The organism is Cobetia sp. 4B, from assembly GCF_018831605.1.
Classification (GTDB): Bacteria; Pseudomonadota; Gammaproteobacteria; order Pseudomonadales; family Halomonadaceae; genus Cobetia; species Cobetia amphilecti.
Genome location: NZ_CP059843.1, coordinates 3104599 through 3161429, shown reverse-complemented (window position 1 = coordinate 3161429; position 56831 = coordinate 3104599). Strand labels below are relative to the sequence as shown.

Sequence of the window (56831 nt, the reverse complement as noted above, 5' to 3'; positions counted from 1 at the left end):
CCAGATGCAGCGCCTCGTCGGTGTGGATCAGGCGCAGCGCGATGGCATCGCTGACCGCGCGATAGTTGTCGAGCGTGCAGTCATCTTCCTCAAGGCGCAGATGCGGCGTGCGCAATGGCAGTGCCTGAGCATGCCGACTCAGGCGCCGCCCCCGATAGGCCCAGCCGGCCTGACCGCTGAGTGCCCCGAGACTCGCAGCCGAAAGCTCCTCGAGATACTGCTGACGACGGCGTACCTGCTGGGCCGCACTCATGCCCGGGCTCCCTTGTCGCTGTCCTGTTCATCCATCAGGTCGCTCTCCATCAGCGCCGCGGATTCCTCCAGTTCCTTGGCGAAACAACGCTGATAGAACTCGGCGACCAGCGGGCGCTCATGCTCATCGCACTTGTTGAGATAGGAGAGACGGAAGGCCAGCGCCGGGTTGCGGAAGATCTCGCAGTTCTCCGCCCAGGTGATCACGGTACGCGGCGACATCAGGCTCGACAGGTCGCCATTGGCGAAGCCCTTGCGGGTGAGGTCGGCCACCGCGACCATCGCGCGAATCAGGGCGCGGCCACGCTCGTTGTCCTTGGCGGGCACACGCGCCAGCACGATCTTCACCTCTTCTTCACGCGGCAGGTAATCCAGCTTGGCGACGATGTTCCAGCGGTCGATCTGCGCATGGTTGAGCAGCTGGGTGCCGTGATAGAGCCCATCCTGATTGCCAAGCCCGACGGTATTGGCGGTGGCGAACAGCCGGAACTGCGGATGTGGGCGAATCACGCGGTTCTGATCGAGCAGCGTGAAGTGGCCGTCGCGCTCCAGAATGCGCTGGATGACGAACATCACGTCCGGACGGCCGGCATCGTACTCATCGAAGATCAGCGCGATGGGGCGGGTCAGCGACCAGGGCACGATGCCTTCCTGGAACTCGGTGACCTGCACGCCGTCGCGAATCACGATGGCGTCCTTGCCGACCAGATCCAGCCGGCTGACATGGCCGTCGAGATTGACGCGCAGGCACGGCCAGTTGAGACGCGCGGCGATCTGCTCGATATGGGTCGATTTGCCGGTGCCGTGCAGGCCCTGAACCATCACGCGGCGGTTGTTGGTGAAGCCGGCGAGGATGGCGAGGGTGACATCGGGATTGAAGCGATAGGCGTGATCGATTTCCGGCACGTGGGCGTCGCGCTCCACAAATACCGGCACCTTGAGGTCACTGTCGATGCCGAACAACTCGCGCACGCCGCGCAGCTCAGTGGGCTGCAACTGGCCGGCGGGCAGCGGCTGCTCGGCAGAGGCGGCGGGGCCTGCATCGCTGACAGGGCTTGTATCACTGCTGGAAGGCGTCAAGGTGGCGTCGCTCACGGGGTGTCTCCCTCGTCATTCTTGTTGGTGGCTGCCCGGTGGACCTGTCGCGGGGAGACAGGCAAACCGGGCGGCGGCAATGCTGTGAATATAGCTTTGTTTCTAAAAATAATGCAAATCGTATCGAAATATGAGATTTGTGATTATTCATTCCCCGCAGGAGCAAGGCAGATGAGCGATACCCTGATCATTGGTGGCGGCGTGATGGGCATGATGATGGCGTGGCAGCTGGCCGAGGCGGGCCAGACGGTCACGCTGCTGGAGCGCGGCCAGTGCGGACGCGAGGCATCGTGGGCCGGTGGCGGTATCGTCTCGCCGCTGTATCCGTGGCGCTATTCGAGCGCCATCTCATCACTGTCACGGTGGTCAGAAGGCGAATACCCCAGGCTCGCCGAGGCGCTCAAGGACGCCACCGGCATCGACCCGGAATACCGCCAGAAGGGCCTGATCTATCTGCGGGTCGAGGATGAGGCACTGGCGCTGGACTGGGCGCGCACCCAGCACAAGCCGCTGGAGGTGATCGAGCGTGAGGCGCTCTACGCGCGCGAGCCGCATCTGGCCAGTGGCCATCAGCAGGCGCTGTGGATGCCGACACTCGGCAGCATCCGCAATCCGCGTCTTGGTCAGGCGCTGCGTGCGCGTCTGCTGGCCCACCCGCGTATCCGGGTGCGTGAAGAGTGCGAGGTCACCCAGCTGGTGCTTGCCACGCCATCACGTGTCACAGGCGTCCGGCTTGTTGATGAGACCGTCAGCGCAGATAACGTCGTGGTGTGTGGCGGCGCCTGGAGTGGCAGGCTGCTGGCCGCCGCCGGCGTACTGCTGCCGGTGCGCCCGGTGAAGGGCCAGATGATGGTGTTCAATCCGGTGGCGGCGGGGCTTTGCAGTGTGGATGAGCCGCTATTGTCGCGGGTGGTGTTGTGCGATGGCCGCTACGTGATTCCGCGCGCCGATGGGCGGATTCTGATCGGCTCGACCCTGGAGCATCAGGATTTCGACAAGTCCACCACCGCGCAGGCGCGCGAGTCTTTGCATTCCAGCGCCGCGAGCATTCTGCCGGCGCTGGGTGAGCTGGCGCCGGAGCATCACTGGGCCGGCCTGCGTCCGGGTACGCCGGATGGCACGCCCTTCATCGGCGCGGTGCCGGGGCTTGATGGCCTCTACGTGAATGCCGGTCACTACCGCAATGGCCTGGTGCTGGCGCCCGCCGCCACGCGCCTGCTAAGTGACATCCTGCTCGGGCGCGAGAGCTTCATGTCAGCGGAGGCCTTCACGCCACCTGGCGTGGCAGCGCCCACGGCCCTCGCAGGCTGACTCTCCCCAGGGCGGCGCTAGGGTGGCGATTGGACGGCCTTGGTACCGCATCAGCGCGGCGCAATGGGACCAGTTGGCACCAGGGCAGCCCCGCTGGTGCCAACTGGCCCAATCGGTGGCAGCCAACTGGTGCTAAAGGGCGGTGCGAGTGTCGGCGTAGTCTCGGGTCATGGCGCAGCGCTTGCTGCCGCTTATCAGCTCAACAACAAGCTCAGCCAAAAGCTCAACAACAAGCCCAACAACAAGACTGCGGAGCCCGACCCATGACTCACCAAGCCACCATCGAACTGCTGACCGCCTTCTGCGATGCCCTCAACCGTCACGACATCGACGACTGCCTGTCGATGATGACCGATGACTGTGAATTCCTCGCCATCGCCGGGCCGGAACTCGAAGGCAAGACCTTCGCCGGTCAGGACGCCGTGCGTGCAGGCCTCTCCGCCGCCTGGCAGAACGCGCCGGATGCCCAGTGGATCGACGCGGAAATCTTCGCCGATGGCGAGCGTGGCTTCGTCATCAGCACCTACACCGGTACCACCGCCGATGGCGCGCGCAGCGAAGCGCGCATGATCGACGCCTTCACGCTGCGTGACGGCAAGATCGCGATCAAGAACGCCTTCCGCAAGAACCGTCCGCCCGTCAACGTCTGAGCGCCAGCGGCGCACCGATCAGGGAAGAGGTTTCTGAAGCTGTCTTTGCCCCGGGGCAGCACGTCATGGCGTCAGGTCATGGCGTGCGCCCCGTGGGTGAGAGGAGGTGTTCGAGATGGAAACTATCGTGCAGCACGGCGCCCGGCCGTCGGACATGGGCAACGAGTCAGAGCAGCGCCCGGCCACTCAGGCCTCGCGGCCGTATGACCCGGCCTACGACCCACTGGTGAGTGCCACCCCCGGCGAAGGGCGTGACTACGCGCCGACCTACTGGGTCGCCACCGCCGGTGAGCCGCCGGCAGACGATGGCCCGGTGATGGGCGATATCGACGCCGACGTGGTGATCGTCGGCTCCGGCTTCACGGGGCTGACCGCCGCCATCGTGCTGGCCGAGAAGTACGGCATCAAGGCCACCGTGCTGGAGGCCAATCGGGTCAGCTGGGGCTGTTCGACCCGCAATGGCGGTCAGGCGCAGTGCGCCACCGGCCGCCTCAAGCGTTCGCAGTGGATCGAGCGTTACGGCCTCGAGGCCGCCCACGGCCTGCACCGCGAGTGCGTCGAGGGCATGGAGAATTTCAAGGAGCTGATCAAGGACATCGACTGCGATCCGCAGCCGGGCGGCCATCTGTATATCGCCCACCGCGAGCGCATGATGCCGGGGCTGGAGAAGGAAGCACGCCTGTTGCGCGAGACCTTCAATTACGATGCCCGCATCATCGATGGCGCCACGGTGCGCAATGAGTGGGTCGGTGATGAAGAGGCCTGCGGCGCGATGCACGAGCCGGAAGGCATCGGCGTGCACCCGGGCAAGTTGGCCTTCGGCTATCTGCGCAAGGCGCGCCGCCTGGGCGTCAAGGTGCACCCGGCAAGCCCGGTGGAGAGCTGGGAGACCCGCGATGGCGTGCACTATCTGACGACGCCGGGTGGCGTGGTCAAGGCGCGCTCGGTGGGCATGGCCACCGGCGGCTACACCTCCGGCAAGCTGCATCCGGAGCTCGACAAGCGCCTGATGCCGGTGCTCTCCAACTCGCTGGTGACGCGCCCGCTGACGGCGCAGGAAATCGAGGCGACCCGCTTCCATACCCATCAGGTGCTCACCGACACCCGCGTGCTGCGCCACTACTATCGCCTGCTGCCGGACAACCGCCTGCAGATCGGTAGTCGCAGTGCTGTCTCGGGGCGTGATGCGCCCAAGGCGCAATACGAGCAGCTGCTGATCGCCGACATGCACCGCAAGTTCCCCGCGCTGAGCGGCATCGAGGTCGATTACTCCTGGTGGGGCTGGGTGGATGTCAGCCACGACATGATGCCGCGCATCCATCAGCCGGACCCCAAGCAGAGCATCTATTACGCCATGGGCTATGGCGGCAACGGCGTGATGTATTCCGCCCAGGCGGGCAAGCGCCTCGCTCAGTGGATCGCCAGGGACGCGGCGGATCTGGTGCTGCCGATCTTCCAGTCACGCCTGCCGTATCCCAATGTGCTCAACAAGGTCGAATCCCCGCTGTTCGCACCGTTCCGTCGCACCGGCCAGCGTTGCCTGTATCGCTGGTACGCGATGAAGGATGAAGCGCAGTAGGTGTGACTCGGCACTGATGCCACGATGACCCGGATGCTCCCGCATTGATCGCGCTTCATGATCGGTGCGGGAGCATCTTTGTTATCCAGAAGATAATCATTGCGAGTTATCGTTGATTTGGAGAGGGCAGGGTTTGCCTCAGCCATGGCCGATATGGCGGCTCGCCTCGCCTTTCATATCCTCGTCTTTCATCTCCTCGCAAGGGGCAGGCTAGCTGGCGCGCTGCCGGCGTGATGGGCTGTGGGGAGTGGGCAGGGCGGGCTGAGGGGGTAACGGCTGTGCTTGTGTTTCCGGTGCGTCCGTCTTCGTTGCGTCTGTCTTCGTTGCGTCCGGCTCCGGTGCTTCTGTCTCTGCGCCCGCAACTGACGGCGCCTCGTCCATCGCCAGCGGCACCAGCGCGGCCAGCTTGAGGATGCCGGCTTCGATGCGTGATTCCGGAATCGCCGAGAAGCCGAGGCGGAAGTAGTGGCGGTGGCTGTCGCGATCGCAGAAGAAGTGCAGGTCACCGACCTCGATCAGGATGCTCTGCTCGCGGGCGAGGGCGGCCAGGCGGTGGGCATTCAGATTCTTCGGGCCGTGCATCCAGAAGCAGGAGCCGCCGTAGGTAGCTGGCGTGCTCATCATCGGCAGATGGCGCTGGATGGCGTCACGCATCAGCAGGAAGCGCCGCTGCATCACCTGGTGCATCTGATTGATCAGGCTGTCGTGATAGCCACGCGCGATGAACAGCCCCACCGCACGCTGATTGTTGGTCGGCGGATGGCGCAGCATCAGGCGGCGCAGGGCGCGGGCCTCTCGAATCAGGGTCGGGTGCGCCACCATGTAGCCCAGGCGCAGACCGGGAGCGAGGGTCTTGGAGAGGCTGCCGACATAGATGACGCGCTTATGGCGGTCGAGGCTCTTGAGCGCGGGTGTCGGGTTGTCGGCGTAGTTGCTCTCGCTCTCGTAGTCGTCCTCGATGACCAGGAAGTTGCCGGTCTCGGCCATGTCCAGCAGCTGGCGGCGGCGCTCCAGCGGCAGGGTGATGGTCGTCGGCGACTGATGGCTGGGCGTGACATACACCAGGCGGCAGTCCTTGAGCGATTCCAGCGGCTGCATGCCCTTGTCGTCGATGGGCAGCAGCTGGATGTCATCGGTGAAGGTGCTGGCGATGTTGTACATGTCGACGTAGCCGGGGTTCTCCATCGCGAAGCGCTGACCCTGCTTGAGCAGCAGCATGCAGCTGATCCACAGCGCCTGCTGGGTGCCCACGGTGATCAGGATTTCCTCCGGGCTTGCCCAGACGCCGCGACGGGGCAGCAACCGCTGGTGGATCTGCTCGATCAGCAGCGGGTCGTCATTGTTGAGGTGGTCCACCGACCAGCTGCGAATCGACGGCACGCTCATCGAGTCGCGGCTGCATTCGCGCCAGTGCTGGGTGGGGAAGAATTCCGGGTCCAGCTGGCCATAGAGGAAGGGGTAGTCGTACTGGTGCCAGTCGCCGGGCTTCTCGATGGCGCGCTGCACAGAGGGCTTGAAGGCCAGCCGCTCATCCCAGTCGAGGCTGTCGGCCTCGATATCATTGAGGCGCACCGGCGTGTCGGCGCGACCCTTGAGAATCTCGGGATTGATGAAGTAACCGCTGCGCTCGCGGGCGATCAGAAAGCCGTCTTCCAGCAACTGCTCATAGGCCAGCATCACGGTATTGCGCGCGACATTCAGCTCGCGGGCCAGCTTGCGACTGGAGGGCAGCGCGACATCACGTGGCAGATGGCCTTCGAGAATCGCCTGGGAAATCTGCTCGCGAATCTGGAATTGCAGGCTTTCCTTGCGCGAGGAATCGAGGTGAAACAGCGGATGGCTCATGCGTGTTCTCTATTGTTTTCGCGAGCGTGTCGCCACGAGGACTTTCCAGCGGAAGTGCCCGTTTTATATGCATTTTCTGTACCTGATTGCCCCGCGGCGCGCCATCAGTGAGTGGCGCGCGGGACCCTGCCTGCCCTGAGGTGGCAGCCACCGGTATGGCTTCATTGAGGCAGACCCCCGTCGGGAGAGCAATAGCCAGCCGGGACTGGCCCCATCGATGCCGACGGACTGGTTCTATCGAGGAATGGCGCACGGGGAGAAAGTGATCTGGCAGGTACACGAAAGCACAGTTCAAGCACGACGCGACTTCACACTCCCTTTCCTGGGGCTGTAGATGAGCAGGTGATGGCAATCGTGAATGATATGAGGCGCTGCAGGATAGTGGTGCAGACGCCAGGTCATTGACGATATGAGGTGCAGTACCCCGCTCGCTATCACGCGCAGCCGTCAGGAGCCCGCAACAACAATAACGACGGGACAGACAAGATGATCGACTCGACACAGACCCTTTCAGACCTCCGCTTGCTGACTCGCACTGGCGTATCTCGCACCAGTGTATCTCGCGCCAGCGCCTTCAAGTCCACGCTGGCCATCGCGGTGACTGCCGCGAGTCTGGGCATGGCCGCTGGCGCCAATGCCGCGACCTGGAAGATGGCCCTCGGCGATGCCGCCGGCGGCACCCAGTATGAACTGGGCAAGACCTTCGCAAGCCTGGTGGAAGAGAAATCCGGCGGCGACATCAAGGTGGACCTGTTCCCCAACGGCCAGCTGGGCAGCGAGCAGGATACCGTCAACAACGCCAGCATGGGGCTCGTTGACCTGTCCGTGGTGGCAATCAACAACCTGACGCCATTCTCGCCGACCGTCGGCGTGCTGACCCTGCCGTATGTCATCCACGGCCCGGACGATGCCAAGGCGCTGACGCAAGGCAAGATCGGCGATGAGCTGCGCGAGAACACCTTGCGCGATTCCGGTATCCGCATTCTGGGCTGGGCCTATTCCGGCTGTCGTCGTCTGACCAATTCCAAGCAGGCGGTCGCCTCGCCGGCAGACCTGGAAGGCATGGTCATCCGCGTGCCCAAGAACGAGATCATGATCTCCTCCTACCAGTCCTGGGGCGTCAACCCCAACCCGCTGGCGTGGTCCGAGACCTTCACCGCCCTGCAACAGGGCGTCGTCGATGGCCAGGACAATCCCTACATCACCATCGATGCCATGAAGTTCTATGAGGTGCAGAACCACGTCACCGACAGCTGTTACGTGTTCTCGATGGAACCGCTGATCATGGGCGAAGGCACCTTCCAGAGCCTCAGCGAAGAGAACCAGCAACTGGTGCTGGCGGCCGGTGAAGAGGCGACGTCGCACAGCTACGACTATCTGCTGGCCACCGAGGATTCCATCAAGAAATCACTGGTGGAAGAGCACGGCATGACCATCACCCAGCCCGCCAATGACGAGCAGGAATGGATCGCCAAGGCCTCCAGCATCTGGCCGGACTTCTATGACAGCATCGGCGGCCGCGACAAGCTGGTCGAGGTGCTCGAGACCCTCGGACGTGATCCGTCCACCGCGCCCTGATGATTCGCTGAGCTGCTGAGGCTCCAGGCCCGCCCGGATTCCCCTGCCTGCCGGCACCTGTCATGAGCATGCCAATAGCATGTCGTCGACATGTGATCGCTGGCAGGGGAGACGTGGCGTCAAGTGGTCATCGCTGGCGATGTCGGGGGATGTGTATCCATGCGGGTATTGTTGAAGTTTCTGGATAATATCGAGAACTATCTCTGCCAGTTCCTGCTGGTGGTGTTCGTCATCATTCTCTTCACGCAGATCATGCTGCGTAACCTTTTCAGCTACTCGATTCCCTGGGGAGACGAGTTGGCGACCTATGCCTTCGTGTGGTTTGCCTATCTGGGCGCCGTCTACGCCACACGCATGTCGGCGCATAACCGCGTGACCTTCCAGTTTCGATTCCTGCCGCGTTGGGTGGAAACCCTCTGCGGTGTTCTGACCGATATCATCTGGATCGCCTTCAATGCGGTGTTCATCTATTACAGCTACGACTTCGTATTCAACAAGATGAATCTGTTCTGGAAGTCACAGACGCTGGGTGTGCCGATGAAGTACTTCTATCTGATTCTGCCGCTGGCCTTTACCGCCATGACGGTGCGCATCATCCAGACCAATTATCTCAAGTTCGTGCGCAAGGAAGACATCGTGGACCCGGATTCCCAGGCAATGGAGGAATTGAAGCAGGGCGGTGACGGCCAGGCCATTGATCCACAGCCCAGTGACAGACAGGAGGGCGGCAAGTCATGATCGATTCCACCATCATCTACATCCTGTTTGGCGTCTTCTTCCTGCTGCTGGTACTGGGCGCACCGATCACCGTCTCGCTGGGTGTCGCGGCGCTGGCGACCTATCTGAGCATCGATGAAAACCCGATGGCGTTCGTGCAGATCGCCTTTACCTCGGTGGGTTCCTTCCCGCTGATGGCCCTACCGGCCTTCATTCTGGCCGGGGCGCTGATGGAAGCCGCCGGCATCTCACGACGGCTGGTCGATATCGCCGAGGCCTTCGCCGGGCCGGTGACTGGGGGACTCGCCGCCGCCACGGTATTTGCCTGCATGTTCTTCGGTGCGATTTCCGGCTCGGGACCGGCCACCACGGCGGCGGTCGGCATGCTGATGATTCCGGCGATGGCCAAGCGCGGCTATGACCGTGGCTATGCCTCGGCGATCACGGCCTCTTCCGGCGGGCTGGGGGTGGTGATTCCGCCGTCGATCCCGATGGTGATCTTCGGGATTTCCGGCATGGGCCTGCAGCCGCCGCCCGAAGCGGTGGCCATGCACGGTGACTTCCAGACACTGTCGATCCCGAAACTGTTCATCGCCGGCGTCATGCCCGGCGTGGTGATCGCCGGCTTCCTGTTGATGATCAACTACGTGATCTCGAAGAAACGCGGCTATCGCGGGCTGACCAACAGCTGGTCGTGGCCACATATTCGCGCCACCTTGAAGAAGGGCGTCTGGTCGATGCTGGCGCCCTTCATCATCCTGGGCGGCATCTACAGCGGCCTCTTCACGCCGACCGAATCCGCCATCGTCGCCATCGTCTACACCCTGATCGTCGGCATCTTCCTGCACAAGGAACTCAAGTGGAAGCCGACGCTGCGCACTCTGGAAACCACCACCTGGATCACCGGTCGCGTGCTGCTGATCCTGTTCACGGCGACGGTCTTCGGGCGGTTGCTGGTCGAGCAGCGCGTGCCGGCCCATATCGCCGAGGGCATGCTGGCGATGACCGACAACCTCTACCTGATCTGGGCGATGATCATCTTCTTCCTGCTGTTCGTCGGCATGTTCATGGAGACACTGGCCGCGATCATGATTCTCACCCCGGTGCTGCTGCCGATCATGTACATGCTGGGCATGGACCCGGTGCACGTCGGCATCGTGGTGGTCTGTGCGCTGGCCATCGGCTTCCAGACGCCGCCATTGGGGGAGAACCTCTTCGTGGCCTCGGGGATAGGCGGGGCCTCCATCGAGGAGATTTCCCTGAAGGCATTGCCGTTCGCGGCGGGCTCGGTGGCGGCCATCTTCCTGATCGCCTATGTGCCTGAAATCTCGCTGTGGCTACCCAGGGTGATGGGGTACTGAAGCGCCATCTGAACGCTAGCCCTGCAATGAACGAGGAGAAGGACGATGCCGGCAGTCAAACGAATTCTGTGTTGTGTAGGCCTGCGCGGAGACTGTGAGCGGGTACTGGCGCGCTCGGTGTGGTTGGCGGGTGCGACGGGCGCCGAGCTGCATGTGCTGCATACCGTCAAGTCACTGTCGGATGACGTGATGAACACACTCAAGGTCAACATCCGCCACAAGCCGACGCTGGAGGGTCTGATGCAGCAGCGGCTCGATCAGGCGAAGGAGAGCCTGGAAAAGATGCTGGAGGACTTCTGGAGCACCCATGACAACGGCGACCCGCGCCCGGTGATCGCCGGACTGAATGTGGTAGAGGGCTATCCGGCCTCGGAGATCATCCGCTACGCCACGCGCCATGACTGCGACATGATCATCATGGCCACCAACAAGCGCGGCTTCGTGGCCTCCTATGCGGGCAAGGTCACCAAGGGGGTGATCAAGCGCGCCAGCATTCCGGTGGTGGTGGTACCGACGCCCTGAGCCGGTGGAGAGTGACGCTTGAGGGATAGCGGTACTCAGCAAGTTGGCACATGAAAAAAGCTCGCCCCCGCAGGCACTCACTGTCTGCGGGGGCGAGCTTTTTGGATCATGGCCCATCTTCCGCGTGGCTCAGGTGTCACCCGGGGCTGGGCGGGATCACCTCATGCGTCATGTGCGCACAAGGCGCGCGGCTCAGAGCGTGCCTTCCAGCTCAGTGGCGATCTGGCGCATCAGCGGCGCCCACTCCAAGAGGGAGTCGATGGAGTGGCGCAGGCGCGGCGCGTGGATCGCCAATGTCGCCTGGATCTGGCCGACCTCATCGAAGACCGGCACCGCGATGGCGACCATGCCCTGGATGAACTCCTCATCATCGGTACTCAGCTGGTTGCGCGCCACGGTGTCGAGCGCCTCTTCCAGCGTGGCACGCGAGGTCAGGGTGCAGGGCGTGTGTGCCTCCAGCGCCAGATGGGCGAGCAGGGCGCGGCGGCGATGCAGCGGCATCAGCGCCAGAAACAGCTTGCCGCTCGCGGTGCAGTGCAGCGGCAGGCGAGAACCGGGCGCCAGCTGGATGCGCACCGGCCAGTTGGTTTCCACGCGGTCGTAATACATCACTTCGTGGCCATCGAGCAGCGTCAGGTTGCAGGTCTCGCCGACTTCCTTCGCCAGCCGTTCCAGCAGGACACGGCGCGGCACCTTGAGGCCCTCATTGGCCAGAGCGCCCAGCGACATGCGCCGAAAGCGCGGGCCGGGCAGCAGGTGACGGCCATCCAGATCACGGCTGATCAGCTGCTGTTCTTCCAGCTGCTTGAGCAGGCGATGGACGGTCGGCTTGGGGATGTCGAAGCGCTTCTCGAGGTCGGCGGCGCTGACGGCGTGCTGGGTGGTGACGATTTCTTCCAGCAGGCCGAGTGCGCGAAAGAGCGTCGAATTGGTGGGCGTGTCTTTGCTCATCTAGTGTCCTCATCCTGCTGTCGGGCGCATGTCACTCTGGGTGACCGGGGCCGACAGGGGCAGGGTGGCAAGGCGTCAGTGCATCGATTCATCACGGCAGCGGACCCCTTGGCGAAGGCTGCCCTGATGAGACGAAGACAGCCCCTCGCGGGGCTGTCGATGAGGCTAGTGTTACAGGTTTACCAGGAACAGGGAAAGGGAAGGCACCAGGCAGATGGCGAGCCAGCAGGCGATCAGCGCGATGAAGTAGGGGATCACGTACTTGACCAGTCTGACGTAGGAAATGCCGGTGATGCTGCTGGCCACGTACAGGTTGAGCCCGAAGGGTGGCGTGACGAAGCCGATGGCGGCACCGACCAGGAAGATGACCGAGAAGTGAATCGGATCGACCCCGGCCTGCTGGGCGATGGGCGCGAGAATCGGCGCCAGGATGATCGTCACCGGCAGGCTTTCCAGAATCATGCCCGCCAGCAGGATGATCAGCATGCAGGTGCCCAGCGTCAGGTAGTAGTTGTCGATGCCACTGAGCATCTCGCTCAGCGCCTGTCCGGCACCCAGCACCGACAGCAGCTGCTGCATGACCACCGAGATGGCGATCAGCGGTGCCAGCATGCCGGCGATCTGACCCGAGCGCAGCATGATGGTCGGCAGCTTCCTGAGGCTGATCTCGCGGGTGATCAACAGCCCCGCGATCATGGTGAAGCCCACGGTGATGGCGGCGGCTTCGGTCGGCGAGAACTTGCCCGAGTAGATGCCGTAGACCACCACGCCGATGGTCGCGAAGCCCAGATAGGCCTTGCGCGCCAGCCTGGCGCTGACACCGGCCTTGAAGGGCTGCAGCTGACCCCAGCCATTCTTGCGCGCCACCAGATAGCAGGCACCCATCATCGCGACCACCATCAGGGCGCCCGGCACCATGCCGGCGATGAACAGGTCACTGATCGACAGGTTCATCATGAAGCCGTAGACGATGAAGATGATGCTGGGCGGAATGATGATGCCCACGGTGCCGCCGGAGGCCGCCGTGGCGGCGGCGAAGCGTTCGTCATAGCCGTTCTTGACCATCTCGGGCTGCATGATCGAACCGATGGTGGCGGTGGTACCGGCGTTGGAGCCGGAAATCGCCGCGAACAGCCCGCAGGCGCCGAGGGTCGACATGCCCATCCCGCCGCGCATCCAGCTCAGCGTCGAGTAGGCGAAGTCGGAGAGTCGCTTGGCGATGCCCGCCGCGTTGATCAGGTCCCCCGTGAGGATGAACAGCGGCAACGCCAGCAGGCCGAAGAAGCTCAGCCCCTGGAAGAGGGTGACGCCGACATTGGCCAGCGTGAAGTCGATCACCAGACTGGTGCCGACCACCCACAGGCCGATGACGAGGAAGATGGGCACGCCGAGCAGGAAGAAGGCGGTCACGCCCGCCGTGATCAGGGAGATCCAGATACCGTCTGTCATGCTGACCTCCTCAGTCCATGATGGACGGTTGCAGGTTGAAGGAATCGCCGCGGCGATAGCGCGCCCAGTCGGCGTAGAGGTTCTGCAGTACGCGATAGATGATCATCACCCACGCCAGCGGCGTGGCGAGGTAGAACCACCACTGCATGACGTTGTCGGTGCCCGGCACGATGGCGTAGTTGTCATAGGCCAGTGTCACCTGGGTGGTGGTGAAGTAGATCACCATCAGCCCGAAGCCGATCCACAGCACGGCATCGAGGATCAGGCAGGCGAACTGGCCACCGCGCGGCAGCTTCATGCGTATCTCGTTGAGGCTCAGGTGGGTGCGCTTCTTGACGTTGAGCGAGGCGCCGAACCAGGTCAGCCACAGGAACAGCAGCACGGGAATGCTGGTGCTCCAGGGGGCCTGCAGGCCGAAGAAGAAGCGCCGGATGACTTCGACGAAGATGATGCCGGCCATGCCGGAATAGGCGATCAGTATGACGACCTGTTCCAGATGGGCGTCCAGCCACAGGAAGGGACGCGCCCAGGGCGCGGCCTTCTTGAGGGCAGGTTGCTTGGTCGGTTGGCTGAAGATGGTGGTATCGCCCATTACCCCCTCCACCAGCGCTGCGGCTTGACGTTGACGGCGGCGACATCACGCGGAATCTCGCGCGCGACATCATGGATTTCCTGATAGATATCGAGACCACCGGACCACTTGTTGAGGCGTTCGCGCCACTGCTCCCACGGCTCGGGATTGAATTCCGGCGAGCACATCTGTTCGGCGCGTGAGCGTTCGGCGTCCGACAGCGGCGCCACGCGCACGTTGTTCTCGGCGAAGACGGTGCCGGCGGCGGGGTGCTCGGTGGCACCGACGATCTCGAAGCGCCCGGCCTCGTTCATGCCCTGGGTGAAGATCTGCGCGCAGTAGGCGGACTCCATCACCTGGTCCTGCAGCTCGGAACCGAGGCTGTCGAACTTGGGCAGGCTCATGCCTGTGTGTTCGGTGCCGGCGAAGAAGCGCAGATCGACCGCCTGGGACACCACCGGTGCCATGCCGGCGTAGGCCACGGCGCTCATCCAGGTCTCGGCGCCATCCAGCAGGCCCTGACGCAGGCCATCGAGGGTCTCTTCCCAGGCGACCGGCACCGGGTTCAGGCCCAGCTGCTCCATCGCGATGCGGCCCATCTGGGTGCCGGTGACGCGGTTCTTGGTGCCCTTGAGATCATCGATGCTGGTGACTAGCGGTTTGTCCTGCCACTTGAGGCCGAGCATGATGCCGCGCAGGTCACAGTGGGTGAACAGGAACTGCAGGTTGTGGCGCTGGCGCAGCGGTTCGCGCAGCAGCTGCTCACTCTTCTTGTGATAGAAGAAGTGGAACATCGAGGCGACGGTGGGGAACATGTAGGCGAAATCGAGCACGTTCAGATACGGCGCGCTGCCCGAGGAATTCTGGGTGGAGGCCGAGTAGATATCGACGATGCCCTGCTGGGTCTTGCCGACGCAGTCCAGCTGGTTGCAGACCTCGTTGCTGCCCATGAACTCGACGCGAATCGCGCCGTTGGTGCGCTCTTCCAGGTCACGCGCGAAGAACAGCTGGCCGGATTTCTGGATATCGAGATTGCGCTCATTGAAGCCCGAGGCACCGAAACGCAGCTGGAACTTGGGCGCTGTCTTGTAGCGTTTCTGCTGCTCCTGGTCGGCGGCGCGCGCCAGCGTGGACGCGGTGAGACCTGCGCCGAGGCCGGTGGCGGCCAGCAGGGTCGAGGTCAGACCGAAGCGACCCGAGATGTCGAGGAAGTCACGGCGTGACAGCTTGCTGAGTGGCGATGGCATGGTAGTGCTCCCGGTATTGTGTTTGCTTTTGTGGTGGGATGCAGGCCTGGCGGCCGGGAAGTGATGTCGTATCACTCGCCCTGTGTTGGCGTTGTTATGGGTCTTGCGGTGCGGGGCTTGCTTCCGCTGCTTGTCTGGCAAGCCGTTCGTTGATCACTTCTTTAGCCAAGTGATTGTTTATCCGTCCTTATTTGCTGTCCTTATATGCCCGTCTTTATTTGTCAGGCGTTTTCGCAGTGCCTGTTCAGAGCGTGTCTTTTTAGAGAGTGTCTGTTCAGAGCGTGCTGGGCCGCTTGTCAGACATATCCGCTATTTCTTCAAAGCCACTCCAAAGTCTCTTCAAAGTCTCTTCAAATTCTCTTCAGAGTCTCCTAAAGCCCTTTTCAGTCTCTCCTCAGCACGTCTCCAGAGCTCATGAGCCCTGCTTCTGGCCTCTCTGGTGACTGCCATTGATGGCGGTCTGTGTCGTTCTCGCTAGTTCGTCTTACATAGTTGGTCGTATAACGAGACGAAAAGTACCGTTACCGGCGTTTCAAATCTCAATGTAGGGCACTTTTTCAGCTTTGGCAAAGATATTGAGACAATACGTTTCGTATTTGACGAATACCAATTTTGATACCATGATTATGAGACAATATGTCTCGATATGGTATATAAAATAATGAAAACAACACGTTACGCCAATGCCGACGCATCAGCCGCCTATGACTACATCGTGATCGGAGCGGGTTCAGCCGGTTGCGTGCTAGCCAATCGTCTAACCGAAGACCCTTCCATCAAGGTCTTGCTGCTGGAAGCCGGCGGCTCGGACTGGAATCCGTGGATTCATGTGCCGGTCGGTTATTTCAAGACGATGCATAACCCGGCCACCGACTGGTGCTATCTCACCGACCCTGACAAGGGCATCAATGGTCGTCGGCTGCAGTGGCCGCGGGGCAAGGTGCTGGGCGGTTCCAGCTCGCTCAATGGGCTGCTATATATCCGTGGCCAGCACGAGGACTACGACGACTGGGCGGCCGCGGGCAATCAGGGCTGGGACTACGCGTCAGTGCTGCCGTACTTCCGCAAGTCGGAGTGTCAGGCGCGCGGCGCCAACCAATGGCACGGCACCGATGGGCCGCTGCATGTCTCTGACCTGCGCCTCAAGCGCGAGATCGCCGAGCGCTTCATCGAGGCGGCGGTGGAGGCGGGGATTCCGCTCAACCAGGACGTCAATGGCGAGCGCCAGGAAGGGGTCGGCTATTTCCAGCAGACCACCTACAAGGGCCTGCGCTGCAGCACCGCCAGGGCTTTCCTGCGCCCGGCGCTCACGCGCAGCAATCTGACGCTGGTCAAGCATGCGCACTGTCGCCGCGTGTTGCTGGAAGGCAAGCGTGCGGTGGGAGTCGAGTACGAGGTGAAGGGCACGATCCACACGGCACGCGCCGAGCGCGAGGTGCTGCTGTCCAGCGGCGCCATCGGCAGCCCGCAGATTCTGCAGTGCTCCGGTATCGGTGAGCCCGAGCATCTGGCCAGTGTCGGCGTCGAATGCCTGCACGCGCTGCCGGGGGTCGGGGAAAACCTGCAGGACCACCTGCAGGTACGGCTGGTGTTCAAGACCCAGTGCCGCACCCTCAATGACGAGGTGCGTCATCCGCTCAAGAAGCTGGCGGTCGGCACCCAGTACCTCTTCACGCGTACCGGCCCGCTGACGCTGGCGGCCAGTCAGGTGTGCGCCTTTACCCAGTCGCGCGAGGGGCTGACACGCCCCGATATCCAGTTCCACATGCAGCCGTTGAGTGCCGACAAGCCCGCCGATGGCGTGCATCCGTTCTCGGCGTTCACGTCCTCGGTGTGTCAGCTGCGCCCGCACAGTCGCGGCCAGGTGCGCATCACCAGCGCCGACGCCAGCATCTATCCTTCCATCCAGCCCAACTATCTGAGCGCCGAGGAAGACCGCCGCGTGGTGGTCGATGCCATCAAGGTGGCGCGGCGCATCGCCCAGGCAGCGCCGCTGGCCTCGGTGATCAGCGAGGAGTACGTGCCGGGCGCGCACTACCAGAGCGATGAGGAGTTGCTGGAAGCCGCGCGTCAGTTCAGCCAGACCATCTATCACCCGGCGGGCACCTGCAAGATGGGCCACGATGCGCTGGCGGTGGTGGATGACGAGCTGCGTGTCCATGGCCTGCACGGCTTGCGCGTGGTGGATGCCTCGATCATGCCGGTGATCGTGTCCGGCAATACCAATGCGCCGACCATCATGATCGCCGAGAAGGCCGCCGACATGATCAAGGCCGCCCAGGTGAACATGGCCCAGGCCAGCTAGCAGGCCTTCGTGCCTGAACGACACATCGCGGCGGGGCTGCTTGCCCGTCACCGCTTGCTGGTCTTCAAGAGGAATCCGCGTGGCCACTGACAACAGTTCATCACTGCACGACACACCCACCCCGCCCACCAGCCTGTGGCGGACCCTGGAAGGGCGCGTGCGCACCATCATGCCGGGCCTGTTGATCTGCATCATCATCGCGCTGGCGACCACCTTCATCGCTGATCACTACGGCGGCCCGACGCTGCTCTATGCGCTGCTGTTCGGCATGTCGCTGCACTTTCTCTCCGAGGAGGGGCCGTGCAAGGCGGGCATCGAGTTCGCCTCCAAGACGGTACTGCGCCTCGGCGTGGCTCTGCTGGGCGTGCGCATCACGCTGGAGCAGGTCGCGAGTCTCGGCCTCGGCCCGGTGATCACGGTGGTACTCGGGGTGGTGGCGACCATCCTGTTCGGCGCGCTGCTGGCCCGCGTGATGGGGCTGGACCGCGACATGGGGCTATTGACCGGTGGCTCGGTGGCCATCTGCGGTGCCTCGGCGGCACTGGCGCTGTCGGCGGTGATGCCGCGCAACGCCACCAGCGAGCGCCACACCATCATGACCGTGGTCGGGGTGACGACCCTCTCGACCGTGGCGATGATCACCTATCCGCTGATCGTCAGGCTGCTGGGGCTGGATGATGCCGAGGCCGGCATCTTCCTCGGCGGCACCATCCATGACGTGGCTCAGGTGGTGGGCGCGGGCTACATCATTTCCGAGCACACCGGGGACGTCTCGACCTTCGTCAAGCTGCTGCGCGTGGCGATGCTGGTGCCGGCGGTGATGGTCTTCATGCTGCTGTTCCGCAGTGCGCGCCAGGCCAATGGCGATGAGGGCGGCAAGGTGCCGATGTTCCCCACCTTCCTGATCGCCTTCGTGGCACTGGTGTTGATCAACAGCCTCGGCTGGGTGCCAAGCGTCGCCGTGGAAGGCTTCACCGACCTGTCGCGCTGGTGTCTGGTGGCGGCGATTGCCGCGCTGGGCGTCAAGACGTCGTTCCAGAAGCTGGCGGTGGTGGGCTGGAAGCCGGTGATCCTGATGGTGGTGGAAACCCTCTTCCTGCTGGTGCTGGTGACGCTGTGCATCAAGTTCGGGCTGGCCAGCATCTGAGCGACTCTTGGGTGTGCTCAAGCGCGAAGGGCCTCGCCGTGACTGGCGGGGCCCTTCGCGCTTGAGGGCAGGGGGGCGTTAAGTTCGTTCAGGTCAGGCGAGTGTTCAGATCAGGCGGGCTCATACAGCCAGCCAATCAGGGCGATAAGGTGGCTCAATTGCTTCCTGGCCCACGAGTCGTATGATCTGCGCTTATCGGTACGCGTCTGACGGTTGTCCGTCACGTGGCGCGCCGCATCCCCATTTCTCTGGAGTCCGATCATGTCTGAATCCCTCGTGCTGGCCTGTCCGCAATGTCTCGCTCTCAATCGTGTGGCCACCGCGCGTCTGGATGACAACCCCAGCTGCGGCAAGTGCAGCGCCGCCGTGCTGCCCAAGGAGCCGCTGGAACTGACCAGCGACAACTTCGAGGCTCTGGTGGTGCGCAGTGAAATGCCGGTGGTCATCGACTTCTGGGCCAGCTGGTGTGGCCCGTGCAAGATGATGGGGCCGATCTTCAATGAAGTCGCCGCGCAGATGGGCACCCGTGTGCGTTTCGCCAAGATCGACACCGAAGCCCAGCAGGCGCTGGCTGGTCGTTTCGGCATCCGCAGCATTCCGACGCTGCTGGTGATGAAGCAGGGCAAGGAGCTGGCGCGCGAATCAGGCGTGATGCAGGCCGGTCAGCTCAAGCAGTGGCTGGCACCGCACGCGGTGTGACCACGGCCCGCTCAAGACAAGTCCGCAGTTGAGCGTTCAGGGAAACCCGGACGCAGCTCAAGAACTGACAACGCCTGACGTGCAATCGCGTCAGGCGTTGTCGTCTCAGTCCGAATAGACCATCTTGCGCGTCATGCCGCCATCGACGACATGATTCTGGCCGGTGATGAAGCCGGCCTTGTCCGAGATCAGGAAGGCCACCAGCGCGGCGATGTCATCGACATGGCCGACGCGCCCGACGGGATGCTGGGCGTGGTCTTCGTCACTCAGCGATTCGGCCTCGCCGCTTTTCTGCAGGGCGCTGACGTCGATCCAGCCCGGGCTGATGGCATTGACGCGAATCTCCGGCCCCAGGCTCATCGCCATGGCGTGGGTGAGGGCGACGATGCCGCCCTTGCTGGCGGCGTAGGCTTCGCTGTGCGGCTCGGACTGCAGGGCGCGGCTGGAGGCCAGATTGACGATGCTGCCGCCGGTCTCGCGCAGATGACGCGCCGCATGCTTGGCGGTCAGGAAGCTGCTGGTCAGGCTGGTATCCAGTACCTGATGCCAGCGCTCGAGTGCCAGCTCCTCAAGCTTGCCCTGGAAGGGATCAGCGATCGCGGCATTGTTGATCACCGCGTCCAGCCGCCCGAAGGCTTCCCAGGTAGCCGCGATGCTGGCGGCCACGGATTTCTCGTCACGCACATCCAGCGTGAACACACGCAGGCGCTCACCGATGTCTTCTGCGGGCTGCTCACCAAGCGGCGCTCCCGAGCGTTGTGCAAGCTCCCTCGACGGCGCTGCAGGCTCCTCTGTGAGCCCGCTCGCCTGTCGCTTCTTCATCTCTCGATATTGCTGGCCTGCCTCGGCATCGATATCCGCCACGGCCACGCGCCAGCCGTGGGCGAGCAGGTAGTCGCTGATGCCGCGGCCGATGCCTTGAGCACCGCCGGTGATATAGGCCACCTTGGCTGTCTTCATGTCATTCTCCTGATGAGGTGCCGGCAGGGCGATATGACGAAGCGCTTCACACATGCTTCGTCGATGGCGCGGTGTGCCCCTGCGGGCAATGATATAGGTGCGGCTGGCGCGCGAGACAAGGGCGGTACCCGCAGACACCGTGCGGCGACCATGCCTCAGCATGACAGGCCTCAGAGTCGTGATGGGGCTGGCGGGTGGCGCGGCGCCTCACGGCCTGCGTTGAGGGCTGATCCTGATGGCTGATTCTATTGGTAAGGGAGTTATCGCCTCGCGTGGCAGCTGTCAGACTGTGCATGAGTCCACGTCAGGCGTCAGGTGCGTCTGGGTGACCACGAGATATCGCCATTCGACGCGAGGGGCGAGGAACTCGACTGCCGGGTCGTTGCCCGAGTCCCCTCAAGCCGCAAGCGAGTGAATGAGCGAGCGGGTAGCCCCCGATGAAGTATCAGTCGCGCGAGGAATGAAGATGAACAAGGGGATGCAACACTGGCTGGCGATGGTGGCCGTGGCGGTGATGCTGATGGCCACAACGGGATGCGATGGCGTCAATGGCCCGCGCCCTACCAGCGTGGCGACGCTGCTGGAACACTCCGAGGCCTGGCAGGGCGAGCAGGTGGCCGTACAGGGCAGGGTGCGCAGCGAAGACGTGCCCAACCGCTACTGGCTGGAAGGCGAAGGACAGCAGCGCCTGGAACTGCTGCCACCGGAGCGCATCGGTGCCTATATCGGGCGCGAGGTCCAGGTGAGTGGCCGCTTTGAATTCGAGGTCGGGGGTCAGCGCCGCATACGCCTGTCCAAGGTCACGCCGCTCGACAAGACGTCGCCTGAGGAGTGAGTGAGCACTTGCTGGGGTGGTGGGCTGGAGCGGGCTTGAGAGGACTGGAGCGGACTGGAGCGGGCCAGGGCTGGCCAGAGCGGGCCGAGCAAGGCGCCTCGGCAAGCCGGAAATGGCGGGCTGGAAACGACAGTCCGCAAACGACAGTCCGCAAACGACGATGCCCCGTCGCGCACATAGCGCAGGCGGGGCATCGTCGTGTCAGGCGAGCGGATCGATCAGGCTTTCTTGACGAAGATCGACTTGAGCTTCATCGGGCCGACGCCATCGATCTTGCAGTCGATGTCGTGATCGCCATCCACCAGGCGGATGTTCTTGACCTTGGTGCCGACCTTGACGACGGAGGAGGTGCCCTTGATCTTCAGGTCCTTGATGACGGTGACGGTATCGCCATCGACCAGCTCGTTGCCGTTGGCATCGCGGAATACCGGGCCGGCTTCCTCGACGGCAGCTTCCTTGGACCACTCATGGGCACATTCAGGGCAGACGTACTGCATGCCGTCATCGTAGGTGAATTCGGAATTGCAGGCCGGGCAGTTCGGGAGGGCGCTCATCACGGTGTCCTGAAAGCTGTCTCGCGCTTCACCCGCTAAGAAGTCGGGCGAAGATTCAGGCCGAGACATGGTGTTGGAAGGCGCGCATCGGGCTCAAGCGGTGCGCGAACGGCGGCAAGCCTACACCGATTCCATGACAGCGACCATCCAGTGCGGCCCTTGGTCGCAATCAGCGCGCGCCACTGCGGCCTCGCTTGGCAGCGTCTCAAACTACTGGCCTTGAGCCACTTACCCTCAACAACTCGCCATCAGCGCCTGACCGACGCGTGAGCCATTCGGCCGGCCAAGCTCACGGCTGATCCAGTCACCGGTGCGGGCCAGCGCTGCCAGATCCACCCCCGTCTCGATGCCCATGCCCTCAAGCAGATAGAGCACGTCTTCACTGGCGACATTGCCCGAGGCGCCCTTGGCGTAGGGGCAGCCGCCCAGGCCCGCCACCGAGCTGTCGATCACCGTGATGCCTTCTTCCAGCACGGCGTAGAGGTTGGCGAGCGCCTGGCCGTAGGTATCGTGGAAGTGGGCGGCGAGCTGCGTGATCGGCACCTCGCGACTGACCTGCTCCAGCATGTGCTTGGCCTTGAGCGGCGTGCCGACGCCGATGGTGTCGCCCAGCGAGACTTCGTAGCAGCCCATGGCCTTGAGCTCGCGAGCGACGGCGGCCACCTCGGCGGGGGCTATCTCGCCTTCATAGGGGCAGCCGAGCACGCAGGACACATAGCCGCGCACACGCACACCAGCCTTGAGGGCGTGTTCCATCACCGGCGCAAAGCGCTCAAGCGACTCGGCGATCGAGCAGTTGATGTTGCGCTGCGAGAAGGACTCGCTGGCCGAGCCGAATACGGCCACTTCGCGCACACCACACTCAAGCGCCGCCTCAAGCCCCTTCATGTTGGGCGTGAGGGCGGAGTAAGTGGTTGCTGACTTGGCAGTTGTTGAATTGGCGTGGCCGTCACGTAGCGCCAGCATGATCTCGCGGTGATCGGCCATCTGCGGCACCCACCTGGGCGAGACGAAGCTGGCGGCCTCGACATGCGCAAGGCCGCTGTCGCTCAGGCGCCGGATCAACTCAAGCTTGGTGGCAGTCGCGACGGGCACCGACTCGTTCTGCAGTCCGTCGCGCGCGCCGACCTCGACGATGCGTACCTTGCGGGGAAAGTGCATGCTGACTTACTCCTTGTCCGTCTCGTCCTTGCCCGCCTCGGCCTGCGCGGCCGTGAACTCGAGCAGCACATCGCCCTGGACCACGCTGTCACCGGCCGAGAAGTGGAACTGGGCGACCTCGCCATCGGCGGGGGCATTGAGGGTGTGCTCCATCTTCATCGCCTCCATCACCATCAGGGGCGTGCCCTGCGGGACATGGCTGCCCGGCGCGACCAGCTGCGCGACCACGGTGCCATTCATCGGCGCATTCAGGGTCGCCTGGGTCTCGTGGCGCGCGTGGTCCACGGCGTCGGCGCGCCGCCACAGCAGGCGTGATTCTCCCTGTGGAGTGCTGCCGGACTGGCTGTGCTGCGCTGACGACAGCACCAGCACTTCACCGCCGCGGGCCGGCGCGTGACTGGCCTGGAAGCGACGACGATAGCCATCCAGCGTCACGGCGATGGCGTTGCCTTCAAGGCGAGTGAGTCGGCCGAGATGCTTCGTAGTCTGTCTTTCATCGTCGTAGTGAGTGGTCACTTCAATCTGCCAGTCGCCGCGCGAATCGCTCCCGGACGACGTACCCGCCGTATGCGTATTCGCCAGGGAGGCATGCGTTACGGGGCGGCGCGCGATGATATGCGCCACCTTGTCGCTGCGCTCATCGGCATCGGCGTCAGCGGGCAGACACAGCGCCAGGCGCACCTGGTGTGGCAGGCCATTGCGCCAGCCATCGCGGCGCTCCCACGGGCTGGCGCAGGGCTGGCGCGAATGTGATGTGCGGCTCGATGGTGATGCGTGGCTGGCTTGCTCATTCAGGCGCGAGAGCGCCAGCAGGGCACTGGCCGCCAGGCTGTCGTGGTCCAGTGTCGCGCTGGGGAACAGGCTGTCGTGGTGGCGTTCGATGAAACGGGTATCCAGCTCGGCGGCGCGGAAGTCAGCATGGCCCGCCAGACGGGACAGGAAGGCGCGGTTGGTGGTGACGCCGCGCACTTCCAGCGCTGCCAGTGCGCGCAGCAGTGTCTCGAGGGCCTGTTCGCGAGTCGGCCCGTAGCTGATCAGCTTGGCCAGCATCGGGTCGTAATGCATCGAGACTTCATCGCCCTCGGCGACGCCGCTGTCCAGGCGTACCTGCCGGGCGGCCAGCCCGGCCCCTGCCAGATCCAGCCGGAAGCGTTCCAGCACACCGGTGGCGGGCAGGAAGTCGTTGTCCGGGTCTTCGGCGTAGAGGCGCGCCTCGAAGCTGTGGCCGGTCAACGTCAGCTCATCCTGCTGGCGCGGCAGGCGTTCACCCCGCGCGATGCGCAGTTGCCATTCGACGAGGTCTTCGCCGGTGATCATCTCGGTCACCGGATGCTCGACCTGCAGGCGGGTGTTCATCTCCATGAAGTAGAAAGCGCCGTGGCTTTCGCTGCCCGGCTGCGGCGCGTCGAGCAGAAACTCGATGGTGCCGGCACCGACATAGCCGATCTCGCGCGCTGCCCGCACGGCGGCCTCGCCCATCTCACGGCGTAGCGACGGCGTCAGCCCTGGCGCGGGCGCCTCTTCCAGCACCTTCTGGTGGCGACGCTGGACACTGCAATCGCGTTCGAACAGATAGACACCGCTGCCGTAGCTGTCGCAGAACACCTGGACTTCGACATGGCGCGGCTGGGTCAGGTATTTCTCGATCAGCATGCGCTCGTCACCGAAGGCGGCGCGGGATTCACGGCGACAGCTGGCCAGCGCCGCCGCAAATTCCTGTGCGCTCTCGACCACGCGCATGCCCTTGCCGCCACCGCCGGCGCAGGCCTTGATCAGCACCGGATAGCCCATGCGGTCCGCTTCGGCCTGCAGCAGCTCATCCTGCTGGTCCTCGCCGTGGTAGCCGGGCACCAGCGGCACATTGGCCGCCTGCATGCGCATCTTGGCGGCGGACTTGTCGCCCATGTCGGCGATCGCGCTCTGGGGCGGGCCGACGAAGATGATGCCGGCCTCGGCCAGCGCGCTGACGAAGGCGGCGTTCTCGGACAGGAAGCCATAGCCGGGATGCACGGCATCGGCACCGCTTTTGCGTGCTGCAGCGATCACCTTGTCGATGTCCAGATAGCTTTCGCGGGCGCTGGCGGGGCCGAGACGCACGGCCTCGTCGGCCTCGCGCACATGCAGGGCATCGGCGTCGGCATCGGAGTAGACCGCCACTGTCTGGATGCCCATGGCGCGAGCGGTGCGCATCACGCGTACGGCGATCTCACCCCGGTTGGCGACCAGCAGCTTGCGGATCTCGCCGCAACCGGCGGGGAGGGTCTGGTCTGTCTCGCGGTTGGCGTTCATGGCAAGCGTCCTGTGGCGAAGGTGGCAAGGGAAATCAGGAAGAGAAAAGCTCGTAAGAAAAAATCCGGCAGGCATGGCCGAGGTGGATGGCCGAGAGTGATGGCCAGTGCCGAGAGCGTCGACACGCCGCCAGCGGCTTCAGGCCTCTGGTGTTCACGAGGATTTCGACGTCTCGGTTGTTTGGTTCTCGGTCGGCACCCAGGGCGCCGGCGTGCCGGCGAAGAAGGCGGCCAGTCCGGCCTGGCCCTGTTTGCTGACGCGCAGCTGGCTGATCACCTCGCAGCAGCGTTCACGGGTCGCGGCGCTGGCAGGTGCCTGAGCCACCTCGCTGAGCAGGGCCTTGGTGGCGCGACTGGCGGCAGGCGAGGTGGCCAGCAGGGTCTGCACCATCTCCGTGATGCGCGCCTCCAGCAGCTCATCGGGGCAGGTCTCATGGACCAGGCCGATGCGCTGCGCGGTGGCACTGTCGATCACCTCGGCGCTGAGGGCATAACGGCGCATCTGGCGTGAGCCGATGGCGCGCTGCACGTAGGGACTGATAGCAGCCGGTGCCAGCCCGATGCGCACTTCGGAAAGACAGAAGCGCGCCCGCTCGGCGGCAATCACGATGTCGCAGCAGGCCGCCAGACCGACGGCACCGCCGAAGGTGGCGCCCTGGACACGACACACGCTGGGACAGGGCAGCTCATCGAGCAGCTGCATCAGTCGCGCAAGCTCGCGTGAGTCGGCGAGGTTATCCTCCAGCGAATACTCGACCATGCGCTGCATCCACTTGAGATCGGCGCCGGCCGAGAAGCTCTTGCCCTCGGAGGCCAGCACCACCACACGCACTTCATCGCGGCTCGCCCTGATGTGCAGGCTCTCCAGATGCTGATTCAGCTCTGCAATCAGCAGATCATCGAAGGCGTTGTGCACCTCGGGGCGCAGCAGAGTGAGGCGGGCGACGCCGTGTTGATCTATCTCGAGTCGACTCGATTGGCGAAGCTCTGTCATCGTGCTTTCTTCCATTTGGTTAGCTTGAAGATGACTATCGCTATTCAGTGCAGGCCACAAGCATTGTTGTGGCGCTTGACGGGTTACATGCGTAGCACACCGAAGCGACTGTCCTCGATCTCGGCATTCATGGCCGCGGCCAGTGACAGCCCCAGGATGTCGCGGGTCTGCAGCGGGTCGATCACGCCGTCATCCCACAGGCGCGCACTGGCATAGGTCGGATGGCCCTGACGCTCGTACTGATCGCGTACCGGCGCCTTGAAGGCCTCTTCTTCCTCGGCAGGCCACTCGCGCCCCTCGCGGGCATGCTGGTCGCGCTTGACCTGTGCCAGCACGTTGGCGGCCTGCTCGCCGCCCATCACCGAGATGCGCGAGTTGGGCCACATGAACAGCAGGTTGGGGTCATAGGCGCGCCCGCACATGCCGTAGTTGCCCGCGCCGAAACTGCCACCGATCAGTACCGTGAACTTGGGTACCCTGGCGCAGGCCACCGCCGCCACCAGCTTGGCGCCGTGCTTGGCGATGCCTTCGTGCTCGTAGCGCGAGCCGACCATGAAGCCGGTGATGTTCTGCAGAAAGATCAGTGGAATCCGGCGCTGGGTGCACAGCTCGATGAAGTGCGCGCCCTTGAGGGCGCTTTCCGAGAACAGCACGCCATTGTTGGCGAGGATGCCGACTGGATGGCCATGCAGATGCGCGAAGCCGGTGACCAGCGTCTCGCCGTATTCGCGCTTGAACTCGTCGAAGTCCGAGTCATCCACCAGGCGGCCGATCACCTCGCGCACGTCATAGGGTTTCTTGAGATCGGTGCCGACGATGCCGTAGAGCTCCTGCGGGTCCAGGCGTGGCGGACGCGATTCGCGCAGCGCGAGCTGGCCCTTGCGCTGCCAGTTGAGGCGCGACACGGCGCGGCGAGCCAGCTGCAGAGCATGGGCGTCGTTGTCGGCCAGATGGTCGGCCACGCCGCTGATCTTGCAGTGCACCTCGGCACCGCCCAGCGCCTCGGCGCTGATGTCCTCACCGGTGGCGGCCTTCACCAGCGGCGGCCCCGCCAGGAAGATGGTGCCTTGCTCGCGCACGATGATGGATTCGTCCGCCATCGCCGGCACGTAGGCGCCGCCTGCGGTACATGAGCCCATCACCACGGCGATCTGCGGGATACCCTCGGCAGACAGCGTGGCCTGGTTGTAGAAGATGCGGCCGAAGTGGTCGCGGTCCGGGAAGACCTCGTCCTGGTGGGGCAGGTGCGCGCCGCCGGAATCGACCAGGTAGAGACAGGGCAGGCGATGCTTGCGGGCGATTTCCTGGGCGCGCAGATGCTTCTTGGCCGTCATCGGGAAGTAGGTGCCGCCCTTGACGGTGGCGTCGTTGGCGACGATGACGCATTCCACGCCGCTGATGCGGCCGATGCCGGTGACCAGGCCCGCGCCGGGGACAGGGCTGTCGTAGACGTCGTGGGCCGCCAGCGCAGAGAGTTCGAGGAAGGGCGAGCCTTCATCGATCAGGTGGTCGATGCGTTCGCGCACGAACAGCTTGCCGCGCGACTCGTGACGTTCACGCGCCTTGTCGCCGCCACCGGCCGCGACGGTCTCCAGCAGCTGGTGCAGGCGATCGACCTCGGCCTGCATCGCCGCTTCATTGGCGCGGAACTGGTCACTGCGCGGATTGATCAGGGAGGTCAGTATGGCCATCAAGCAAGCTCCAGCGGCGAAGGGATACGAAAAAGAGTAGGGGATGACGAGAGGTGTCAGGCGCTCTCGTTGAACAGTTCACGCCCGATCAGCATGCGGCGGATCTCGCTGGTGCCGGCGCCGATCTCGTAAAGCTTGGCGTCTCGCAGCAGGCGCCCGGTGGCGTACTCGTTGATGTAGCCGTTGCCGCCGAGCAGCTGGATGGCATCCAGCGCCATCTGGGTGGCCTTCTCGGCGCAGTAGAGAATCACGCCCGCGGCGTCCTTGCGTGAGGTCTGGCCGCGATCACAGGCGTTGGCGACCGCATATAGATAGGCGCGACAGGCATTGAGGGTGGTGTACATGTCGGCGACCTTGCCCTGCACCAGCTGGAATTCACCGATGGCCTGGCCGAACTGACGACGCTCATGCAGGTAGGGCACCACGATATCCATGCAGGCCTGCATGATGCCGATAGGGCCGGCGGCCAGCACGGTGCGCTCGAAATCGAGCCCACGCATCAGCACCTTGACGCCACGATTGACCTCACCCAGCACGTTCTCCACCGGCACCTGGCAATCCTGGAAGACCAGCTCGCAGGTGTTGGAGCCGCGCATGCCGAGCTTGTCGAGCTTCTGGGCGGTGGAGAAGCCGGGGAAGTCACGCTCGATGATGAAGGCGGTGATGCCCTTGGAGCCGGCGTCCGGGTCGGTCTTCGCGTACACCACCAGGGTGTGGGCATCCGGGCCGTTGGTGATCCACATCTTGTTGCCGTTGAGCACGTAGTGATCGCCACGCAGTTCGGCCTTGAGCTGCATCGAGACCACGTCAGAGCCGGCGCCGGGTTCGGACATCGCCAGCGCGCCGACATGCTCGCCGCTCATCAGTTTCGGCAGGTAGCGTGCCTTCTGTTCGGCGGTGCCGTTTAGCTTGATCTGGTTCACGCACAGGTTGGAATGCGCGCCGTAGGAGAGCGCCACCGAGGCGCTGGCGCGCGAGATCTCTTCCATCGCGATGCAGTGCGCCAGATAGCCCATGCCGCTGCCGCCGTCCTCGTCCGGCACGGTGATGCCGAGCAGCCCCATGTCGCCGAATTTCTGCCACAGGTCATCGGGGAAGGCATTGCTGGCATCGATCTCGGCGGCGCGCGGGGCGATCTCGTCGCGGGCAAAGGCGTTGACCTGCTCACGCAGCAGGGTGTGTGTCTCGTCGAGTCCGAAATCCAGCGGTGAATAGAGGCTGTGCATGATCTGGCATCCTGTAGTTCGGTGAAGCGCGATGAGCAAGGCCCGCCAGGGGCTGTGATGACCTGATGGCGAACGGTCTGTCACGAAGGGTCTATCACGAACAGTCTGTCGCGAAGGGTCTATCACGAAGGGCTTATCAAGTCCGCCCGCCATGGGCCGCCTTGGCGTGTGATGGAAATTACTCTAGGTCAAAGTTGACGTTAACGTAAAGGTCATTATGCGGCGCTTTGACCAAGGTCGCAGGGCTTGCGGCAGAAGGTCAGCAGTGAGACTCGAGAGGGGAGTGCCAGGTCGAGAAGCTCAGTTACATAACGTCAGGGAGAGAAAGTCAGTCAGAGAGGCTCAGTCAGAGAGGCTCAGGTCGAGAAAGTCAGGTAGAGAAGCTCAAGTCGAGAAAGTCAGCTCAGGAAACGAAATTGCTCCGGCATCGCCGAGGTGACTTGATAAGCTGAGACGCTGTAGTCACTGTTGATTGAGGAAGTCGTGAGGGCGTCAGTGGGGAGCATTCCCGTCCCCTGTCTGGTGTCACCGGCACTCTTTAGTGTGCAAGTGCGCTGACTCGCCAGCGCTTTCCACCATTCCAGACTCATGCTCACCTGCCTAGAAGGACCTACTCGATGAGTGATGACACCGCCCCGGCAGTCCGCTTCAGCGGCCTGCACAAGGGCTTTGCCGGTCAGCGCCTGTTTGAAGGCATTGATCTTGAACTGCCGCGTGACCGTATCACCGCCCTGGTCGGTGCCAGTGGCTGTGGCAAATCGACCCTGCTGCAGCTGATCAACGGCCTGATCCGTCCGGATGAAGGCGAGGTGAAGGTATTCGGCGCCGCCGTCGATTACGCCAACCTGCCAGCCATGCGTCGCCGCATCGGCTATGCCGTCCAGCAGATCGGCCTCTTTCCCCATCTCAGCGTGCGCGACAACGTCGCCATTCTTGCTGACCGCGAAGGCTGGAGCGCCGAGCGCGTCAAGGCACGCATCGCGCGTCTGTTCCAGATGATGGATCTCGACATGGCGCTGCTGACGCGCTATCCCCACGAGATTTCCGGCGGTCAGGCCCAGCGCGTCGGGCTGTGTCGCGCCATGATGCTGGAACCACCGTTGCTGCTGCTCGATGAGGCCTTCTCGGCCGTCGACCCGATCACGCGCATCGAGGTGCATGCCCAGTTCCAGCGCATGCAGCAGGAGGAACCGCGCAGCGTGGTGATGGTCACCCACGACATGAACGAGGCGCTGAGCCTGTCCGATCACATGGTGGTGATGGCGCCCGGTGTGGTGCTGCAGGCCGCCAGCCCCGACACCATCACCACGGCGCCAGCGGATGAGCGCGTGGCCCGACTGCTGGAGGCACGCGCATGAAGACGCTGATGACGACTCCCGTCCTGCAACGCTCGCGCTGCGGGCTGTCTGGTGCGCTGATGGTCGCCGGCCTGGCGCTTGCCAGTCTTGGGGCACTGGTGTCCAGTCCGCTTGCCAGCGCGGAAGAGCAAGCCGTGGCATGGCCCGAGGACAAGCCGATCGTGGTCGGCTCCAAGGCGGACCGCGAAGGGCATCTGCTGGGCGAGATATTCGCGCAGGTGCTGGAGGATGCCGGCTTTACAGTCGAGCGCCGTCTGGGGCTGGGGCAGACCATCATCACCTATCAGGGGCTGGCGGAAGGCGAGCTGGATGTCTATCCCGAATACACCGGCACCCTGGCCCACGCCATTCTCAAGCTGGATGACGTGCCTGCGCTCGAGAAGCTCGATGAGCTGAGTCGCGAGCAGGGCCTGCGCGTGCTCGAGCCGCTGGGCTTCAACAATACCTACGCCGTCAGCATGCGCCGCGATCAGGCCGAGTCGCTGGGCATCAGTACCATCGGCGATATGGCCGATCACCCGGATCTGTCCGTCGCGATGTCGCATGAGTTCATCAAGCGTCCGGATGGCTGGCCGGGACTGGCCGCGGAATACGGGCTTTCCCAGGTGCCGCGTGGCATCGAGCACGGCATCGCCTATCAGGCGCTGCGCGAGAGCAAGATCGACGCCACCGATGCCTATTCCACCGAGGGTGACATCAAGCGCTTCGACTTCGTGCTGCTCGACGATGACAAGGGCTACTTCCCCGAATATCTGGCGGTGCCCTTCGTGAACGCCGCCTTGCCGGAAGATGCCGTCGCGGCGCTCAACCAGCTGGCGGGCAGCCTCGATGAAGACAGCATGCAGGCGCTCAACGCCCGCGTCTCCACCGATGAGCAGAGCTTCGCCCAGGTCGCCAGTCGCTTCATTCAGGAACAGGGCATCACCACCGAGCAGCGTGAAGTCAGCGGTGCCAAGTGGGACAAGCTGGGCACCAATCTGATCGAGCACCTGCAGTTGACGCTCTCGGCGCTGCTGCTGGCGTGTCTGGTCGGTCTGCCGCTGTCCTTGCTTGTCTATCGCAATCCGAAGGTCTCGCGGGTGGTGCTCTATGTCACCGGCCTGCTGCAGACCATTCCCTCCATCGCGCTGCTGGCACTGATGATTCCGCTGTTCGGTATCGGGGTGGTACCGGCGGTGATCGCGCTGTTCGTCTATTCCTTGCTGCCGATCATCCGCGCGGCGATCACCGCGCTGCTGACGGTGGACCCGCTGCTGGTCAAGGTGGCACGTGGCATGGGCCTGACGCGTCGTGAGCAGCTGCGTCACGTCATCCTGCCGCTGGCGACGCCCAATCTGCTCACCGGTATCAAGACCGCCGCCATCATCAATATCGGCACCGCGACGCTGGCAGCCTTCATCGGCGCCGGGGGGCTGGGCGAGCCGATCGTCACCGGGCTTTCGCTCAATGACTATGATCTGGTGCTTTACGGGGCGATTCCCGCGGCATTGCTGGCCATCTGTGCCGAGCTGCTGTTCGAGCTGTTCGAGCGCCTGGTGATACCGGCGCATATGCGGGGCCTGAAGGCTCGCTGAGCCGGAAAAAACGGCGTAGTACATTACACGACAATCATGTCGCAACTCTTGTACAAGGCGTGCGGTAAAAAAGGAAGGCTGCTGCGAAGGTTTAACGTTGGTCGTCGATCAGAGTAATGTGAAGGGGAAAGTAAGGGCTTGCTGACAGGGCTTGCAGACAGCGCCGGGCAATCTTGTACGGCCCGGCCTTGCAGCAGCCTCTACCCCCTTTGAAGGAGAGATTCATGCGTATTAAAAATCTGTTTCCGATTGCACTGGTCGCGGCGACTCTGGCCCTGAGTGGCTGTGGTCTGTTCGGTCATGGCCACGGCCATGGTGGTCACGGCGGTGGCGGTGGTGGCAAAGGTCACGCGATGATCGACACCCCGGTCAGCGCACCGGCGGATCATCTGTCCTGATCTAGCCTCGCCTGTCGGTTGACGAAGAAGCCGCCCCTTACTGCCTCACGGCAAGGAAGGGGCGGCTTTTTTGTGTTCGTTTCCGTGTGCGTGTTCGTGTGCCGATCTGAGCTGTGTGGGGCTGGGCTGGGCTGTGTGTGCGAGGACGGTGCTGTCAGTCGCGATGCTTTCAGTCGCAGTGCTCTGCGAGCGGCGAGCGCCGAGCAGGTGGCATAAAAAAGACCTCCCCGAGGGGAGGTCTGCAAGCACGTCACCGTATGTCTGCCGTGACGCTCGGCGCCCTTGAGGCAAGGGTCGACCGATAGAGGTGCCGACAGCTGCGGTTCCTGAGTCTGGAAGCGCTACCAGCTGGCATCCATGGCATCGGGGTCAGATGATCAGTTGTTCATGGCCTGCGGAAGATAAAGCACGATCTCCGGGAAGACGTGCATCAGCACGATGGAGAAGATCATCAGCAGGAAGAACGGCAGTGTCGCCTTGGTGATGGTGATGATGTCCTTGCCGGTCAGGCTCTGGATCACGAACAGGTTGAAGCCGACCGGCGGGGTGATCTGCGACATCTCGACCACGATGATCAGGTAGATACCGAACCAGATCAGGTCGAAACCGGCGGCTTCGATGACCGGCATGATGATGGAGGTCACCAGCAGGATCAGCGAGATGCCGTCGAGGAAGCAGCCCAGAATCAGCAGGAACAGCGTCAGCACCACCAGCAGCATGGTCGGCGACAGACCCAGGGTGGCGATGCCTTCGGCCAGCTGCATCGGAATCTGGGTGAAGCTCATCGCGGAGGACAGGAAGGAGGCACCGGCGATGATGAAGGCGATCATGCACGAGGTGCGCAGCGCCGCGAACAGCGATTCCTTGAAGGTGGCGGCGGTCATGTGGCCGTTGAGGCGCGCGATGATCAGCGACAGTACCACGCCGACCGCGGCCGCTTCGGTGGGTGACGCCAGGCCACCGTAGATGCTGCCGAGGATGCCGCCGATCAGTGCCAGCAGCGGAATCAGCTGGGCGCTGTTGCGCAGCTTGGCCATGAAGCCCATGTGCGGCTCGTCATGGCCGGCGCGGCCCTGCGGCTCACCGACGACCTTCGACCAGATCGCCAGGTAGCCCATGAACAGGGCCAGCAGCAGCATGCCCGGCAGGACACCGGCGATGAACAGACGCGAGATGGACTGCTCGGTGACCACGCCGTAGACGATCATCATGATCGACGGCGGAATCAGCAGGCCGAGGGTCGAGGCACTGGCGAGGGTGCCGATGGCCAGGTTGCTGTCGTAGCCGCGGCGCTCAAGTTCCGGCAGCGTCATCTTGCCGACGGTGGCACAGGTGGCGGCGGAGGAGCCGCACACGGCGGCGAACAGACCGCTGCCGATGATGTTGGAGTGCAGCAGACGGCCCGGCAGGCGATTGAGCCACGGTGCCAGCGCGCGGAACATGTTGTCGGCCAGTCCGGAGCGGAACAGGATCTCGCCCATCCACACGAACATCGGCAGGGCGGTCAGGTCCCAGCCGTAGCTGGCGCCCCAGAAATCGGAGGCCAGGATCGGGCCGGTCTCGAAGGTGGAGAAGAAGGTCAGCACGATCCAGCCGGTGCCGATCAGCGAGAAGGCGACCCACACGCCGCTGCCGAGCAGCAAGGCGAGGGCCAGCAGAGTGACGAGGATGAGTGTCAGCATGTCATTCGGCTCCGTCTTCGGGCTCGGGCGCCACGTAGCTTGAGGGCGCGGTGAAGGCGGTGCGCAGCGTGGCGATCAGGGTCTCGAGAATCGCCAGGCACAGCAGGCCGGTACCGGCGACCAGCACGCTCTGCGGAATCCACAGCGGCAGCGCCAGCAGGCCGGAGGAGATGTCGTGGTACTCGAGGCTCTCGCCGACCAGCAGTACCAGTTCATGGGTGATCAACACGCTCAGGCCGAGTGCGATCAGCAGCGCGAGGCTTTCGATCCATACGCGCACGGCGGCCGGCAGGCGGTTGATGACCAGCGTCACGCGGATATGGGCGTGATGCGTGAAGGTGTAGGCGAGGCTCAGGAAGGTGGCGCCGACCAGCAGGAAGGCAGCCATTTCCGACACGCCGGAGATCTCGAAGCCGAGACGCTCGGCGCCGAACATCACCATGATGGCGTCGATCAGGCGCAGGAAGACTTGCAGGCTGACGAGGGTGCAGATCAGCAGCATGCAGGCCGCCGCACCCCACGCACCGAGGCGATAGAGTCTGTCGAAGAAATAGGTCATGACGGGCGCTCACAGGGAAGGTGAGGGTGGCCACGCGATGCTGCGCACAGGCTTGCCGTGGGTCACCTGCCGGCGGACGGCAGGTGTCGGAGTCTCGAGTGGCATATCGCGTGGCGGGATAGCAACGCTGCAGCTGGGGTCAGTCAGGACATCTGCAGCGCTCAGGCAATGCTCAGACGTTGCTCAGGCAGTGCACGGTCGATGCGCTCAGCGACGTGACCAGCATTCAGCGCCGGGCAGTCGGGCTTGCGAGCGGATCTCAGGCGTCCAGGTCTGCGCGGTAGCGCTCGAGCAGCTGCTGGCCTTCTTCACCGGCACGCGACTTCCAGTCCTGGAACAGCTTGTCACCGGCGGCCTTGAGGTCTTCGGCCAGCTTGGCGTCAGGCTCGCTGATGGTGAAGCCATTCTCGGTCAGCACCTTGGCGCTCTCGTCGGCATCGGCCTTGCTGGCTTCCCAGCCGCGGGTTTCGGCGGCCTTGGCGGCATCGAGCACGGCTTGCTGGGTGCTCTCGTCGAGACGGTCGAAGGCACGCTTGTTGACGAAGACGATGTTCTTCGGCAGCCACAGCTTGGCGTCGTTGTAGTGCTTGATGTAATCCCAGGCCGACATGGACTTGCCGGTGGAGCTGGAGGTGATCATCGCGTCGACACGGCCGGTGCTGAAGGCGGTGGGGATGTCGGCTTCTTCGGTCTCGGTGGGCTTGCCGCCGACGTTCTCGACGAAGCGCTGGGTGTTGATGTTGGGTGCGCGGATACGCAGGCCCTTGAGCTGGGAGACGTCGGTGAGGTCGAAGTCGGTGTAGATGCCCTGGGCCGGCCAGGCGACCGCGTACAGCGGCATCAGACCTTCCTTGGCGAACAGCTCGGTGATGTCCGGCTTGGAGGCCTGCCAGAGGGCGAAGGCTTCTTCGTAGCTGGAGGCGACGCCCGGCAGGGTGTCCAGCTCGTAGACCGGCGATTCGTTGGAGAGAATCGACAGGAAGATCTCACCGGCCTGGACGGTGCCGCGACGCACGGAAGGCTTGATCTCGCCGTGGGAGATCAGGGAACCGCCGCTGTGCACGGTCACGGTCAGCTCGCCATCGGTAGCCTCGGTGACGTCCTCGGCGAACTGCTTGGTGTTCTTGGTGTGGAAGCTGGCATCGCCATACGGAGTGGCGAGGTTCCACTGTGCCGCGAGTGCCGGGCCACTGAAGGCCAGGGCACCCACTGTCGCCAGCCAGGCGAAGGACTTGACTGTCGGGGTCTTGCGAGTGAGGGAATCGTTGGGCTTACGCATGTCTTGTTCCTCATTATTATTGAATGTTGTCGGCAGACAATTTCATTCTTCAAGCGACGGGCCATCCCGTCCAATCGTTAATTCTGATGCGTAGTATCGATGAAATCTTTCACAGTGTCGTCGCATGAAAGCCTTTGACGATATTGTTAGACCTTGGTCTGACGCTGATCTGATGCGAGGCAGGGCGCGATCAACCCTGACTCAGCGCATGACAGGCGGCCTGATCAGGGATCGGAATGCGCGTGTTGCTGCGAGTAAGTCTCGGCACACTGGCGGCCGAGGCGTGCCACGCTGGCGCAGAAATCGGGATAGTTGGCATTGCGCCAGATGGCTTCATAGACCATTGGCGGCAATGGGGTCTGCAGTGGCAGGCGCACCAGTTCGCCGTGGCTGATGACATCCTCCACCGTGGCGACCGGCAGTACGCCGATGCCGAGCCCTTCGCTGCTCATGCGCAGGATGGTCATCAGGGTGCTGGTGCAGTGCACCTTGGGCTGGGTGATTCCCTGTTCCGACAGATAGCTGACCAGCTCGGTATAGGGGCGCGCCTGCTTGCTGAAGGAGATGAATGGCGTGGAGGCGAAGCGCTCGCCATCCTCGGCCAGCTGCCCGGCGAGGGTCGGCGAGGCGAACATGCCCATCTCGAAGGTGCACAGCGGGGTCTGGGTGGCGTAGGGCCCCATGGCGGCGCTGTCCATCGCGAACAGCATGTCGAGATCGTTGTCGGCCAGACGCTGATGCAGGGAGGGCGAGATGTCGACGGTCATTTCCAGCGTCAGCTTGGGATAGCGTTCGGCCAGCTGGCGCATGAAGGCGGGGAACCAGCTGTTGGCGATGGTCTCGATCACGCCCAGACGCAGGGTGCCTGAGAAGGCGCCTTCTTCCTGAAACAGACGCATGGCTTCGTCGCGGCCACTGAGCAGGCGCTCGGCGTGGGCGAAGAACTCTCGCCCGCGCAGGGTGGGCTGGATGGGGCGGGTGGCGCGTTCCAGCAGGGATTCGCCGACGGTGGCTTCCAGGCGGTTGATGCGGTCCGAGATGGAGGGCTGGGTCAGGTGAAGCTTGGTCGCGCCCTTGCGGAACGAGCCAAGCCGGACCACCCAGACGAAGGCCTCGAGTTCCTTGAAGTCGAACATGGCAGATGCCCCGTGATGAATCGTGAAGACCGCCCATCTTGCCGCATGCAGCGCGGGGCGTCAGCTTTCATCACGGAGCATGGCCCGCGTCAGGCCGGGCGTGGGCTCTCCCGCTTGCGCGGGTCGCTTACGTCATTTGCGAAACAGCTGGCTTTCGCGGTCCTTGAAGGCCTTGAATTCCAGCGCATTGCCGGTGGGGTCGAGGAAGAACATCGTCGCCTGTTCACCAGGTTCGCCCTTGAAGCGGATATGGGGCTCGATCTCGAAGGTGACGCCCTCGGCGATGAGGCGGTCCGCCAGCGCTTGCCAGGCGTCCATCTCCAGTACCACGCCGAAGTGCGGCACCGGCACGCCATGGCCATCGACCGGATTGCGGTGCTGAGCGACAGCGCTTGCCGGGTCGGCCAGTACCGGATTCAGGTGACAGACGAATTGGTGGCCATAGAGGTCGAAATCGACCCAGCTGTCGGACGAGCGGCCCTCGGGGCAGCCCAGAAACTCGCCATAGAAGCGGCGTGCCTCGGCGATATCGCGGACCTGGATGGCGAGGTGGAACGGGTCGCTGACGGCCATGGTGAAACTCCTGTTGTTGTTGGGGATTCGGCTGAGCAAAGAATGGCTTCAGACAAGCGGTGGGCGGGATGACAGGCCCTGAAATCACCGCTCGGCTCGCCCAAGACAGAAGCATGACGCGCCCTGTCGGGCAAGCGATACACGGCCGGTGCTTTCATGGCGCAAGATGATGAAAGATTTCACCGATATGACGAATCATAAAATACGATTGGATACCAAGGCGGCCCCTTACATAGAGTGGAGGCATAACAACACACAAGATCTGACCTGTGAGGTTCCGCTATGTCCCGCTCTGCTCCCTCCCTCCCCTTGCTCAACTGCGATATGGGCGAAAGCTTCGGCAACTGGAAGATCGGTCTGGATGAAGAGGTCATGCCCTTCGTCGACTGCGCCAATATCGCCTGTGGTTTCCACGCCTCCGACCCCAGCATCATGCGCCGCACCGTGCGTCTGGCGGTCAAGCATGACGTGCGCATCGGTGCGCACCCGGCCTACCCGGACCTGCAAGGCTTCGGCCGTCGCTCGATGGCGTGTTCGCCTGCCGAGGTCGAGGACATGCTGCTCTACCAGATCGGCGCGCTCGATGGCATCTGTCGCGCCGAGGGCACTCGCGTCCAGTACGTGAAGCCGCATGGTGCGCTCTACAACGACATGGCCGCCGACCCGACGCTGCTGCGCGCCGTCATGCAGGCCGTGGTGCGCTATGACGCCAGCCTGCCGTTGATGGTGATGGCGACCGCCAACCCCGCGCCGATGCAGGCGCTGGCCGACGAGATGGGCATCACGCTGTGGTTCGAGGCCTTTGCCGACCGTGCCTACGACTCACGCGGCCACCTGGTGTCGCGCCGTGAGCCGGGCGCCGTGCATCACGACAGCGAGGTGATCATCGCCCAGTCCGTGACGCTGGCGCGTGGTGAAGCGCTGACCGACAGCAGCGGCGGTGACCTGGTGCTGTCCGCCGATACGCTGTGCGTGCACGGTGACAACGCCGAGTCCGTGGCCGCGGTGCGCGCCATCCGTGAAGCCTTCGATACGTTGGCGGGTGCCTGATGGCGGGGGCTGACAGCCACGGCCGTGGCACGTCACCGCAACTGCGTCTCGAGACCGTCGGCATGGACTCGCTGATCATCCGGCTGTTCGATCGCATCGAGGAATCCAACATGGCCTGGGTGCTGGCCGCCGACAGTGCGCTGCGTGAGGCCTTCGGCGCGGCGCTGGTCGATCTGGTGCCGTCCTACACCACGCTGCTGCTGCACTACGATGTGGCCGCGCTGGAAGAAGGCGAGGCGCGTGCCCGCATCCAGGCCGCGCTGGCGGATCTCGCGCCGGGCAGTGGCCAGCAGGGCCAGCTGCATGAAGTGCCCGTCTGGTATGACGACAGTGTCGGGCCGGAGCTGGCGCCGATCGCCGCGCGGCTGGGCATCAGCGTCGAGGCGCTGATCGAGCGTCACGGGGCGCATGACTACTGCGTGTTCGCCCTCGGCTTCGCGCCCGGTTTCGCCTTCATGGGCGTGCTGGAAGAGGCGCTGACCACGCCGCGCCTCAAGACGCCGCGCCAGAAGATCGCCCCCGGCAGCGTCGGCATCGCCGACCGTCAGGCCGCCATCTACCCGTCTCGCTCACCCGGCGGCTGGAACATTCTGGGCCGTACGCCCATCACGCTGTTCGGGCGCAATGAGGCCGGCGAACCGTCCAGCCGTTTCATGCCCGGTGATCGCGTGCGCTTTGTCTCCGTGAGCCGAGAGGAATTCGTTCGCCTGGGCGGCGATGTCACCCCGCTGGAGGAACGCGCATGAGCGACGTGAAGACGAAGACGACGCTGCGCGTCGAACGCAGTGGTGCACTGGCACTGGTGCAGGACGCTGGCCGTCTGGGCGTGCGTCACCTGGGCGTGACCCAGGGCGGGGCGGCGGACTGGGTGTCGCTGGGCTGGGCCAACTGGCTGCTGGGCAACGCCCATGACGCGCCGGGCCTCGAGATCACCATGGGCGGCGGCTTGCTGCTCAAGGTCGAACAGGCCGGCACCCTGGCGCTGTGCGGCTCGGACCTGGCCGCGACCCTCGATGGCGAGGCCCTCGCGCCGGGTCAGGCCTTCGAGGTGGCCAGCGGACAGCAGCTCAAGTTCGAGCGTCCCGTCGCCGGGCTGCGTGCCTATCTGGCCTTCCCCGGTGGCCTGGATGTCGCCCCGGTGCTGGGCAGTGCCGCCAGCACGGTGCGCGACGGCCTCGGCGGGCTGGATGGCGAAGGGCGAGCCCTGACCAGCGGTGATGTACTGACGGCTGCCAGCAATGAGCTGTCGCTGCGCGAGCTGCCGGTGTCGGCACAGGCATGGCAGCAGTTGCTGACCCCCAGGGAAGGCGAGGCGCTCGAGTTGCCGCTGGTCGTGGGAGCGCAGATCGCCGAGTTCAGTGGCGACAGCCTCTATCGCGCCTTCAACAGCGAATGGGCGGTGGATGGTCGCGCCGATCGCATGGGCGTGCGCCTGACCGGCCCGCGTCTCGAGCGTGAAGGAGCGGGCATGGTGTCCGAAGGCATCCCGCTGGGCGCCGTGCAGGTGCCGGCCGATGGCCAGCCCATCATATTGCTCAATGATCGCCAGACCATCGGCGGCTACCCGCGCCTTGGCGCGCTGACGCCACTGGCCTGCGCACAGCTCGGGCAATGTGTGCCGGGTACCCGGGTGCGACTGGCGGCCGTGACGCCGGGTCAGGCGCGTCGTGATCACCTCGAGGTGCTGGCCGGTTGGCAGTCGTGATGCGCCGCAGCGGAGCTTTCAGCTCGACGCCTGCAGGCCAGAGTGATTAGACCGAAGCGCGCAGACAAAAAAAGGGCCTCCAAGTGGAGGCCCTTTCGGTTTTCCCGTGAGGGAATCTTTGATGCTGTTGGGAGTGATTGATCAGATCACACCCTTGATGAACAGATTCCCGGAGAAACGTTGCGCGAGCATCGGGAAACGTTGCACTGACTCGTGGGTATCGATGAAACACGAAGCAATGCGGTCATCATGTCGGGCACATTACCCTCACATGCTGACGGGTAACGAACGGCTTATCCCCCGAACGGGACTGTACTGGCAAGAATAACGGTTGAGGCAGGCGGATGCCAGTCATTTGCGAGCGCTGTTTCCTAATTTTTTCCTCGCCGCATCCCTGCGGTGAGTTCTGCTGATTCATCGCGCCCTTCACTGCCTGGCAGGACGCTTGCGCAGGCGCCACAGGTGAACCTCCAGCCAGCCGGCTTCCAGGGCCAGCATCAGGTTGCGTTGCATCTGGGAAAAGGCCGGGCCGAATACCAGTTCCGGCGTCAGGCCGCGGGCGGCCAGCATGGCCGGCGAGGGCGCAGGTGCGTCCTCGCGGTAGGCACCGGGCTGCTCGCTGGTGCTCTCGCGCATGCGCCGCGCTTGCCAGCTCAGCACCTGATCGGTCAGCTCGACATGGGCATCGACCTCGAAGCCACTGCTGGCCATCGCCTCATGCAACTCCTCGCAGCTGGCCAGCTGGTCGCCACGCGGTGACAGTGCCCAGGGCAGTGGCAGGGCAGGGCGCTCGCCAAACGCCTGCGCCTGCACGCTGAGCACCGGCTCGTGCAGCAGGAGATAGCCATCCTGCTCGAGACAGTCATGCCACTGGGTGAGCGTGCTGACCTTGTCGCTCAGATGCACCAGCAGGTGCTGGCTGAAGAGGCGATCAAAGCGGCGGCCCGAGAGTGCCGGATGCAGCTCGGGGTAGCAGGCATCGCCCTCCAGTACGCGAATCGACTCGCGCAGTCCGGTGGCCCGGTTGAGGGCGATCGCCAGCTCGCAGAGGCTGCTCGAGAGATCCAGCGTGGTGATGTGGTGGTCCGCGCCGGTGTTACGCGACTGGCTGGCAATATGCCGTGCCAGCCCGCCAAGCCCTGCGCCGAGTTCGAGCATCGCCAGCCCCCGCGACTGGGGTTCCAGTCTGGCGAGGGCCAGCAGCTCGCGGGTGCCCGTCACGCCACCCAGATGCAGTTGGTCCAGCCCGGCCAGTGCCATGATCGGCAGTTCGCCGCTCGGGTGGGCATCGATCAGCGTCTCGAGCGCCTCGTCGAGGGCCGCATGATGGTGGCTCGCCGCATAGTGGGCGACCTGCTGACGAGCGCTGCTCAGGTGGCGTGTGGCGGGGGCGTCATCCTCCTCCTCACGTGAGGTGCTCACCTGGCCAGTCCCAGTTCTTGCGTCGCGGCCTCGCGCATCTTGAACTTCTGGATCTTGCCGGTCACGGTCATCGGGAATTCCTCCACGAACTTGATGTAGCGCGGCACCTTGAAGTGAGCGATACGTCCCTGGCAGAACGCCTTGAGCGCCGGTTCATCGAGCTGCTCGCCTTCCTTGAGCTTGACCCATGCCATCACTTCCTCGCCATACCGCTCATCGGGCACGCCGATCACCTGCACGTCCGACACCGCCGGGTGGGTGTAGAGGAAGTCCTCGATCTCGCGCGGATAGATGTTCTCGCCCCCGCGGATGATCATGTCCTTGATACGTCCCACGATCGTCACGTAGCCGTCTTCATCCAGCGTAGCGAGGTCGCCGGTATGCATCCAGCGGCCGGCATCGATGGCCTTGGCGGTGGCCTCCGGGTTGTTCCAGTAGCCCAGCATCACGCTGTAACCCCGCGTGCACAGCTCGCCTTTCTCGCCGACTGGCACCACGCGCCCGCTGTCAGGGTCGATGATCTTGATCTCCAGATGCGGATGCAGGGTGCCGACGGTGGAGACACGCTTGTCCAGCGGCGCCTCACGCGTGGTCTGCAGGCTGACCGGGCTGGTCTCGGTCATGCCGTAGGCGATGGTGACCTCGCGCATGTGCATGCGCTCGATGACCTGGCGCATCACCTCGATGGGGCAGATGGAGCCGGCCATGGTGCCGGTGCGCAGGCTGGTGAGGTCGAATTCGGCGAAGCGCGGGTGTTCGAGTTCGGCGATGAACATCGTCGGCACGCCGAACATCGCGGTGGCGCCTTCCTCGCTGACCGCCTGCAGGGTGGCCAGCGGATCGAAGCCCGCTTCCGGATAGACGATGGCGGCGCCGTGGGTCAGACAGCCCAGATTGCCCATCACCATGCCGAAGCAGTGGTAGAGCGGCACCGGCATCACCAGCTTGTCGTGCTCGCTGAGATTCATGCGCTCGGCGACGAAGAAGCCGTTGTTGAGGATGTTGTGGTGCGAGAGGGTCGCGCCCTTGGGGGCGCCGGTGGTGCCGGAGGTGTACTGGATATTGATCGGGTCATCGAAGGTCAGACTGGCCTGCAGCTCGCCGAGTGTCTCGACGGGGACGCTATCGGCACCGCTGAGCACATCCTGCCAGTTGAGCATGCCGGGCAGGGCATCCTCGGCCTCGAAGCAGATCAGGCGCCTGAGGTCCGGCAGCGCGCCATTGTGAATGCCATCACGGCCGCGAGCCTCCCTGGCCTCAGGGAACAGCTCCTCGAGGATCGCCACATAGTCGGACGCCTTGAAGCGGGACTGGAAGATCAGCGTCGCCGCGCCGGATTGCTTGAGGGCGTAGGCCAGTTCATGGCCGCGGTAACTCGGGTTGAGGTTGACCAGCACCACACCGATCTTGGCGGTGGCGTACTGGATCAGCGTCCATTCGGCGCGATTGGGCGCCCAGATGCCGACGCGGTCGCCGCGCTCGATGCCCATCGCCAGCAGGCCGCGCGCCACGCGCTCGACCTCTGTGTGCAGTTCGGCCCAGGTGTAGCGCAGTCCCTGATGGCGACTGATCAGGGCGTCGCGCTCGGGCCAGCGCGCGCAGATGCGATCGAGGCAATCCCCGATGGTTTCTCCCATCAGTGGTGTGTCGGAGGTAGCGCTGAGATAGCTGGCTGACTGGCTTGCGTGTGCCATTTCGCTGGCAGGCTGGCGTGTGGCGATGGCGTCCTGTGACATGGTGCTTTCCTGTGTCCTTGGTTGTTATTGGTGAGGCAAGGCTTGTCAGGGGGAGCCGCCTCAGGGAGGCGGTGACGCAGTGTTGTTGTTCTTTTCGTTCTTTTCGTTTTTGTCGTCTGGTCGTGCTGTCGTCTTGTCGTGAGGTCAGCGGGCGACGCGCTGCTCTCCGGCAGTCTGCTGTCGCCCGCACTCGTGAGGCGCTGGTCAGTTTTCGACAGACAGTTATCTACAGTCAGTCTAGTCGCTGTCACTTGTGTAGCCGGCAGTTATATAGCTGCTGCTGGCGCGAGTGGGTTCTGGTGTTGTTGACTCCAATCAGCCCTCGCTGTCGCCGGCCAGGCGGGCGAGGGCTTCGCGGGCACGTGTCTCGACGTCATCCAGCTCGCGTTGCATGGCGGTGAGATCGCGCAGCTGTCGCTCAAGGCCCTCACGCTTTTCGCTCAGGATGCCAAGCAGGCGGGTGAGCTGCTTCTCGCCACCGCCGTCGGCGGCGTCGTAGAGGTCGACCACTTCACGAATCTCGGCCAGCGAGAAGCCCAGTCGCTTGCCGCGCAGGGTCAGCTTGAGACGCACGCGGTCCTTGTCGCGATAGACGCGCGTCTGACCGCGTCGCTCCGGGTGCAGCAGACCTTCCTGCTCGTAGAAGCGGATGGTGCGCGTGGTCACGTCGAAATGGCGTGCCAGCTCGCCGATGCTCCAGGTGCGCTGGGTCGGACGGATGGCGTCGCTGGTGCTGGTGGTGCTCAGCAGGGACTCCACGCCGGTATCGTGTGTCGCGCCATCAGGCGTTGCCCGGGATTTGGGGTCAGGACTTGGGGTCATCATCGTATCTGTCATGGGCGCTGCCGCTCCGGATGCTGTGCGCGCCAAGGAGCGGGGAATGCTCCTTGGCGCAGTGGGTGCCAGCGGCGTCTGGCCGTGAATTTTCTACAGACTAGCATTGTTTACGTTAACGTAAAGGGTAATAGTATTTGCAGCCAACCAAGCAGATGCTAGGTTGAATCAGATCACAGTCTCGGCTTGCCGTTTTCTGCAGGACGGCCTGGTTCTGCACAACGTCTTCAGCTCTGCAAGGCGGCTCGCCTGACGACTTCGGCTCTGTTGACACACTGTCTTCCTCCCAATAACAACAGCCACAGGAATGCCACGCCATGTCTTCGACGTCTCTCACGCCCTCTACTACCGGTTCACTGGAGCTGCTGTCACGCCTGCGCGCCGTGGTCGCCGGTGACAGCGCGCCGCTGGTGCTGCCTCAGCTGATCAATGGTCACTTTGTCGAAAGTCGCGCCGATCAGCACCTGAGCGTCACCAACCCGGCCACCAACGGCGAGATCGCCCGCGCGCCCCTGTCACCGCTGAGTGAGCTGGATGAAGCGCTGGACCACGCCGAACAGGCCTTCCAGCGCTGGCGCAACACGCCGGTGCCGACCCGTGCCCGCCTGATGCTCAGCTATCAGCATCTGCTCAAGCAGCATCATGACGAGCTGGCCGAGATCATCTCCCACGAGCTGGGCAAGACCTTCGAGGACGCCAAGGGCGATGTGTGGCGCGGCATCGAGGTGGTCGAACACGCCGCCAACATTCCGAGTCTGCTGATGGGCGAGACGGTGGAGAACGTCGCCACCGGCATCGACAGCTATTCCGTGACCCAGTCGCTGGGCGTCTGCTTAGGCATCACGCCGTTCAACTTCCCCGCCATGATACCGCTGTGGATGTTCCCGCTGTCCATCGCCTGTGGCAATGCCTTCGTGCTCAAGCCGTCCGAGCAGGTGCCGCTGACCACGCTGCGGCTGGCGGAGCTGTTCATGGAAGCGGGTGCCCCCGAGGGCATCCTGACCGTGGTGCAGGGCGGGCGCGATCAGGTCAATCATCTGCTCGCCCACGAGATTCCGCGCACCGTCAGCTTCGTCGGCTCGGTGCCGGTGGGTCAGCACATCTATCGCACCGCCACTGACAACCTCAAGCGCGCCCAGTGCTTCGCCGGGGCCAAGAATCACATGGTGATCATGCCGGACGCCCCGGCGGACCAGGTCGTCAACGCGCTGGTCGGTGCCAGTGTCGGCGCGGCGGGTCAGCGTTGCATGGCGATCTCGGTGGCGGTCTTCGTCGGTGATTCGAAGGTCTTGATCGAGCGGGTGCGCGATGCGCTGGCCGAGGTGCGCCCCGGCGCCTGGGATGACAAGGGCGCCAGCTACGGGCCGCTGATCTCGCCGCAGGCGCTGGAGCGCGTGACCGGCTGGATCCAGCAGGGCGAGCAGGAAGGCGCCGAGCTGCTGCTGGATGGTCGTGGTGTCTCGGTGGCGGGCTATCCCGACGGCAACTGGCTGGGGCCGTGTCTGTTCTCCAAGGTGACGCCGGAAATGGTGCTCTATCGCGAGGAAATCTTCGGGCCGGTGCTGTGCTGCATGGAGGCGGCGGACCTGTCCGAGGCCATCGAGCTGATCAACAACAACCCCTACGGCAACGGCACCTCCATCTTCACGCGCTCCGGCGGCGCCGCGCGGCGCTTCCAGAACGAGATCGCGGTCGGTCAGGTCGGCATCAACGTGCCGATTCCGGTACCGCTGCCGTTCTTCTCCTTCACCGGCTGGCGCGGCAGCTTCTTCGGCGATCTGCATGCCTATGGCAAGCAGGCGGTGCGCTTCTATACCGAGACCAAGACGGTGACGGCGCGCTGGTTCGACGATGCGCCGGCCGAGGGCAATCAGCCCAACTTCTCGATCCAGATGCGCTGAGGGCTCTCTTTACAACACCGCTGAGGGCTCTCTTTACAAGACCGCCGAGGGCTCTCTTCACAAGACCGCTGAGGGCTCTTCAAATGCGCTGATGGCTCCTCAGATGCGCTGAGCCGCTTTGATAGGCCCGGGCGATAGACCCGGGCCGACAGAACAAGGACAACAGGAGGCAGCTGCATGAACTTTTCGCTGACCGATGACCAGCGTGCCCTCCAGGAGGGGGCGCGTGCCTTCGCGGATGCCGAGCTTGCCCCGCATGCCGCCGAGTGGGACGCCACGGCCCACTTCCCCATCGAGACACTTCGCAAGGCGGGCGAGGCCGGCTTCATGGGGCTTTACGTCCCCGAGGAGCATGGCGGCCTTGGCCTGCCGCGCCTCGACAGCTCCATCATTCTCGAGCAGCTGGCGACCGGCTGCATCTCGACCACCGCCTACATCACCATCCACAACATGGTGGGCTGGATGATCGCCAGTTTCGCCACGGACAGCTGCCGCGAGCAGTGGGTGCCGGCGATGGTGGCGGGCGACAAGCTCGGCTCCTACTGCCTGACCGAGCCGGGCAGCGGCAGTGATGCCGCCAGCCTGCGCACCCGCGCCGAGCGTGAGGGCGATGACTACTATCTGAGTGGCTCCAAGATGTTCATCTCCGGTGCCGGCGCCACGGACGTGCTGGTGGTGATGGCGCGCACCGGCGAGCCGGACAGCGGCGCGGCGGGTATCTCGGCCTTCGTGGTGCCGGCTGACGCCGAGGGCATCAGCTACGGCAAGAAGGAAGACAAGATGGGCTGGAACAGCCAGCCGACCCGGCTGGTGAGTTTCGATCGCGTGCGGGTTGCGGCGGCCAATCGTCTGGGCGAGGAGGGCGAGGGCTTCCGCTTCGCGATGAAGGCGCTGGATGGCGGACGCATCAACATCGCCACCTGCTCACTGGGCGCGGCCCAGAAAGCCTTGGAGCTGTCGCGGGATTATCTCGGCGAGCGCAAGCAGTTCGGGCGCGAGCTGGCCCAGTTCCAGGCCCTGCAGTTCAAGCTGGCCGACATGGCCACCGAACTGACCGCGGCGCGCACCCTGGTGCGGCTGGCGGCCTTCAAGCTCGATGAAGGCGACGCCGAGGCCAGCGCCCACTGTGCGATGGCCAAGCGCTTCGCCACCGACATGGGCTTCGAGGTCTGCAATCAGGCACTCCAGCTGCATGGCGGCTACGGTTATATCCGCGAGTACCCGTTGGAGCGACTGGTGCGTGACACCCGTGTGCACCAGATTCTGGAAGGCACCAACGAGATCATGCGTCTGATCATCGCGCGCCGACTTCTGACGCCGGGCATGATCGAGTCGCTGGCGTAACGCCGCCTCCACCTCAATTCGTCATTGGTTACCATCTTTCAGGGAGTTACATGATGTCATCCAGTCAAGGGCCATGCCTCGTTCTCGAGAAGGATCGTCATATCGCCCGGGTCACCATCAACAACCCGCCGGCCAACACCTGGACGGAAGCGTCCTTGATCGAGCTGGAGCAGCTGCTCGACGAGCTGGAGGGCGATGGCAGCATAAGTGCGGTGGTGATCACCGGTGAGGGCGACAAGTTCTTCTCCGCCGGCGCCGATCTCAAGACCTTCGCCGATGGTGACAAGGGTGTCGCCGCCACCATGGCGCGTCGCTTCGGGCTGGCCTTCGAGCGGCTGGCCAACTTCCCGGGCGTGACGATCGCCGCCGTCAACGGCTACGCGATGGGCGGCGGGCTCGAGTGCGCGCTGGCCTGTGACATGCGTATCGTCGAACGTCAGGCCAGGCTGGCGCTGCCGGAGGCCAAGGTGGGGCTGTTGCCGTGTGCGGGCGGCACCCAGCACCTGCCGTGGCTGGTCGGCGAAGGCTGGGCCAAGCGCATGATCCTGTGTGGTGAACAGGTAGACGCCGAAACCGCCGGTCGCATCGGGCTGGCGGAAGAGGTTGTCGAGACCGGCCAGAGCTTCGAGCGCGCGCTGGCGATCGCCGAGAGCGTCGCCAACCAGAGCCCGAGCGCGGTGGCGCGCTGCAAGACGTTGATCATGTCGTCGCGCCATCGCGGCATGAGCGATGGCCTGCGCATGGAGCGCGAGCTGTTCGTCGAGCTGTTCGATGACCCCAACCAGAAGGAAGGCGTGAGCGCCTTCCTCGAGAAGCGCGCCCCGCAGTGGGTTTCGCGTCAGGAAGAGGTGAAGGGAGGAGGGCGCTCATGAGCCAGATAGAAGGTGTCACCGCCAAGGCCGCGACCGATGTCGAGGCGCCCGTGGTGTTCGAGACGCGTCGCGCCCGTGACGGCAAGCAGCTGGGAATCGTGCGCCTGAACGCGCCGCGTTCGCTGAATGCGCTGTCGCTGGCCATGATCGAGCGCATCGAGGCGCAGCTGGATGCCTGGGAGCTGGACAGCAGCATCGCCATGGTGTGGCTGGAAGGTGCCGGCGAGCGTGCGCTGTGTGCCGGTGGCGATATCGTGGCGCTCTATCAGGCGATGACCACGGCGCCTGCCAGCGAAGGCGCAGACCCCCTCGAGGCGCTGGATGATTTCTTCGCCACCCGCTACTTCACCGCCGAATACCGTCTCGATCACCGCCTGCATACCTTCCCCAAGCCGCTGCTGGTGTGGGGTGGCGGCATCGTGATGGGCGGCGGCATGGGGCTGTTCGCCGGCGGCTGTGAGCGCGTGGTCACCGAGAGTTCGCGACTGGCGATGCCGGAAGTCAGCATCGGCCTGTATCCGGATGTCGGTGCCAGCTGGCTGCTCAATCGCCTGCCGCGTGGCATCGGAGAATATCTCGGCGCGACCGGTGCGCAGCTGAATGCCCGCGATGCGCTGGATCTGGGGCTTGCGACACGCCTGATTCCCGATGAACAGCGCGAGGCGCTCAAGCAGGCGCTGTGCGAGGGTGAATTCGGCCGTCACCCGTCGCGTCATCTGAGCCAGGTGCTGAGCGAGTTCGAGCGCCGTGAACTGGCGCCGCCGGGGCAGGTGCTGCCGCTCTTCGATCATCTTCAGCAGCTGGTCGCCGGGCGCGAAGTGCTGAAGGCCTGCCAGCGAATCATCGATGATCCCCAGGCACGCAGTGACTGCAATGCGTGGCTGAATGCCAACCGCGAGCGTCTGCTGGCCGGCTGCCCCAGTTCACCGCATCTGGTATTTCGCATGCTGGGGCGCCATCGCCACTCCTCGCTGGCGGAAGCCTTCCGCGACGAGCTGACCCTGTCGGTGCGCTGCTGCATGGGCACCGAGCTTGCCGAAGGGGTGCGCGCCCTGCTGATCGACAAGGACAAGCAGCCGCAGTGGGCCTATGCCTCGATTGCCCAGGTCTCCGAGGAATACATCGACGGCTTCTTCGCGCCGCTGTGGGAAGAGGATGAGCATCCGCTGATGGACCTCTGAACGCGCTTTTCAGTACAGGCGGCAGGCGCGGCCATGCCGCCGGACGCCAATGACAACAAGAATCTGTTCACAAGGAAGCATTGCCATGACATCCATCGGTTTCATCGGACTCGGCAACATGGGCGGGCCCATGGCGCTCAATCTGGTCAAGGCTGGCCATGCGGTAAGGGTCTTCGATCTGGTCGAGTCGGCCATGAGCGAGCTGGTCGAGGCGGGCGCCACCCGTGCGGCATCTCCCGGAGAGGTCGTCGAGGGTGTCGAGGTGTTGATCAGCATGCTGCCGGCCGGTCAGCACGTACGAAAGCTCTATCTCGGTGACAAGGAAGACGGTGCGGGTGGCCTCCTGGCCGCGCTCGACGCCTCGGTACTGGTGATCGACGCCTCGACCATCGCACCGGATGACGCCCGTCTGGTCGCGCGCCACGCCGCCGAGCGTGGCATCACCTTCATGGATGCCCCGGTGTCCGGCGGGGTCGGTGGCGCGCGTGCCGGCACGCTGAGCTTCATCGTCGGCGGCGAGGCCGACGGCTATGCGCGTGCCGAGCCGCTGCTGGAAGTGATGGGCAAGAATCTGTTCCACGCAGGCCCGGCCGGCAGCGGTCAGGTCGCCAAGATCTGCAACAACATGCTGCTGGGCATCCTGATGAGCGGCACCGCCGAGGCGCTGGCGCTGGGGGTCAAGAACGGGCTGGACCCGGCCGTGCTCTCGGAGGTGATGAAGCAGTCATCCGGCGGCAACTGGGCGCTCAACGTCTACAATCCCTGGCCCGGCGTGATGGAAGCCGCACCGGCCTCCAATGATTATCAGGGCGGTTTCCTGGTCGATCTGATGACCAAGGATCTTGGTCTTGCCTGGGAGATGGCGCTGGGCTCGAAATCGGCGGTGCCAATGGGCTCCCAGGCGCGTAATCTTTTCGTCCAGCATGCCGCCCAGGGCGCAGGACGCCTCGATTTCTCGAGCATCCAGCGCTTCTATCGCTGCGGCGAGGCGGATACGTGAGCTGTCACGCCGTCAGCCGCTGACATGCACCCCGAGGACAACATCATCTGCAAGGAGCACCCCATGATTCGACCGGTCAGTGAGCTGGTGGCCGCCGCCGAGACGGAGATCGAGACCCTGTCGCCCCGCGAGCTGCGCGAGGCGCTGGAAGAGGCCCGCGCCGGCGGCACGCCGCTGACGCTGGTGGACATCCGCGATGTGCGTGAGCTGGAGCGCGAAGGGCGCATCCCCGGCGCCATCCATGCGCCGCGCGGCATGCTGGAGTTCTGGGTCGACCCGGCCTCGCCCTATCACCGTGCCGACTTCGCGCGCGAAGGGCGCTATGTGCTGTTCTGTGCCGGCGGGCTGCGCTCGGCGCTGGCCACCAAGTCGCTCAAGGACATGGGCTTCGGGCCGGTGGCCCATCTGGGGGGCGGCTTCGCGGCCTGGCGTGAGGCCGGCGGAGAGGTCGTCTCGCCCTTCATGCAGGGCAACTGACGCAGCGCGGGGAGGCTCGGCGCGGTCCAGCGTTGCCCCTCACCTGACACGCTGATGCTTTACACTGTTCGACCCCGCTGGCACCTCGCCGGTCGGGGTCGTTTTCTGTCCGGAGCCTGTATGTCTGACCCTGATACCCCTGCCACCCCCAAGCGTGCCTCGTCTCGGCGTGGCACGCGTGATCTGGTGCGCGACCCGATCGCCTCGACGCTGGCGCGCATGACGGGGCCGGTGATCGGCGGCATCGTCACCATGATGCTGTTCAACCTGGTGGATGCCTGGTTCATCGCCCAGCTGGGCACGCCGGAGCTGGCGGCGGTGACCATGACCTTCCCGGTCACCTTCGGCGTGATCAGCATCGCCATCGGGCTGTCCATCGGCACCACCGCGGTGGTGGGGCGGCGGCTGGGGCGAGGCGAGCTCGAGACCGTCAAGGCGCGTACCACGGATTCCAGCCTGCTGGGGCTGCTGCTGGGGCTGGTGATGCTGGTGCTGGGGCTTGCCAGCATCGAGCCGCTGTTCGGGCTGCTGGGGGCCGATGACACCCTGATGCCGCATATCCGCGACTACATGCAGGTGTGGTATTTCGGCGCGCCCTTCGTGTTGCTGCCGCGTGTGCTGGGCAGCGTGCTGCGCGCCGAGGGCAATACGCTGGTGCCCTCGCTGGTGATGGCGGCGGCGGGGGTGCTCAATGCGCTGCTCGACCCGCTGCTGATCTTCGGCATCGGTGACTGGCAGGGCATGGGCGTGGCGGGCGCGGCGCTGGCCACGGTGCTGTCATGGCTGGCGATGACGCTGGGCTTGCTGGCATTGCCACTGCTGCGCGCACGGCTCGATTTTCGTCACCTGAGCGTGACGCGGCTGGTGACGTCATGGCGCGAGGTCGGGGCGATCGGCCTGCCTGCCGCGCTGACCAGCGTGATGACGCCGATTGCCACCGCGCTGGTCACGCGTATCGTCAGTCAGCATGGTCACGCGGCGGTGGCGGCGTACGGCATCGGCTCACGCATCGAGTCGCTGGCGCTGATTCTGGTGCTGGCGCTGTCCATGACGCTGTCGCCCTTCATCAGCCAGAACGACGGTGCCGGGCAGCAGAAGCGTGTATGGCGCGCCATACACGGCGTGCTGGCCTTCATTCTCGTCTGGCAGCTGGTCGTCTGGTTGGGGCTCGGGCTGGGCAGCGAGTGGATCGCGGCGCGTTTCGCCGAGAGCCGGGAGGTCGCGGGGCTGGTCAGCACCTATCTGTGGCTGATACCCGCCGCCCTCGGAGCACAGGGCGTGATCATTCTCGCCAATTCCAGCCTCAATGCGCTGCACAAGCCGCGCCGCGCGATGATGCTCTCGCTGGTGCGTCTGTTCGCCTTGCTGGTGCCGCTGGCCTGGCTGGGCGGTGCCCTGTATGGCGTGATCGGCATCTTTGCCGGGGTAGCGACAAGCTATCTGTTGATGGGCGGCATCAGTTATCTGGCGCTGCGCTCGGTCCTCAGGCAGCGCACCTGAGCCTGGTAGCGAGAGACTGCTGTCGTGACGAAAAAAGCCGCCGTGACCCGAGAGGGTACGGCGGCTTTTTCATGTCTGGCTTTCAGCGCCTTGGGCTTTGTTTACCAGTGCCTCAGGCGGCTGCTTACCAGTGCCTCAGGCGGCTGCTTACCAGTGCCTTAGGCGTCTTCGTACTTGCACAGGTAGGCGGATTCGACCGTGGTGCGCACCTCGAAGCTCTGGTTGGCTTCGACGATAAAGCTTTCACCGGCGGCGAGCTGATACCATTCTTCCGCGCCCGGCAGCAGTACCTGCATGTCGCCGCTGATCAGGGTCATGTATTCGCGTTGGCTGGTGGCGAACACGAATTCGCCGATGGCCATCACGCCGACCGTGGCAGGAAGGTCTGCGCTCTGGAAGGCGATGGAGGCCACCTGGCCGTCGAAGTAGTGGTTGGTGTTGAACATGTGAGGATTTCCTGGGTGAGTAGCGCTGTTGTTGTGGTCGATGTCTGTCGTCGTGGTCGACGTGTGTTGTTGTGTTCGACTTGTGATGATCTGGCGTCGGGGTCAGCGCGGTGAGAAGCGGCGTGCCAGGCCGGTCTCGGCGATCATGCGTGTCGAGATCTCTTCGATCGAGAAACGCGTGGTATCGATGTAGGGCACCTTGGAGCGGCGGAAGAGTGCCTCGGTCTGCTCGACTTCCTGCAGACATTGGTCGATCGAGCAGTAGCGGCTGTTGGGGCGACGCTCGGTGCGGATGGCGGCCAGACGGCGCGGGTCGATGGTCAGCCCGAACAGCTTGTGACGATATTGCGCCAGTGAGGCGGGCATCTTGAGGGTGCCGGACTCGTCCAGGTCATCCTCGGTCAGAGGGTAGTTGGCCGCGCGGATACCGAACTGCAGCGCCAGATACAGCGAGGTCGGCGTCTTGCCGCAGCGTGAGACGCCGATGAGGATGACGTCGGCCTTGTCATATTGATGCGTGCGCGCGCCATCATCGTTGTCGAGGGCGAAATGCACGGAATCGATGCGATTCATGTAGACGTCGTCCTGCCCGATGGAGTGGGTCTTGCCGACGCTGTAGGACGAGTGGGTGTCCAGTTCCTCTTCCAGCGGCTTGAGGAAGGTCGAGAAGATGTCGACCTTGAAGCCGGAGGATTCGGAGATGATGTCGCGGATGTTCTGGTCGACGATGGTGTCGATGATGATCGGGCGCTCGCCGTCATTGGCATGCGCGCTCTCGATGGCCTTGACCAGTGCCGTCGCCTTTTCGGCCGAATCGATGTAGGGCTTGGTCACCATGCGGATGTCGGTATTCTCGAACTGGGCGAGCAGGCTGCGTCCCAGTGTCTCGGCGGTGATGCCGGTGCCATCGGAAATGAAGAAGGCGGTTCGGGTCATGACGGGCACTCGTGAAGAACGAATCGAAGACACCAGCCCGCTCAGGCTGTTGCCCCGTGAAGACCCCAAGTGTCGGTGTTCACTGTCGAGCTTGCAATATCCGGCACAGGGCCAGTGGCGCGATATGAGAAATCCCGTGTTCCCGTTCTCTACAAAAGCGCCTCATGACTACATTCCTGTAGCGGCCGTTCCTGGCTTGTCGACATGTTCGCCGACGATGGCGACAGAACGTCTGAAACAGGCTCAGGGTTGTAGTCCTCCTCCATTGACTAGCCGGTTAGACCAATGGCTAATACTAGAGAGAGCTTGTTAGGGTGGCGTCATTGCTGAACGGAAGGCGGTTCATCGTCCTCCATCGGTCATTCGTTTCCATCCATTGGTACCAGGGGGTTCCCTTGTCACAGCAAGCCACATCCGAATACGTCGTCGATTTCGATCAGCTCGGCATGAACGATGTTGATCGCGTTGGCGGCAAGAACGCCTCGCTCGGTGAGATGATCTCCAATCTGGCCGATGCCGGTGTCACCGTGCCCGGCGGCTTTGCGACTACCTCCTATGCCTATCGCGAATTCCTAGCCCACGAAGGCCTCGACAAGCGTATCAATGCCGCCCTCGATGCCCTCGATGTGGACGACGTGGTCGAACTGGCGCGCGTCGGTGCCGAGATTCGTCAGTGGATCATCGACACGCCGCTGCCGCCGGCCTTCGAGGCCGAGATGGAACGTGCCTATGCTGAGCTTCAGGCCAGGCACCCGAACCTGAAGGTCGCCGTGCGCTCCTCCGCTACCGCGGAAGACCTGCCCGACGCCTCCTTCGCCGGTCAGCAGGAAACCTTCCTCAACATCGAAGGCTTCGACAACATCAAGCGCGCGGTTCACGAGGTGTTCGCGTCACTGTTCAACGACCGCGCCATTTCCTACCGCGTGCACAAGGGCTTCGATCACTCACTGGTCGCGCTGTCTGCCGGCGTACAGAAGATGGTGCGTTCCGAGACGGCCGCTTCTGGCGTGATGTTCACCCTGGACACCGAATCCGGCTACCGCGACGCCGTCTTCGTCACCGGCTCCTGGGGCCTGGGCGAGACCGTGGTGCAGGGCGCGGTCAATCCTGACGAGTTCTACGTCCACAAGACCACGCTGGCCGCTGGCCGCCCGGCGGTACTGCGCCGCAACCTGGGCTCCAAGCTGATCAAGATGGTCTACACCGACGACACCAGTGCGGGTCGCTCCGTCGAGACCGTCGACGTGCCGGTGCCGGACCGCCACCGTTTCTGCATCAGCGATGCCGATGTCGAGGCCCTGGCGCGCCAGGCCATGATCATCGAGAAGCACTACCAGCGTCCGATGGATATCGAATGGGCGCGTGATGGTGACGACGGCAAGCTCTACATCGTCCAGGCGCGTCCGGAAACGGTCGTCAGCCAGGAAGAGGGTGGCAACCTCGAGCGCTTCCAGCTGCGCGAGAAGGGCCGCACCCTGGTCACCGGGCGTGCCATCGGTCAGCGTATCGGCCAGGGCGCGGTGCGCGTGATCGACAACCCGGAACAGATGGACAAGGTGCAGGTCGGCGACGTGCTGGTCACCGACATGACCGATCCGGACTGGGAGCCAGTCATGAAGCGCGCCTCCGCCATCGTCACCAACCGTGGCGGACGTACCTGCCACGCGGCGATCATCGCGCGTGAGCTGGGCATTCCGGCCGTGGTCGGCTGTGGCGATGCGACCTCGGTGCTCGCCGAAGGCCGCGAAGTGACGGTCTCCTGCGCCGAAGGCGATACCGGTCATGTCTATGACGGTATCCTCAACTTCGATCGCACCGTCACCAGCGTCAACGAGATGCCGGAGATTCCGTTCAAGATCATGATGAACGTCGGCAACCCGGACCGCGCCTTCAGCTTCTCGCGTCTGCCGAATGCCGGCGTGGGCCTGGCGCGTCTCGAGTTCATCATCAACCGCATGATCGGCGTGCACCCCAAGGCGCTGCTCGACTACGCCACCCTGCCCATCGATCTGCAGCAGACCATCGATGCGCGCACCGCCGGCTACGCAAGCCCGGTCGACTTCTACGTCGACAAGCTGGTCGAGGGCATCTCCACCCTGGCGGCCGCCTTCCATCCGCAGAAGGTCATCGTGCGCATGTCGGACTTCAAGTCCAACGAGTACGAGAACCTGATCGGCGGCAAGATGTACGAGCCGGGCGAAGAGAACCCGATGCTGGGCTTCCGTGGCGCCTCGCGCTACGTGTCTGACACCTTCCGCGACTGCTTCGATCTGGAATGCCGTGCCCTCAAGCGCGTGCGTGACGAGATGGGGCTGACCAACGTCGAGATCATGGTGCCCTTCGTGCGCACCACCGGCGAGGCGGAGCAGGTCATCAAGCTGCTGGGCGAGAATGGTCTGGTACGTGGCGAGAACGGCCTGCGCGTCATCATGATGTGCGAGCTGCCGACCAACGCGCTGCTGGCGGATCAGTTCCTCGAGCACTTCGATGGCTTCTCTATCGGGTCCAACGACCTGACCCAGCTGACCCTGGGGCTGGATCGCGACTCCGGCATCGTCGCTCACCTCTTCGATGAGCGTAATCCGGCGGTCAAGCAGCTGATGTCGATGGCGATCCGTGCCTGCAAGGCGCAGGGCAAGTACGTCGGCATCTGTGGTCAGGGCCCGTCGGACCATCCGGAGCTGGCCAAGTGGCTGATGGAAGAGGGCATCGACAGCGTCTCCCTCAACCCGGATTCCGTGCTGGAAACCTGGTTCATGCTGGCGGACAAGGAGCTGGTGTAACCCAGGCTTCCCAGGATGGTGACCTGACGCGCTGAGGCGCAGACGGTCGTTGTCACCCAGGGCGCCCATCGCACTCAATGTGCGGTGGGCGCTTTTC

Annotated in this window: 49 protein-coding genes (1 of these 49 running past the window's edge); 25 read left to right on the top strand and 24 right to left on the bottom strand. The window is 64.0% G+C overall.

Annotation, left to right across the window (positions count from 1 at the left end):
• Positions 1 to 253: the 5' end (the start) of a cobalamin biosynthesis protein CobT gene (locus H2O77_RS13045; RefSeq protein WP_215823264.1), read on the bottom strand. 1496 nt of this gene lie to the left of the window's left edge; only the first 253 of its 1749 coding nucleotides appear in the window; it begins with the start codon at positions 251 to 253; its stop codon lies off the left edge, out of view.
• The gene (locus H2O77_RS13040) at positions 250 to 1347 is read right to left on the bottom strand and encodes an AAA family ATPase (protein WP_240548604.1); all 1098 of its coding nucleotides are present in this window, start codon (positions 1345 to 1347) and stop codon (positions 250 to 252) included. Before H2O77_RS13040 ends, H2O77_RS13045 begins: the two co-directional genes overlap by 4 nt.
• Positions 1348 to 1518: 171 nt before the next feature.
• Here H2O77_RS13040 and thiO point away from each other — a divergent pair, with 171 nt between their 5' ends.
• From thiO to H2O77_RS13025, 3 genes are all read left to right on the top strand, one after another.
• Positions 1519 to 2658 (top strand): glycine oxidase ThiO, encoded by a 1140-nt coding sequence (gene thiO, locus H2O77_RS13035; protein WP_215823263.1) that lies wholly within the window; start codon positions 1519 to 1521, stop codon positions 2656 to 2658.
• A gap of 263 nt (positions 2659 to 2921) precedes the next feature.
• Entirely contained in the window at positions 2922 to 3308 is a 387-nt protein-coding gene (locus H2O77_RS13030) for a nuclear transport factor 2 family protein (protein WP_054555520.1), read from the top strand.
• Between the two features lie 115 nt (positions 3309 to 3423).
• Positions 3424 to 4887, top strand: coding sequence for an FAD-binding oxidoreductase (locus H2O77_RS13025; protein ID WP_197738684.1), 1464 nt, complete (start codon positions 3424 to 3426; stop codon positions 4885 to 4887).
• 210 nt (positions 4888 to 5097) lie between these two features.
• Here the strand turns inward: H2O77_RS13025 and H2O77_RS13020 are convergent, their stop codons facing one another.
• Positions 5098 to 6732, bottom strand: a complete 1635-nt coding sequence (locus tag H2O77_RS13020; protein ID WP_215823262.1) for a PLP-dependent aminotransferase family protein — start codon at positions 6730 to 6732, stop codon at positions 5098 to 5100.
• A gap of 486 nt (positions 6733 to 7218) precedes the next feature.
• Between H2O77_RS13020 and H2O77_RS13015 the strand changes: the two genes are divergently transcribed.
• The 4 genes from H2O77_RS13015 to H2O77_RS13000 all read left to right on the top strand — a co-directional run bounded on the left by H2O77_RS13015 (position 7219) and on the right by H2O77_RS13000 (position 10910).
• Positions 7219 to 8310, top strand: a complete 1092-nt coding sequence (locus H2O77_RS13015; protein WP_240548603.1) for a TRAP transporter substrate-binding protein — start codon at positions 7219 to 7221, stop codon at positions 8308 to 8310.
• A gap of 159 nt (positions 8311 to 8469) precedes the next feature.
• Positions 8470 to 9048 (top strand): TRAP transporter small permease, encoded by a 579-nt coding sequence (locus H2O77_RS13010; RefSeq protein ID WP_215823261.1) that lies wholly within the window; start codon positions 8470 to 8472, stop codon positions 9046 to 9048.
• Complete coding sequence (locus H2O77_RS13005; RefSeq protein ID WP_197738683.1) at positions 9045 to 10388, top strand: TRAP transporter large permease; 1344 nt, start codon at positions 9045 to 9047, stop codon at positions 10386 to 10388. Before H2O77_RS13010 ends, H2O77_RS13005 begins: the two co-directional genes overlap by 4 nt.
• A gap of 45 nt (positions 10389 to 10433) precedes the next feature.
• Complete coding sequence (locus H2O77_RS13000) at positions 10434 to 10910, top strand: universal stress protein (RefSeq protein WP_043331347.1); 477 nt, start codon at positions 10434 to 10436, stop codon at positions 10908 to 10910.
• Between the two features lie 192 nt (positions 10911 to 11102).
• Here H2O77_RS13000 and H2O77_RS12995 read toward each other — a convergent pair whose 3' ends face one another.
• The 4 genes from H2O77_RS12995 to dctP form a co-directional block, all read right to left on the bottom strand.
• Positions 11103 to 11861 (bottom strand): IclR family transcriptional regulator, encoded by a 759-nt coding sequence (locus H2O77_RS12995; RefSeq protein ID WP_043331346.1) that lies wholly within the window; start codon positions 11859 to 11861, stop codon positions 11103 to 11105.
• A gap of 171 nt (positions 11862 to 12032) precedes the next feature.
• Entirely contained in the window at positions 12033 to 13310 is a 1278-nt protein-coding gene (locus tag H2O77_RS12990; protein ID WP_054555518.1) for a TRAP transporter large permease, read from the bottom strand.
• 10 nt (positions 13311 to 13320) lie between these two features.
• A complete protein-coding gene (locus H2O77_RS12985; RefSeq protein WP_215823260.1) occupies positions 13321 to 13902 on the bottom strand; it encodes a TRAP transporter small permease in 582 nt (193 codons plus the stop codon).
• Positions 13902 to 15128, bottom strand: coding sequence for a TRAP transporter substrate-binding protein DctP (gene dctP, locus H2O77_RS12980; RefSeq protein WP_215823259.1), 1227 nt, complete (start codon positions 15126 to 15128; stop codon positions 13902 to 13904). Before dctP ends, H2O77_RS12985 begins: the two co-directional genes overlap by 1 nt.
• Positions 15129 to 15789: 661 nt before the next feature.
• Here dctP and H2O77_RS12975 point away from each other — a divergent pair.
• The 3 genes from H2O77_RS12975 (at position 15790) to trxC (ending at position 19279) form a co-directional block, all read left to right on the top strand.
• The gene (locus H2O77_RS12975; RefSeq protein ID WP_153636308.1) at positions 15790 to 17433 is read left to right on the top strand and encodes a choline dehydrogenase; all 1644 of its coding nucleotides are present in this window, start codon (positions 15790 to 15792) and stop codon (positions 17431 to 17433) included.
• Positions 17434 to 17512: 79 nt separating this feature from the next.
• Positions 17513 to 18580, top strand: a complete 1068-nt coding sequence (locus H2O77_RS12970; RefSeq protein ID WP_225347067.1) for a YeiH family protein — start codon at positions 17513 to 17515, stop codon at positions 18578 to 18580.
• A gap of 261 nt (positions 18581 to 18841) precedes the next feature.
• Positions 18842 to 19279 carry a thioredoxin TrxC gene (trxC, locus tag H2O77_RS12965; RefSeq protein ID WP_043331344.1) on the top strand — a complete coding sequence of 146 codons (438 nt, stop codon included), beginning with the start codon at positions 18842 to 18844 and terminating at the stop codon, positions 19277 to 19279.
• Positions 19280 to 19384: 105 nt separating this feature from the next.
• On the opposite strand, the gene H2O77_RS12960 is transcribed toward trxC, so the two are convergent.
• Complete coding sequence (locus H2O77_RS12960) at positions 19385 to 20239, bottom strand: SDR family oxidoreductase (RefSeq protein WP_215823258.1); 855 nt, start codon at positions 20237 to 20239, stop codon at positions 19385 to 19387.
• A gap of 466 nt (positions 20240 to 20705) precedes the next feature.
• Between H2O77_RS12960 and H2O77_RS12955 the strand changes: the two genes are divergently transcribed.
• Positions 20706 to 21074, top strand: a complete 369-nt coding sequence (locus H2O77_RS12955) for a hypothetical protein (protein WP_043331343.1) — start codon at positions 20706 to 20708, stop codon at positions 21072 to 21074.
• A gap of 218 nt (positions 21075 to 21292) precedes the next feature.
• Here H2O77_RS12955 and H2O77_RS12950 read toward each other — a convergent pair whose 3' ends face one another.
• The 6 genes from H2O77_RS12950 to H2O77_RS12925 form a co-directional block, all read right to left on the bottom strand.
• Positions 21293 to 21628 carry a zinc ribbon domain-containing protein YjdM gene (locus H2O77_RS12950; RefSeq protein WP_043331342.1) on the bottom strand — a complete coding sequence of 112 codons (336 nt, stop codon included), beginning with the start codon at positions 21626 to 21628 and terminating at the stop codon, positions 21293 to 21295.
• A 234-nt stretch (positions 21629 to 21862) separates the two neighbouring features.
• Complete coding sequence (locus H2O77_RS12945; protein ID WP_215823257.1) at positions 21863 to 22789, bottom strand: hydroxymethylglutaryl-CoA lyase; 927 nt, start codon at positions 22787 to 22789, stop codon at positions 21863 to 21865.
• A 6-nt stretch (positions 22790 to 22795) separates the two neighbouring features.
• Positions 22796 to 25078, bottom strand: a complete 2283-nt coding sequence (locus tag H2O77_RS12940; RefSeq protein WP_215823256.1) for an acetyl/propionyl/methylcrotonyl-CoA carboxylase subunit alpha — start codon at positions 25076 to 25078, stop codon at positions 22796 to 22798.
• Between the two features lie 153 nt (positions 25079 to 25231).
• Positions 25232 to 26071, bottom strand: a complete 840-nt coding sequence (locus H2O77_RS12935) for an enoyl-CoA hydratase-related protein (protein WP_215823255.1) — start codon at positions 26069 to 26071, stop codon at positions 25232 to 25234.
• Between the two features lie 83 nt (positions 26072 to 26154).
• On the bottom strand, positions 26155 to 27762 hold the full coding sequence (locus H2O77_RS12930; RefSeq protein ID WP_215823254.1) for a carboxyl transferase domain-containing protein: 1608 nt from the start codon (positions 27760 to 27762) through the stop codon (positions 26155 to 26157).
• Positions 27763 to 27818: 56 nt separating this feature from the next.
• Positions 27819 to 28988, bottom strand: a complete 1170-nt coding sequence (locus tag H2O77_RS12925) for an isovaleryl-CoA dehydrogenase (protein ID WP_043331338.1) — start codon at positions 28986 to 28988, stop codon at positions 27819 to 27821.
• A gap of 617 nt (positions 28989 to 29605) precedes the next feature.
• Between H2O77_RS12925 and H2O77_RS12920 the strand changes: the two genes are divergently transcribed.
• The 3 genes from H2O77_RS12920 (at position 29606) to H2O77_RS12910 (ending at position 32318) form a co-directional block, all read left to right on the top strand.
• Positions 29606 to 30346: an ATP-binding cassette domain-containing protein gene (locus H2O77_RS12920; RefSeq protein WP_131432512.1), complete on the top strand. Its 741-nt coding sequence runs from the start codon at positions 29606 to 29608 to the stop codon at positions 30344 to 30346.
• On the top strand, positions 30343 to 31920 hold the full coding sequence (locus H2O77_RS12915) for a glycine betaine ABC transporter substrate-binding protein (protein ID WP_215823253.1): 1578 nt from the start codon (positions 30343 to 30345) through the stop codon (positions 31918 to 31920). The genes H2O77_RS12920 and H2O77_RS12915 overlap by 4 nt, the downstream gene beginning before the upstream one ends.
• 224 nt (positions 31921 to 32144) lie before the next feature.
• Entirely contained in the window at positions 32145 to 32318 is a 174-nt protein-coding gene (locus tag H2O77_RS12910) for a hypothetical protein (RefSeq protein ID WP_215823252.1), read from the top strand.
• A gap of 377 nt (positions 32319 to 32695) precedes the next feature.
• Here H2O77_RS12910 and H2O77_RS12905 read toward each other — a convergent pair whose 3' ends face one another.
• The 5 genes from H2O77_RS12905 to H2O77_RS12885 all read right to left on the bottom strand — a co-directional run bounded on the left by H2O77_RS12905 (position 32696) and on the right by H2O77_RS12885 (position 37547).
• The gene (locus H2O77_RS12905) at positions 32696 to 34000 is read right to left on the bottom strand and encodes a TRAP transporter large permease subunit (RefSeq protein ID WP_043331336.1); all 1305 of its coding nucleotides are present in this window, start codon (positions 33998 to 34000) and stop codon (positions 32696 to 32698) included.
• 1 nt (position 34001) lies between these two features.
• The gene (locus tag H2O77_RS12900; protein ID WP_043331335.1) at positions 34002 to 34559 is read right to left on the bottom strand and encodes a TRAP transporter small permease; all 558 of its coding nucleotides are present in this window, start codon (positions 34557 to 34559) and stop codon (positions 34002 to 34004) included.
• Positions 34560 to 34818: 259 nt separating this feature from the next.
• Positions 34819 to 35838: a TRAP transporter substrate-binding protein gene (locus H2O77_RS12895; protein ID WP_215823251.1), complete on the bottom strand. Its 1020-nt coding sequence runs from the start codon at positions 35836 to 35838 to the stop codon at positions 34819 to 34821.
• A 224-nt stretch (positions 35839 to 36062) separates the two neighbouring features.
• Positions 36063 to 36974: a LysR family transcriptional regulator gene (locus H2O77_RS12890; RefSeq protein ID WP_215823250.1), complete on the bottom strand. Its 912-nt coding sequence runs from the start codon at positions 36972 to 36974 to the stop codon at positions 36063 to 36065.
• 132 nt (positions 36975 to 37106) lie between these two features.
• Positions 37107 to 37547, bottom strand: coding sequence for a VOC family protein (locus tag H2O77_RS12885; protein WP_215823249.1), 441 nt, complete (start codon positions 37545 to 37547; stop codon positions 37107 to 37109).
• Positions 37548 to 37829: 282 nt separating this feature from the next.
• Between H2O77_RS12885 and H2O77_RS12880 the strand changes: the two genes are divergently transcribed.
• From H2O77_RS12880 to H2O77_RS12870, 3 genes are read left to right on the top strand one after another with little or no spacing between them, the layout of a single operon-like run.
• The gene (locus tag H2O77_RS12880) at positions 37830 to 38597 is read left to right on the top strand and encodes a 5-oxoprolinase subunit PxpA (protein WP_153636297.1); all 768 of its coding nucleotides are present in this window, start codon (positions 37830 to 37832) and stop codon (positions 38595 to 38597) included.
• Positions 38597 to 39343 carry an allophanate hydrolase subunit 1 gene (locus H2O77_RS12875; protein ID WP_054555508.1) on the top strand — a complete coding sequence of 249 codons (747 nt, stop codon included), beginning with the start codon at positions 38597 to 38599 and terminating at the stop codon, positions 39341 to 39343. The genes H2O77_RS12880 and H2O77_RS12875 overlap by 1 nt, the downstream gene beginning before the upstream one ends.
• Complete coding sequence (locus H2O77_RS12870; protein WP_215823248.1) at positions 39340 to 40302, top strand: biotin-dependent carboxyltransferase family protein; 963 nt, start codon at positions 39340 to 39342, stop codon at positions 40300 to 40302. The genes H2O77_RS12875 and H2O77_RS12870 overlap by 4 nt, the downstream gene beginning before the upstream one ends.
• A 426-nt stretch (positions 40303 to 40728) precedes the next feature.
• Here the strand turns inward: H2O77_RS12870 and H2O77_RS12865 are convergent, their stop codons facing one another.
• The 3 genes from H2O77_RS12865 to H2O77_RS12855 all read right to left on the bottom strand — a co-directional run bounded on the left by H2O77_RS12865 (position 40729) and on the right by H2O77_RS12855 (position 44297).
• Complete coding sequence (locus H2O77_RS12865; protein WP_215823247.1) at positions 40729 to 41724, bottom strand: class I SAM-dependent methyltransferase; 996 nt, start codon at positions 41722 to 41724, stop codon at positions 40729 to 40731.
• Positions 41721 to 43418 (bottom strand): AMP-binding protein, encoded by a 1698-nt coding sequence (locus tag H2O77_RS12860; protein ID WP_215824603.1) that lies wholly within the window; start codon positions 43416 to 43418, stop codon positions 41721 to 41723. Before H2O77_RS12860 ends, H2O77_RS12865 begins: the two co-directional genes overlap by 4 nt.
• A gap of 357 nt (positions 43419 to 43775) precedes the next feature.
• Complete coding sequence (locus H2O77_RS12855) at positions 43776 to 44297, bottom strand: MerR family DNA-binding transcriptional regulator (protein ID WP_346428186.1); 522 nt, start codon at positions 44295 to 44297, stop codon at positions 43776 to 43778.
• Positions 44298 to 44611: 314 nt separating this feature from the next.
• On the opposite strand from H2O77_RS12855, the gene H2O77_RS12850 reads away from it, so the two are divergent.
• The 7 genes from H2O77_RS12850 to H2O77_RS12820 all read left to right on the top strand — a co-directional run bounded on the left by H2O77_RS12850 (position 44612) and on the right by H2O77_RS12820 (position 52569).
• Positions 44612 to 46195 carry a CoA-acylating methylmalonate-semialdehyde dehydrogenase gene (locus tag H2O77_RS12850; RefSeq protein ID WP_215823246.1) on the top strand — a complete coding sequence of 528 codons (1584 nt, stop codon included), beginning with the start codon at positions 44612 to 44614 and terminating at the stop codon, positions 46193 to 46195.
• A 177-nt stretch (positions 46196 to 46372) separates the two neighbouring features.
• Positions 46373 to 47539, top strand: coding sequence for an acyl-CoA dehydrogenase family protein (locus tag H2O77_RS12845; protein WP_043331325.1), 1167 nt, complete (start codon positions 46373 to 46375; stop codon positions 47537 to 47539).
• 53 nt (positions 47540 to 47592) lie between these two features.
• Complete coding sequence (locus tag H2O77_RS12840) at positions 47593 to 48411, top strand: enoyl-CoA hydratase (protein WP_215823245.1); 819 nt, start codon at positions 47593 to 47595, stop codon at positions 48409 to 48411.
• A complete protein-coding gene (locus tag H2O77_RS12835; RefSeq protein ID WP_215823244.1) occupies positions 48408 to 49592 on the top strand; it encodes an enoyl-CoA hydratase/isomerase family protein in 1185 nt (394 codons plus the stop codon). Before H2O77_RS12840 ends, H2O77_RS12835 begins: the two co-directional genes overlap by 4 nt.
• Positions 49593 to 49677: 85 nt before the next feature.
• Positions 49678 to 50592, top strand: a complete 915-nt coding sequence (gene mmsB / locus H2O77_RS12830) for a 3-hydroxyisobutyrate dehydrogenase (protein ID WP_215823243.1) — start codon at positions 49678 to 49680, stop codon at positions 50590 to 50592.
• A 63-nt stretch (positions 50593 to 50655) separates the two neighbouring features.
• Entirely contained in the window at positions 50656 to 51069 is a 414-nt protein-coding gene (locus H2O77_RS12825) for a rhodanese-like domain-containing protein (protein WP_107336265.1), read from the top strand.
• 120 nt (positions 51070 to 51189) lie between these two features.
• On the top strand, positions 51190 to 52569 hold the full coding sequence (locus H2O77_RS12820) for an MATE family efflux transporter (RefSeq protein WP_215823242.1): 1380 nt from the start codon (positions 51190 to 51192) through the stop codon (positions 52567 to 52569).
• 158 nt (positions 52570 to 52727) lie between these two features.
• Here the strand turns inward: H2O77_RS12820 and H2O77_RS12815 are convergent, their stop codons facing one another.
• Positions 52728 to 53015 (bottom strand): pyrimidine/purine nucleoside phosphorylase, encoded by a 288-nt coding sequence (locus H2O77_RS12815; RefSeq protein ID WP_043331318.1) that lies wholly within the window; start codon positions 53013 to 53015, stop codon positions 52728 to 52730.
• Positions 53016 to 53117: 102 nt separating this feature from the next.
• The gene (locus tag H2O77_RS12810; protein ID WP_043331317.1) at positions 53118 to 53951 is read right to left on the bottom strand and encodes a pyruvate, water dikinase regulatory protein; all 834 of its coding nucleotides are present in this window, start codon (positions 53949 to 53951) and stop codon (positions 53118 to 53120) included.
• A gap of 395 nt (positions 53952 to 54346) precedes the next feature.
• On the opposite strand from H2O77_RS12810, the gene ppsA reads away from it, so the two are divergent.
• Positions 54347 to 56734, top strand: coding sequence for a phosphoenolpyruvate synthase (gene ppsA, locus H2O77_RS12805; protein ID WP_043331316.1), 2388 nt, complete (start codon positions 54347 to 54349; stop codon positions 56732 to 56734).
• The last annotated feature ends 97 nt before the right edge of the window (positions 56735 to 56831 follow it).

Excerpts from the sequence above, each read along its gene's own strand:
- H2O77_RS12815 (WP_043331318.1), bottom strand. The coding sequence starts at position 53,015 with ATGTTCAACACCAACCACTACTTCGACGGCCAGGTGGCCTCCATCGCC.
- H2O77_RS12890 (WP_215823250.1), bottom strand. The coding sequence starts at position 36,974 with ATGTTCGACTTCAAGGAACTCGAGGCCTTCGTCTGGGTGGTCCGGCTT.
- H2O77_RS12850 (WP_215823246.1), top strand. The coding sequence starts at position 44,612 with ATGTCTTCGACGTCTCTCACGCCCTCTACTACCGGTTCACTGGAGCTG.
- H2O77_RS13010 (WP_215823261.1), top strand. The coding sequence starts at position 8,470 with ATGCGGGTATTGTTGAAGTTTCTGGATAATATCGAGAACTATCTCTGC.
- H2O77_RS12905 (WP_043331336.1), bottom strand. The coding sequence starts at position 34,000 with ATGCTGACACTCATCCTCGTCACTCTGCTGGCCCTCGCCTTGCTGCTC.
- H2O77_RS12825 (WP_107336265.1), top strand. The coding sequence starts at position 50,656 with ATGATTCGACCGGTCAGTGAGCTGGTGGCCGCCGCCGAGACGGAGATC.
- H2O77_RS12820 (WP_215823242.1), top strand. The coding sequence starts at position 51,190 with ATGTCTGACCCTGATACCCCTGCCACCCCCAAGCGTGCCTCGTCTCGG.
- H2O77_RS12880 (WP_153636297.1), top strand. The coding sequence starts at position 37,830 with ATGTCCCGCTCTGCTCCCTCCCTCCCCTTGCTCAACTGCGATATGGGC.
- H2O77_RS12930 (WP_215823254.1), bottom strand. The coding sequence starts at position 27,762 with ATGGCCATACTGACCTCCCTGATCAATCCGCGCAGTGACCAGTTCCGC.
- H2O77_RS12935 (WP_215823255.1), bottom strand. The coding sequence starts at position 26,071 with ATGACAGAGCTTCGCCAATCGAGTCGACTCGAGATAGATCAACACGGC.
- H2O77_RS13000 (WP_043331347.1), top strand. The coding sequence starts at position 10,434 with ATGCCGGCAGTCAAACGAATTCTGTGTTGTGTAGGCCTGCGCGGAGAC.
- H2O77_RS12950 (WP_043331342.1), bottom strand. The coding sequence starts at position 21,628 with ATGAGCGCCCTCCCGAACTGCCCGGCCTGCAATTCCGAATTCACCTAC.
- H2O77_RS12840 (WP_215823245.1), top strand. The coding sequence starts at position 47,593 with ATGTCATCCAGTCAAGGGCCATGCCTCGTTCTCGAGAAGGATCGTCAT.
- H2O77_RS12945 (WP_215823257.1), bottom strand. The coding sequence starts at position 22,789 with ATGCACTTTCCCCGCAAGGTACGCATCGTCGAGGTCGGCGCGCGCGAC.
- H2O77_RS12985 (WP_215823260.1), bottom strand. The coding sequence starts at position 13,902 with ATGGGCGATACCACCATCTTCAGCCAACCGACCAAGCAACCTGCCCTC.
- H2O77_RS12855 (WP_346428186.1), bottom strand. The coding sequence starts at position 44,297 with ATGACAGATACGATGATGACCCCAAGTCCTGACCCCAAATCCCGGGCA.
- H2O77_RS12845 (WP_043331325.1), top strand. The coding sequence starts at position 46,373 with ATGAACTTTTCGCTGACCGATGACCAGCGTGCCCTCCAGGAGGGGGCG.
- H2O77_RS12990 (WP_054555518.1), bottom strand. The coding sequence starts at position 13,310 with ATGACAGACGGTATCTGGATCTCCCTGATCACGGCGGGCGTGACCGCC.
- H2O77_RS12835 (WP_215823244.1), top strand. The coding sequence starts at position 48,408 with ATGAGCCAGATAGAAGGTGTCACCGCCAAGGCCGCGACCGATGTCGAG.
- H2O77_RS12875 (WP_054555508.1), top strand. The coding sequence starts at position 38,597 with ATGGCGGGGGCTGACAGCCACGGCCGTGGCACGTCACCGCAACTGCGT.
- H2O77_RS12885 (WP_215823249.1), bottom strand. The coding sequence starts at position 37,547 with ATGGCCGTCAGCGACCCGTTCCACCTCGCCATCCAGGTCCGCGATATC.
- H2O77_RS12940 (WP_215823256.1), bottom strand. The coding sequence starts at position 25,078 with ATGAACGCCAACCGCGAGACAGACCAGACCCTCCCCGCCGGTTGCGGC.
- H2O77_RS12955 (WP_043331343.1), top strand. The coding sequence starts at position 20,706 with ATGAACAAGGGGATGCAACACTGGCTGGCGATGGTGGCCGTGGCGGTG.
- H2O77_RS12975 (WP_153636308.1), top strand. The coding sequence starts at position 15,790 with ATGAAAACAACACGTTACGCCAATGCCGACGCATCAGCCGCCTATGAC.
- H2O77_RS12870 (WP_215823248.1), top strand. The coding sequence starts at position 39,340 with ATGAGCGACGTGAAGACGAAGACGACGCTGCGCGTCGAACGCAGTGGT.
- H2O77_RS12995 (WP_043331346.1), bottom strand. The coding sequence starts at position 11,861 with ATGAGCAAAGACACGCCCACCAATTCGACGCTCTTTCGCGCACTCGGC.
- dctP (WP_215823259.1), bottom strand. The coding sequence starts at position 15,128 with ATGCCATCGCCACTCAGCAAGCTGTCACGCCGTGACTTCCTCGACATC.
- H2O77_RS12925 (WP_043331338.1), bottom strand. The coding sequence starts at position 28,988 with ATGCACAGCCTCTATTCACCGCTGGATTTCGGACTCGACGAGACACAC.
- thiO (WP_215823263.1), top strand. The coding sequence starts at position 1,519 with ATGAGCGATACCCTGATCATTGGTGGCGGCGTGATGGGCATGATGATG.
- H2O77_RS13015 (WP_240548603.1), top strand. The coding sequence starts at position 7,219 with ATGATCGACTCGACACAGACCCTTTCAGACCTCCGCTTGCTGACTCGC.
- H2O77_RS12910 (WP_215823252.1), top strand. The coding sequence starts at position 32,145 with ATGCGTATTAAAAATCTGTTTCCGATTGCACTGGTCGCGGCGACTCTG.
- H2O77_RS13020 (WP_215823262.1), bottom strand. The coding sequence starts at position 6,732 with ATGAGCCATCCGCTGTTTCACCTCGATTCCTCGCGCAAGGAAAGCCTG.
- H2O77_RS13025 (WP_197738684.1), top strand. The coding sequence starts at position 3,424 with ATGGAAACTATCGTGCAGCACGGCGCCCGGCCGTCGGACATGGGCAAC.
- mmsB (WP_215823243.1), top strand. The coding sequence starts at position 49,678 with ATGACATCCATCGGTTTCATCGGACTCGGCAACATGGGCGGGCCCATG.
- H2O77_RS12960 (WP_215823258.1), bottom strand. The coding sequence starts at position 20,239 with ATGAAGACAGCCAAGGTGGCCTATATCACCGGCGGTGCTCAAGGCATC.
- H2O77_RS12895 (WP_215823251.1), bottom strand. The coding sequence starts at position 35,838 with ATGCGTAAGCCCAACGATTCCCTCACTCGCAAGACCCCGACAGTCAAG.
- H2O77_RS12920 (WP_131432512.1), top strand. The coding sequence starts at position 29,606 with ATGAGTGATGACACCGCCCCGGCAGTCCGCTTCAGCGGCCTGCACAAG.
- trxC (WP_043331344.1), top strand. The coding sequence starts at position 18,842 with ATGTCTGAATCCCTCGTGCTGGCCTGTCCGCAATGTCTCGCTCTCAAT.
- H2O77_RS13005 (WP_197738683.1), top strand. The coding sequence starts at position 9,045 with ATGATCGATTCCACCATCATCTACATCCTGTTTGGCGTCTTCTTCCTG.
- H2O77_RS12900 (WP_043331335.1), bottom strand. The coding sequence starts at position 34,559 with ATGACCTATTTCTTCGACAGACTCTATCGCCTCGGTGCGTGGGGTGCG.
- H2O77_RS12915 (WP_215823253.1), top strand. The coding sequence starts at position 30,343 with ATGAAGACGCTGATGACGACTCCCGTCCTGCAACGCTCGCGCTGCGGG.
- H2O77_RS13030 (WP_054555520.1), top strand. The coding sequence starts at position 2,922 with ATGACTCACCAAGCCACCATCGAACTGCTGACCGCCTTCTGCGATGCC.
- H2O77_RS12860 (WP_215824603.1), bottom strand. The coding sequence starts at position 43,418 with ATGGCACACGCAAGCCAGTCAGCCAGCTATCTCAGCGCTACCTCCGAC.
- H2O77_RS12810 (WP_043331317.1), bottom strand. The coding sequence starts at position 53,951 with ATGACCCGAACCGCCTTCTTCATTTCCGATGGCACCGGCATCACCGCC.